53 protein-coding genes, 2 tRNA genes and 1 other RNA gene (1 of these 56 cut by a window edge) are annotated in these 56,335 nt (G+C 64.1%); 32 read left to right on the top strand and 24 right to left on the bottom strand.

What is annotated here, in order from left to right:
• On the top strand, window positions 1-196 hold the 3' portion of the coding sequence (locus ABGX75_RS15820) for a glycine betaine ABC transporter substrate-binding protein (RefSeq protein ID WP_128691497.1). 665 nt of this gene lie to the left of the window's left edge; 196 of the gene's 861 nt are visible here — the last part of the coding sequence; its start codon lies off the left edge, out of view; its stop codon occupies window positions 194-196.
• A 79-nt stretch (window positions 197-275) separates the two neighbouring features.
• On the opposite strand, the gene ssrA is transcribed toward ABGX75_RS15820, so the two are convergent.
• Window positions 276-655, bottom strand: a transfer-messenger RNA (tmRNA) gene (gene ssrA, locus ABGX75_RS15815).
• Window positions 656-726: 71 nt separating this feature from the next.
• Window positions 727-1,200, bottom strand: coding sequence for an SsrA-binding protein SmpB (gene smpB / locus ABGX75_RS15810; RefSeq protein ID WP_011508391.1), 474 nt, complete (start codon window positions 1,198-1,200; stop codon window positions 727-729).
• Between the two features lie 130 nt (window positions 1,201-1,330).
• Between smpB and ABGX75_RS15805 the strand changes: the two genes are divergently transcribed.
• Together ABGX75_RS15805 and ABGX75_RS15800 are read left to right on the top strand one after the other, a co-directional pair.
• Entirely contained in the window at window positions 1,331-1,771 is a 441-nt protein-coding gene (locus ABGX75_RS15805) for a type II toxin-antitoxin system RatA family toxin (protein WP_011508390.1), read from the top strand.
• Window positions 1,758-2,075, top strand: a complete 318-nt coding sequence (locus ABGX75_RS15800) for an RnfH family protein (protein WP_347411007.1) — start codon at window positions 1,758-1,760, stop codon at window positions 2,073-2,075. Before ABGX75_RS15805 ends, ABGX75_RS15800 begins: the two co-directional genes overlap by 14 nt.
• 15 nt (window positions 2,076-2,090) lie before the next feature.
• Here ABGX75_RS15800 and ABGX75_RS15795 read toward each other — a convergent pair whose 3' ends face one another.
• The gene (locus tag ABGX75_RS15795; RefSeq protein WP_035414427.1) at window positions 2,091-2,522 is read right to left on the bottom strand and encodes an outer membrane protein assembly factor BamE; all 432 of its coding nucleotides are present in this window, start codon (window positions 2,520-2,522) and stop codon (window positions 2,091-2,093) included.
• Between the two features lie 78 nt (window positions 2,523-2,600).
• On the opposite strand from ABGX75_RS15795, the gene fur reads away from it, so the two are divergent.
• The gene (gene fur, locus ABGX75_RS15790; protein WP_011508387.1) at window positions 2,601-3,053 is read left to right on the top strand and encodes a ferric iron uptake transcriptional regulator; all 453 of its coding nucleotides are present in this window, start codon (window positions 2,601-2,603) and stop codon (window positions 3,051-3,053) included.
• 130 nt (window positions 3,054-3,183) lie between these two features.
• Here fur and recN read toward each other — a convergent pair whose 3' ends face one another.
• Window positions 3,184-4,857, bottom strand: coding sequence for a DNA repair protein RecN (gene recN, locus ABGX75_RS15785; RefSeq protein WP_347411006.1), 1,674 nt, complete (start codon window positions 4,855-4,857; stop codon window positions 3,184-3,186).
• Window positions 4,858-5,044: 187 nt separating this feature from the next.
• Here recN and grpE point away from each other — a divergent pair, with 187 nt between their 5' ends.
• From grpE to ABGX75_RS15765, 4 genes are all read left to right on the top strand, one after another.
• Window positions 5,045-5,677 (top strand): nucleotide exchange factor GrpE, encoded by a 633-nt coding sequence (gene grpE / locus ABGX75_RS15780; protein WP_011508385.1) that lies wholly within the window; start codon window positions 5,045-5,047, stop codon window positions 5,675-5,677.
• Window positions 5,678-5,810: 133 nt separating this feature from the next.
• Window positions 5,811-7,745 (top strand): molecular chaperone DnaK, encoded by a 1,935-nt coding sequence (gene dnaK / locus ABGX75_RS15775; protein ID WP_011508384.1) that lies wholly within the window; start codon window positions 5,811-5,813, stop codon window positions 7,743-7,745.
• 90 nt (window positions 7,746-7,835) lie between these two features.
• Complete coding sequence (gene dnaJ, locus ABGX75_RS15770) at window positions 7,836-8,981, top strand: molecular chaperone DnaJ (RefSeq protein ID WP_128691493.1); 1,146 nt, start codon at window positions 7,836-7,838, stop codon at window positions 8,979-8,981.
• A 185-nt stretch (window positions 8,982-9,166) separates the two neighbouring features.
• Window positions 9,167-10,060, top strand: a complete 894-nt coding sequence (locus ABGX75_RS15765) for a DMT family transporter (RefSeq protein WP_110061571.1) — start codon at window positions 9,167-9,169, stop codon at window positions 10,058-10,060.
• Here ABGX75_RS15765 and ABGX75_RS15760 read toward each other — a convergent pair.
• From ABGX75_RS15760 to ABGX75_RS15750, 3 genes are read right to left on the bottom strand one after another with little or no spacing between them, the layout of a single operon-like run.
• Window positions 10,038-10,787: an ABC transporter ATP-binding protein gene (locus tag ABGX75_RS15760; RefSeq protein ID WP_035414438.1), complete on the bottom strand. Its 750-nt coding sequence runs from the start codon at window positions 10,785-10,787 to the stop codon at window positions 10,038-10,040. The genes ABGX75_RS15765 and ABGX75_RS15760 overlap by 23 nt on opposite strands.
• The gene (locus ABGX75_RS15755) at window positions 10,781-11,863 is read right to left on the bottom strand and encodes an iron ABC transporter permease (RefSeq protein WP_011508380.1); all 1,083 of its coding nucleotides are present in this window, start codon (window positions 11,861-11,863) and stop codon (window positions 10,781-10,783) included. Before ABGX75_RS15755 ends, ABGX75_RS15760 begins: the two co-directional genes overlap by 7 nt.
• 1 nt (window position 11,864) lies before the next feature.
• Window positions 11,865-12,992: an ABC transporter substrate-binding protein gene (locus ABGX75_RS15750; protein WP_347411005.1), complete on the bottom strand. Its 1,128-nt coding sequence runs from the start codon at window positions 12,990-12,992 to the stop codon at window positions 11,865-11,867.
• A gap of 249 nt (window positions 12,993-13,241) precedes the next feature.
• Here ABGX75_RS15750 and ABGX75_RS15745 point away from each other — a divergent pair, with 249 nt between their 5' ends.
• The 5 genes from ABGX75_RS15745 to greA all read left to right on the top strand — a co-directional run bounded on the left by ABGX75_RS15745 (window position 13,242) and on the right by greA (window position 19,635).
• Window positions 13,242-13,532: a DUF2218 domain-containing protein gene (locus tag ABGX75_RS15745; RefSeq protein WP_035414441.1), complete on the top strand. Its 291-nt coding sequence runs from the start codon at window positions 13,242-13,244 to the stop codon at window positions 13,530-13,532.
• A 100-nt stretch (window positions 13,533-13,632) separates the two neighbouring features.
• Entirely contained in the window at window positions 13,633-14,442 is an 810-nt protein-coding gene (gene dapB / locus ABGX75_RS15740; protein ID WP_110061570.1) for a 4-hydroxy-tetrahydrodipicolinate reductase, read from the top strand.
• A 271-nt stretch (window positions 14,443-14,713) separates the two neighbouring features.
• On the top strand, window positions 14,714-15,859 hold the full coding sequence (gene carA, locus ABGX75_RS15735) for a glutamine-hydrolyzing carbamoyl-phosphate synthase small subunit (RefSeq protein WP_035414443.1): 1,146 nt from the start codon (window positions 14,714-14,716) through the stop codon (window positions 15,857-15,859).
• Between the two features lie 72 nt (window positions 15,860-15,931).
• Window positions 15,932-19,162, top strand: a complete 3,231-nt coding sequence (gene carB / locus ABGX75_RS15730; protein WP_035414444.1) for a carbamoyl-phosphate synthase large subunit — start codon at window positions 15,932-15,934, stop codon at window positions 19,160-19,162.
• Window positions 19,159-19,635, top strand: coding sequence for a transcription elongation factor GreA (greA, locus tag ABGX75_RS15725; protein WP_011508374.1), 477 nt, complete (start codon window positions 19,159-19,161; stop codon window positions 19,633-19,635). The genes carB and greA overlap by 4 nt, the downstream gene beginning before the upstream one ends.
• A gap of 95 nt (window positions 19,636-19,730) precedes the next feature.
• Here the strand turns inward: greA and yhbY are convergent, their stop codons facing one another.
• Entirely contained in the window at window positions 19,731-20,057 is a 327-nt protein-coding gene (gene yhbY / locus ABGX75_RS15720) for a ribosome assembly RNA-binding protein YhbY (protein ID WP_011508373.1), read from the bottom strand.
• 256 nt (window positions 20,058-20,313) lie between these two features.
• Between yhbY and rlmE the strand changes: the two genes are divergently transcribed.
• The 15 genes from rlmE (at window position 20,314) to pnp (ending at window position 35,850) form a co-directional block, all read left to right on the top strand.
• Entirely contained in the window at window positions 20,314-20,946 is a 633-nt protein-coding gene (rlmE, locus tag ABGX75_RS15715) for a 23S rRNA (uridine(2552)-2'-O)-methyltransferase RlmE (RefSeq protein ID WP_035414446.1), read from the top strand.
• A 139-nt stretch (window positions 20,947-21,085) separates the two neighbouring features.
• Window positions 21,086-23,053, top strand: a complete 1,968-nt coding sequence (gene ftsH / locus ABGX75_RS15710; protein ID WP_011508371.1) for an ATP-dependent zinc metalloprotease FtsH — start codon at window positions 21,086-21,088, stop codon at window positions 23,051-23,053.
• Window positions 23,054-23,251: 198 nt separating this feature from the next.
• A complete protein-coding gene (folP, locus tag ABGX75_RS15705) occupies window positions 23,252-24,043 on the top strand; it encodes a dihydropteroate synthase (protein WP_128691676.1) in 792 nt (263 codons plus the stop codon).
• Entirely contained in the window at window positions 24,040-25,401 is a 1,362-nt protein-coding gene (gene glmM, locus ABGX75_RS15700) for a phosphoglucosamine mutase (protein WP_347411004.1), read from the top strand. The genes folP and glmM overlap by 4 nt, the downstream gene beginning before the upstream one ends.
• A 65-nt stretch (window positions 25,402-25,466) precedes the next feature.
• Window positions 25,467-26,216: a triose-phosphate isomerase gene (tpiA, locus tag ABGX75_RS15695; RefSeq protein ID WP_011508368.1), complete on the top strand. Its 750-nt coding sequence runs from the start codon at window positions 25,467-25,469 to the stop codon at window positions 26,214-26,216.
• 4 nt (window positions 26,217-26,220) lie between these two features.
• Window positions 26,221-26,580: a preprotein translocase subunit SecG gene (gene secG / locus ABGX75_RS15690; protein ID WP_011508367.1), complete on the top strand. Its 360-nt coding sequence runs from the start codon at window positions 26,221-26,223 to the stop codon at window positions 26,578-26,580.
• A gap of 146 nt (window positions 26,581-26,726) precedes the next feature.
• Window positions 26,727-26,813, top strand: a tRNA-Leu gene (locus tag ABGX75_RS15685).
• A 107-nt stretch (window positions 26,814-26,920) separates the two neighbouring features.
• Window positions 26,921-26,997: transfer RNA gene (locus ABGX75_RS15680), tRNA-Met, on the top strand.
• A 137-nt stretch (window positions 26,998-27,134) separates the two neighbouring features.
• Entirely contained in the window at window positions 27,135-27,596 is a 462-nt protein-coding gene (rimP, locus tag ABGX75_RS15675) for a ribosome maturation factor RimP (protein WP_011508366.1), read from the top strand.
• Between the two features lie 26 nt (window positions 27,597-27,622).
• The gene (nusA, locus tag ABGX75_RS15670) at window positions 27,623-29,116 is read left to right on the top strand and encodes a transcription termination factor NusA (RefSeq protein WP_011508365.1); all 1,494 of its coding nucleotides are present in this window, start codon (window positions 27,623-27,625) and stop codon (window positions 29,114-29,116) included.
• A 27-nt stretch (window positions 29,117-29,143) separates the two neighbouring features.
• Window positions 29,144-31,675 carry a translation initiation factor IF-2 gene (gene infB / locus ABGX75_RS15665; protein ID WP_011508364.1) on the top strand — a complete coding sequence of 844 codons (2,532 nt, stop codon included), beginning with the start codon at window positions 29,144-29,146 and terminating at the stop codon, window positions 31,673-31,675.
• Between the two features lie 56 nt (window positions 31,676-31,731).
• Window positions 31,732-32,127 (top strand): 30S ribosome-binding factor RbfA, encoded by a 396-nt coding sequence (gene rbfA / locus ABGX75_RS15660; protein WP_011508363.1) that lies wholly within the window; start codon window positions 31,732-31,734, stop codon window positions 32,125-32,127.
• Window positions 32,127-33,050, top strand: a complete 924-nt coding sequence (gene truB, locus ABGX75_RS15655) for a tRNA pseudouridine(55) synthase TruB (RefSeq protein ID WP_347411003.1) — start codon at window positions 32,127-32,129, stop codon at window positions 33,048-33,050. Before rbfA ends, truB begins: the two co-directional genes overlap by 1 nt.
• Before the next feature lie 173 nt (window positions 33,051-33,223).
• On the top strand, window positions 33,224-33,493 hold the full coding sequence (rpsO, locus tag ABGX75_RS15650; protein ID WP_011508361.1) for a 30S ribosomal protein S15: 270 nt from the start codon (window positions 33,224-33,226) through the stop codon (window positions 33,491-33,493).
• Window positions 33,494-33,726: 233 nt separating this feature from the next.
• Entirely contained in the window at window positions 33,727-35,850 is a 2,124-nt protein-coding gene (pnp, locus tag ABGX75_RS15645; protein WP_035414452.1) for a polyribonucleotide nucleotidyltransferase, read from the top strand.
• Window positions 35,851-35,940: 90 nt separating this feature from the next.
• On the opposite strand, the gene ABGX75_RS15640 is transcribed toward pnp, so the two are convergent.
• From ABGX75_RS15640 to dksA, 10 genes are all read right to left on the bottom strand, one after another.
• Window positions 35,941-36,963 carry an acyltransferase gene (locus ABGX75_RS15640; RefSeq protein ID WP_347411002.1) on the bottom strand — a complete coding sequence of 341 codons (1,023 nt, stop codon included), beginning with the start codon at window positions 36,961-36,963 and terminating at the stop codon, window positions 35,941-35,943.
• A gap of 139 nt (window positions 36,964-37,102) precedes the next feature.
• A complete protein-coding gene (locus tag ABGX75_RS15635) occupies window positions 37,103-38,284 on the bottom strand; it encodes an acetyl-CoA C-acetyltransferase (protein WP_347411001.1) in 1,182 nt (393 codons plus the stop codon).
• Between the two features lie 167 nt (window positions 38,285-38,451).
• Entirely contained in the window at window positions 38,452-38,832 is a 381-nt protein-coding gene (panD, locus tag ABGX75_RS15630) for an aspartate 1-decarboxylase (protein WP_347411000.1), read from the bottom strand.
• Window positions 38,833-38,863: 31 nt separating this feature from the next.
• Window positions 38,864-39,715, bottom strand: coding sequence for a pantoate--beta-alanine ligase (gene panC, locus ABGX75_RS15625; RefSeq protein WP_011508356.1), 852 nt, complete (start codon window positions 39,713-39,715; stop codon window positions 38,864-38,866).
• The gene (gene panB, locus ABGX75_RS15620) at window positions 39,715-40,506 is read right to left on the bottom strand and encodes a 3-methyl-2-oxobutanoate hydroxymethyltransferase (protein ID WP_035414456.1); all 792 of its coding nucleotides are present in this window, start codon (window positions 40,504-40,506) and stop codon (window positions 39,715-39,717) included. The genes panC and panB overlap by 1 nt, the downstream gene beginning before the upstream one ends.
• Window positions 40,507-40,620: 114 nt before the next feature.
• A complete protein-coding gene (gene folK, locus ABGX75_RS15615; RefSeq protein WP_011508354.1) occupies window positions 40,621-41,112 on the bottom strand; it encodes a 2-amino-4-hydroxy-6-hydroxymethyldihydropteridine diphosphokinase in 492 nt (163 codons plus the stop codon).
• Complete coding sequence (pcnB, locus tag ABGX75_RS15610) at window positions 41,105-42,526, bottom strand: polynucleotide adenylyltransferase PcnB (RefSeq protein ID WP_011508353.1); 1,422 nt, start codon at window positions 42,524-42,526, stop codon at window positions 41,105-41,107. The genes folK and pcnB overlap by 8 nt, the downstream gene beginning before the upstream one ends.
• Window positions 42,527-43,479: 953 nt before the next feature.
• A complete protein-coding gene (locus tag ABGX75_RS15605) occupies window positions 43,480-44,844 on the bottom strand; it encodes a sigma-54 dependent transcriptional regulator (protein WP_043558671.1) in 1,365 nt (454 codons plus the stop codon).
• A gap of 217 nt (window positions 44,845-45,061) precedes the next feature.
• Window positions 45,062-45,937 carry a tRNA glutamyl-Q(34) synthetase GluQRS gene (gluQRS, locus tag ABGX75_RS15600; protein WP_347410999.1) on the bottom strand — a complete coding sequence of 292 codons (876 nt, stop codon included), beginning with the start codon at window positions 45,935-45,937 and terminating at the stop codon, window positions 45,062-45,064.
• Window positions 45,938-46,009: 72 nt separating this feature from the next.
• Window positions 46,010-46,447, bottom strand: coding sequence for an RNA polymerase-binding protein DksA (gene dksA / locus ABGX75_RS15595; RefSeq protein ID WP_011508350.1), 438 nt, complete (start codon window positions 46,445-46,447; stop codon window positions 46,010-46,012).
• A 281-nt stretch (window positions 46,448-46,728) separates the two neighbouring features.
• On the opposite strand from dksA, the gene sfsA reads away from it, so the two are divergent.
• A complete protein-coding gene (sfsA, locus tag ABGX75_RS15590; protein WP_011508349.1) occupies window positions 46,729-47,490 on the top strand; it encodes a DNA/RNA nuclease SfsA in 762 nt (253 codons plus the stop codon).
• Here sfsA and metW read toward each other — a convergent pair.
• From metW to ABGX75_RS15565, 5 genes are read right to left on the bottom strand one after another with little or no spacing between them, the layout of a single operon-like run.
• Entirely contained in the window at window positions 47,480-48,091 is a 612-nt protein-coding gene (gene metW, locus ABGX75_RS15585; protein ID WP_011508348.1) for a methionine biosynthesis protein MetW, read from the bottom strand. The two genes, sfsA and metW, sit on opposite strands and share 11 nt — an antisense overlap.
• Window positions 48,091-49,251, bottom strand: a complete 1,161-nt coding sequence (locus ABGX75_RS15580; protein ID WP_035414463.1) for a homoserine O-acetyltransferase — start codon at window positions 49,249-49,251, stop codon at window positions 48,091-48,093. Before ABGX75_RS15580 ends, metW begins: the two co-directional genes overlap by 1 nt.
• 58 nt (window positions 49,252-49,309) lie before the next feature.
• Window positions 49,310-49,900 carry a YggT family protein gene (locus ABGX75_RS15575; protein WP_011508346.1) on the bottom strand — a complete coding sequence of 197 codons (591 nt, stop codon included), beginning with the start codon at window positions 49,898-49,900 and terminating at the stop codon, window positions 49,310-49,312.
• Window positions 49,901-49,937: 37 nt separating this feature from the next.
• A complete protein-coding gene (gene proC, locus ABGX75_RS15570; protein WP_011508345.1) occupies window positions 49,938-50,762 on the bottom strand; it encodes a pyrroline-5-carboxylate reductase in 825 nt (274 codons plus the stop codon).
• A 49-nt stretch (window positions 50,763-50,811) separates the two neighbouring features.
• Window positions 50,812-51,519, bottom strand: coding sequence for a YggS family pyridoxal phosphate-dependent enzyme (locus ABGX75_RS15565; protein ID WP_347410998.1), 708 nt, complete (start codon window positions 51,517-51,519; stop codon window positions 50,812-50,814).
• Window positions 51,520-51,554: 35 nt separating this feature from the next.
• On the opposite strand from ABGX75_RS15565, the gene ABGX75_RS15560 reads away from it, so the two are divergent.
• Both ABGX75_RS15560 and ABGX75_RS15555 read left to right on the top strand, forming a co-directional pair.
• Window positions 51,555-52,595: a type IV pilus twitching motility protein PilT gene (locus tag ABGX75_RS15560; protein WP_011508343.1), complete on the top strand. Its 1,041-nt coding sequence runs from the start codon at window positions 51,555-51,557 to the stop codon at window positions 52,593-52,595.
• Window positions 52,596-52,636: 41 nt separating this feature from the next.
• Window positions 52,637-53,794, top strand: a complete 1,158-nt coding sequence (locus ABGX75_RS15555; protein ID WP_011508342.1) for a PilT/PilU family type 4a pilus ATPase — start codon at window positions 52,637-52,639, stop codon at window positions 53,792-53,794.
• Between the two features lie 5 nt (window positions 53,795-53,799).
• On the opposite strand, the gene ABGX75_RS15550 is transcribed toward ABGX75_RS15555, so the two are convergent.
• On the bottom strand, window positions 53,800-54,915 hold the full coding sequence (locus ABGX75_RS15550) for an anhydro-N-acetylmuramic acid kinase (RefSeq protein WP_179153572.1): 1,116 nt from the start codon (window positions 54,913-54,915) through the stop codon (window positions 53,800-53,802).
• 100 nt (window positions 54,916-55,015) lie between these two features.
• On the opposite strand from ABGX75_RS15550, the gene tyrS reads away from it, so the two are divergent.
• Window positions 55,016-56,212 (top strand): tyrosine--tRNA ligase, encoded by a 1,197-nt coding sequence (gene tyrS / locus ABGX75_RS15545; protein WP_011508340.1) that lies wholly within the window; start codon window positions 55,016-55,018, stop codon window positions 56,210-56,212.
• Window positions 56,213-56,335: the final 123 nt, after the last annotated feature.

Raw genomic sequence — 56,335 nt, 5'->3', positions numbered from 1 at the left:
TACGATCGTACGCCAGGGGCTCGAGGAGGACATGCCGGAGGCCTATGCCATTCTGGATGCCTTCGAGTGGACTGCCGAGGACATGGGCGAAGTCATGCTGATGAACCAGGAGGAGGACTCCGACCCCTACGAGAACGCCAAGCAGTGGGTGGAGGACAACCAGGACCTGGTCCAGGAGTGGCTGCCGGCGTCGTAAGCCCCCGATCGAGCTCACAGGGTCACGCGGCCCTGGCAACGAAAAAAGCCAACCCCTTGGGGTTGGCTTTTTCGGTGTTTGGTGGAGGCGGGGGGAATTGAACCCCCGTCCGCCGGCACTCACCCATCGGCTCTACATGCTTAGGTCCGTCTTCTGATTTAACGTCCCTGGCTCCGACGGGCAGGATCCAGCGACGCGATTCCTCTAAGTTTTAGCGGCTGACACGAGGACAGGGCCAACCGCGATCCCATCAGTCTGAGCTCGTATCCCATCGGTGATGAATGGGCACATCACCTCCGGGCCGGACTAGAAGCTAGCAGTTGTTACGCTGCCAGCGCGCCCTGAGCGTAGTTGTCGTCGTTTGCGACTATTTAATCGTAACGTTGGATTTACGAGATACGTTACGCTCTCGGCATGCACCTCAGGGATTGTCACCGGCGTCGAAGCCATGTCGCCCCCGTAAAGCGTCCTACAGTCTAACAGGTGGGGACCGTTCTAGGCCAGTTCAACCTCGCTGGCGAAATAAAGCGTCAGTGCGCGCGCATGATGCGGGCCTTTTCGCGATTCCAGTCGCGGGCCTTTTCCGTGGCGCGCTTGTCGTGCAGCTTCTTGCCGCGGACCAGGGCAAGCTCGCACTTGACCAGGTTCTTCTTCCAGTACAGCTTCAGCGGCACGCAGGTGTGCCCCTTGTCCTGGGTGCGCGAGAAGATCTTGGCGATCTCCTTGCGATGCAGCAGCAGCTTGCGCGTGCGCGACGGATCCGCGACGACATGCGTGCTGACGGTGTTGAGCGGGGTGATATGGCTGCCCAGCAACCATGCCTCGCCGTTCTTGATCAGAATGTACGTGTCGGTAAGCTGCGCCTTGCCGGCGCGCAGGCTCTTGACTTCCCATCCGGCCAGCGACAAGCCAGCCTCGAAGGTCTCGTCGATGTGGTACTCGAAGCGAGCCTTCTTGTTTTGCGCGATGGTACTGGAGCCGAGATTGCCTTTTTTCTTGGCCATGGAACCCCTATGTCGCTATGCGCCCTATCCGCTAGTCCCATGAAATGGGGGAAGGCGTGATATCATTCAAGGCCTTGACGTTAACCTTCCATCATACGCGCAAGGCGCAATAAAGTCAGCGGAGTGGTGAATGCCTACGGTCAATCGGTCTGCCTTGGTCAGACATTCCTGCGAGGCGATGTTCGATCTGGTCAACGATTTCGAGAGTTATCCTGAGTTCTTGCCGGGGTGTCGTCGCGCCCGGGTGGTCGAGCACGAAGAAGGGCGCTATCTGGTGGGAGAGATGACGCTGGCCAAGGGGAGCGTGGAGCAGACCCTGGCCACGCGTAACGATCTCTATCCCCACGAACGGATCGAGCTGTCGCTCGACCGTGGGCCTTTCAAGCGTCTAAACGGGCGCTGGTTGTTCACGCCGATGGGCGAGTCGGCCTGTCGAGTGAGCCTTGAAATGGAGTTCGAGTTCTCCAACCGCTTGCTGGGCGTGGCATTCGGCAAGCTGTTCCAGCAGGTCGCCGGCCAGTTGGTGGATGCCTTCACGCGTCGGGCGGATGCACTGTATGGCGCGCAATGACGTGACCGCCTCGCGTATCGAGGTCGAGGTCGCTTATGCCGAGCCACATCGTCAGCGGGTGGTGGCACTGGCCGTGGTACCGGGGACGTCGGCGCGCGACGCCGTGATGCAGGCGGCGTTGCCGTCTTTGTTTCCCGAGCGGGATGCCGCTTTCTTCGAGAAGGCCCCGCTGGGCATTTTCGGTCAAGTGCTCAAGGCACCGGAGCATCATGTGCTGGAGGCGGGGGATCGTGTCGAGGTCTACCGCGCGCTCGCCCTGGACCCCAAGCAGGCGCGGCTGGCGCGAGCCCGGGGGCGTGGCTGAGCGTATGGCGAGGCGTTATTCTTCCGGACCGTAGCTGGGGCCCATTGCAGCGGCGCCCTCGCCGGGGCCGCTGCCTTCGACGGCGGGGCCGGGTCCACTTTGCGGTGTCAGGTCGACATCGTCTTCGATGTTGCCATGACGATCGATATCGGCCAGCCGGCCGTTCTGGAAGGTCAGCGTGACACGCTTTTCCTCCACATCGTCATAGGCCTCGTCGAGGTAGAAGACGTAGTCCCAGCGGTCCTCGTTGAACGGGCCTTTTAGCAGGGGGCTGCCCATGACATAGCGTACCTGCTCCTTGGTCATGCCGGTCTCCAGTTGCGAGACCATGTCCTGGGTGATGAGATTGCCCTGTGCCAGGTCGCGTTTGTAAACGCCGACGTAGCTGCACCCGCTGACGAGCGCCAGGACGACGGAAAAGGTGACTGTTTTAATCAGGTTTTGCATTTGCGCCTATCATTCACTATCGTTGCCTGGGTCGATCATACCTGACCTACCACGATACTGCGAAGAGCAACCGCAACCATGGCCGACCAGAACCATGAACTGCGCAAGGCAGGCTTAAAAGTCACCTTGCCGCGTGTCAAGATCCTGCAAATTCTCGAAAGTACGCAGGACCAACACCATCTCAGCGCCGAAGATGTCTACAAGGCGCTCCTGGACGCGGGCGACGATGTCGGTCTGGCGACCGTGTATCGTGTGTTGACCCAATTCGAAACCGCCGGCTTGGTGATTCGCCACAACTTCGATGGCGGACATGCCGTGTTCGAATTGTCGCAAGAGGAACATCACGATCACATGGTGTGCCTCGAAAGCGGCGAGATCATCGAGTTTTTCGACGACACCATCGAACGCCGCCAGCGCGAGATCGCCGAGGAGCACGGCTTCGAGCTCGTCGATCATGCCCTGGTGCTGTACGTGCGACCCAAGGGCTCCAAGGTGACGCGTCAGGAAGGTGCGGGGCCCGGCAAGAAATAGCCCATGCCCTGTAAAATAGTCTGCCCCGGCAAGATGACAAGAGGCAGACGGGTGACATGACGAAACCGGCCCCCGAGGCCGGTTTCGTCGTTCCAGGGCCAGTGTGCGTCTGTGACGACGCGGCACGGGCTCAGTGCTGAGCGTGCTGGCTGGCGTCCAGCATTTCGCGGGCGTGGGCCAGGGTGCGGTCGGAAAGCTTGACGCCACCGAGCATGCGCGCGAGCTCCCGCACGCGGCCGGCGTCGTCGAGCAATGCCATGTGCGTCAGCGTGGTATCGCGCTCGGCACGCTTCTCGATATGCAGATGGTGGTGGGCCTGAGCCGCGACCTGCGGCAGGTGCGTCACGGTGAGGATCTGCCCCTGCGTGCCGAGACGGCGCAGCAGCTGGCCGACGATCTCGGCGGTGGCACCGGACACGCCCACGTCGACCTCGTCGAAGACCATGCTGGGCACGGTGCTGTGCTGCGCGGCGACGACCTGGATCGCCAGACTGATGCGGGACAGCTCGCCGCCCGAGGCGACCTTGTTCAAGGGACGTGCCGGTTGCCCGGGGTTGGCGCTGATCACGAAGCGTACCTGGTCGAGTCCCTCGGCCTGGGGCGTGTCGCGGGGCTCGACTTCCACGTCGAACGTGGCCTTGCCCAGGCCGAGAAACGCCAGTTGGGCCTGCACGGCCTCGCCGAAGGCGCGTGCCGCCTCGAGACGGGCTTCGCTGATCGCGCGTGCCTGCTGGCGATAGGTGTCGCGTGCCTGCTCGACGTCGCGAGCGAGCGCTTCCAGGTCGTTCTCGCCGCCTTCGAGGCCGGCCAGCTCGTCACTCAGGCGCTGATGCAGGTCGCGCAGTTCCTCGGGCATGACATGATGCTTGCGCGCGATGCGATGGACCTCGCCGAGCCGGGCATCGACTTCCGCCAGGCGCTGCGGATCGAGTTCGGTGGTATCGACGAAGCGATGAAGCTCGCGTGCCGCTTCCTCGATCTGGATGCGGGCGTCTCCCAGCATGCCGAGAGCCTCCGCGAGACTGTCCTGGGCATTGCCGGGGACGTGGCTCAGTCGGGCGGTGGCCTGGTGCAGCAGCGATAGCGCACCGCCCTCCTCCTGGTCGCAGCAGTCGGCGGCGAACTGGGCGTCGCCCAGAACCTGCTCGAGATTGGCAAGCTGGGTCTGTTCGCTTTCCAGCGTCTCGAGTTCGCCCTCGCCGAGCCCCAGCTGATCCAGTTCCTCGACCTGATAGCGCAGCAACTGGCGACGCGCCTGGATTTCGTCGCCGCTCTCCTGCAGCTCACGCAGTCGCCGTCGCAGAGACCGCCATTCGCGAAAATGCTCGCCGAGGGCGGTGACCGCGTCGCTCTGACCGGCATAGGCGTCCAGCAGGCGCAGATGCGTTTCCTCGCGCAGCAGTGCCTGATGCGCGTGCTGGCTGTGGACTTCGATGAGATGTTCGCCGAGTGCCTTCAGGTCGCTCACCGTGGCGGGCTGACCGTTGATCCAGGCCTTGGAGCGCCCCGAGGCGTTGACCGTGCGGCGCAGCAGGCACTCGTCCTGGGGCAGGTCGCGTGCGTCAAGCCAGGCGCGCGCCTCCGCCAGGTGGGTGATGTCGAAACGTGCACTGACGTCCGCGCGTTCGCGGCCATGGCGCACGCTGCCCGCGTCGGCGCGCTCGCCCAGGCACAGGCCCAGGGCGCCGAGCATGATCGACTTGCCGGCACCGGTTTCCCCGGTAATGGCCGTCATGCCGTCATGCAGATCCAGATCGAGACGATCGACGATGGCGTAATCACGAATGGCGAGCTGTATCAGCATGAAAACCTCCGGGCGTCGGAAACGAGGCTGATCTCTGTGTGTTTATACAGTAGTTGGCAGGGGGCTTCAATTATCCGTCGGCGAGGGGCGATCGGCATGGCTTGAGATCGTCGTCTGCATCCCCATATAGGGGGACAATTCCTTGTTAGATGCGGCTTCGGGCCGCGCCAGCTGTCAGGAGATACTCATGGCCAAAGACCCGCAGACCCCCACCGACGAAGAGTTGGCACGCGCCGAACGCGATGCCGAACCGCAACCGGGCGACGCGACCGATGACGAGGTCGAACTCGAAGGTGTCGTCGAGGATGTCGAGGCCAGCGAGGCCGATGCCGAAGCGCTCGAAAACCCGGAAGCGGACGCGCTGGCCGCGCGTGTCGAAGAATTGGAGCAAGCGCTGGCGGACGCCAAGGATCAGACGGCACGTGCCGCCGCAGAGGCTCAGAATGTACGCCGCCGTGCCGAGCAGGATGTCGAGAAGGCACGCAAGTTCGCGCTCGAGAAGTTCGTCAAGGAGCTGCTGCCGGTCGTCGACAGCCTGGAAAAGGCACTGGAATCGATGCAGGAAGGTGCCAGCGAGGTGCATCGCGAAGGGGTGTCGATGACGCTCAAGCTGCAGCTCGATGTGCTGGCCAAGTTCGGCGTGGAAGCCGTCGATCCGCAAGGCGAGCCGTTCGACCCGCAAGTGCATGAAGCCATGACCATGGTGCCCAACCCCGAGGTGGAGCCCAACACCGTGATCGAGGTCATGCAGAAGGGTTATCTGCTGAATGGACGCCTCGTGCGTCCGGCGATGGTGGTCGTCAGCCAAGCCGCCAATTGATGGGGCGGGGGAAGGGAATCCATCACTCAGGCCCTTGAAAGGCGTGGCCCTATCCCCCAAATAGACGAACAACGAGGCGGCAGCGCCGCCGACGAAGACGCAACAGTCAAGCAACGTATTTTGAGGTATTCCTATGGGACGCATCATCGGTATTGATTTGGGGACCACCAACTCCTGTGTTGCCATCCTTGACGGCGGCAATGCGAAGGTGATCGAAAACGCGGAAGGCGCTCGCACGACGCCCTCCATCATCGCTTACACCGACGACGGCGAAACGCTGGTCGGTCAGGCTGCCAAGCGTCAGGCGGTCACCAACCCGAGCAACACGCTGTACGCTATCAAGCGCCTGATCGGTCGCAAGTTCAAGGACGATGTCGTCCAGAAAGACATCAAGATGGTGCCGTACACCATCGCCGAGGCCGACAACGGTGATGCCTGGGTCGAAGTGAAGGGCAACAAGCTCGCGCCGCCCCAGGTCAGCGCCGAAGTGCTGAAGAAGATGAAGAAGACCGCCGAAGACTATCTCGGCGAGGAAGTCACCGAGGCGGTGATCACCGTGCCGGCGTACTTCAACGACAGCCAGCGTCAGGCCACCAAGGATGCCGGCCGCATCGCGGGGCTCGAGGTCAAGCGCATCATCAACGAGCCGACGGCCGCGGCGCTGGCCTACGGCATGGACAAGGCGCGTGGCGACAAGACCATCGCGGTCTATGACCTGGGCGGCGGTACCTTCGATATCTCGATCATCGAAGTGGCCGATGTCGACGGCGAGACGCAGTTCGAGGTACTGGCCACCAACGGTGACACCTTCCTGGGTGGCGAGGACTTCGACCTCAAGCTGATCGATTACCTCGTCCAGCAGTTCAAGAGCGATTCGGGCATCGACCTGTCCGGCGACTCGCTGGCCATGCAGCGCCTGAAAGAGGCGGCCGAGAAAGCCAAGATCGAGCTTTCCGCCGCACAGCAGACCGAAGTCAACCTGCCGTACATCACGGCGGACAATACCGGTCCCAAGCACCTCAACGTCAAGGTGACGCGCGCCAAGCTCGAATCGCTGGTCGAAGAGCTGGTCCAGAACTCGCTGGCGCCCTGCAAGACCGCGCTGAGCGACGCCGGCCTGTCCGCTTCCGAGATTGACGAAGTGATTCTGGTGGGCGGCCAGACGCGCATGCCGCTGGTGCAGAAGAAAGTCGCCGACTTCTTCGGCAAGGATGCGCGCAAGGACGTCAACCCGGATGAAGCCGTGGCCGTGGGTGCCGCGATCCAGGGTGGCGTGCTGGGCGGCGACGTCAAGGACGTGCTGCTGCTCGACGTCACGCCGCTGACCCTGGGTATCGAAACCCTGGGTGGCGTGATGACGCCGCTGATCGAGAAGAACACCACGATCCCGACCAAGAAGACGCAGGTCTTCTCCACGGCGGACGACAACCAGACGGCCGTGACCATTCACGTGCTGCAGGGTGAGCGCAAGCAGTCGAGCGGCAACAAGTCGCTGGGTCGCTTCGATCTGGCCGACATTCCGCCGGCGCCGCGTGGCGTGCCGCAGATCGAGGTGGCGTTCGACCTCGACGCCAACGGCATCCTCAACGTCTCCGCCAAGGACAAGGCCACCGGCAAGGAACAGTCCATCGTCATCAAGGCCTCCGGCGGTCTCTCCGACGAAGAGATCGATCAGATGGTCAAGGATGCCGAGGCGCACGAAGCCGAGGACAAGAAGTTCGAGGAGCTCGTGCAGCTGCGCAACCAGGCCGACGGCATGGTTCACGCCGCACGCAAGACCCTCGAGGAAGCCGGCGACAAGGTCGACGCCAGCGAGAAAGAGCAGATCGAGACCGCGATCAGCGAGCTCGAGGAAGCCACCAAGGGCGACGACCAAGAGCATATCCAGGCCAAGCTCGACGCGCTGACCGAAGCCTCCGGCAACCTGGCGCAGAAGATGTATGCCGAGCAGGGTGATGCCGGCGCCGAAGGCGGCGAGCAGCCGGCCGGCGATGGTGCCCAGAAGAAAGAAGACGACGTGGTTGACGCCGAGTACGAGGAAGTCAACGACGACCAGAAAAAGCAGTAACCACGACGTCTGATGCTCGCATCGCGGCAGCGCGGGGGATGATCTCCCGCGTTGCTGTTTGCGCAGCGCCGACACGGAGGCGGACCATCCATGTCCAAGCGTGACTACTACGAAGTATTGGGCATCGAACGGGGGGCCGATCAGAAAGAGATCAAGAAGGCCTACCGTCGACTCGCCCAGAAGTACCATCCGGACCGCAACCCGGATGACGACACCGCGGCCGAAAAATTCCGCGAGGTCTCCGAGGCTTACGAAGTCCTCACCGACGAAGAAAAGCGTAGTGCCTACGACCAGTTCGGTCACGCCGGTGTCGACGGCCAGGCCGGTGGCGGCTTTGGCGGCGGCGGTTTCGGCGGCGGCGCAGGCGGTTTCAGCGATATCTTCGGCGATGTGTTCGGCGATATCTTCGGTGGCGGTGGCCGGCGCAATCCCAACGCCCCGCAGCGTGGCAGCGATCTGCGCTACAACCTGGAGCTCGACCTCGAGGATGCCGTTGCCGGCACCACGGTCGATATCCGCGTGCCGCGCCACATCGAATGCGAACACTGCGACGGCGACGGTGCCGAGCCGGGCTCCACCAAGGAGACCTGCCCGACCTGTCACGGCCAGGGCCAGGTACGCATGCAGCAGGGCTTCTTCGCCGTGCAGCAGACCTGCCCGACCTGTCATGGCGCCGGCCAGACCATCAAGGTGCCGTGCCGCAAGTGCCATGGCGAAGGGCGTGTCCGCGAGACGCGTACCTTGTCGGTGAAGATTCCTGCCGGCGTGGATACCGGCGACCGGATTCGTCTCAACAACGAAGGCGAGGCCGGGCTCAATGGCGGCCCGCCCGGGGACCTCTACGTCCAGGCGGCCATCAAGCCGCACCCGATCTTCGAGCGCGATGGGCGTCACCTGCAGTGCGAGGTGCCGATCAACTTCATCGACGCGACCCTGGGGGGCGAGCTGGAAGTGCCGACCCTGGATGGCCGGGTCAAGTTGAAGATTCCGCCGGAAACGCAAACCGGCAAGATGTTCCGGCTCAAGGGCAAGGGCGTCAAACCGGTTCGCGGCGGCCCGCCGGGCGATCTGCTGTGCAAGGTCGTGCTGGAGACGCCGGTCAACTTGAGCGACGAACAGAAGGACTTGCTGCGCAAGTTCCAGGACAGCCTGGACGGCAGCAACAGCCATCACTCGCCGAAGAAGACCAGCTTCTTCGATGGCGTGAAGAAGTTCTTCGAGGACATGAAGCCGTAAGGCAGTGTCCTCGATGGCACGTTCGAGGCCCCGCGCTCCGCAAGGAGGCGGGGCCTTGTCGTGTCGCTTCCCGCAGAATTTCGATCGGATACGAGAATTGTTCCCATCCGCAGTGATATCATGGCCGTATCCTCAGGGCCGTGCATCGTCGCGCCCGCTCGCTTGAAAGACGCTCAAGGACGCTCATGAATAACGTCGCGGATCGGCCGCTGGCCGGCATCGTGCTTCGGCTGCTGTCGGGCCTTCTCTTCACCGGGATGATGGTGTGCGTCAAGGCGGTGAGCACGCAGGTGCCGCTGGGCCAGACCGTGTTCTTCCGTTCGGCCTTCGCGCTGCTGCCGATCGTGATCTTCATGACCTGGCGGCGTGAATTTCCCCGCGCGCTGGTGACGCGCAAGCCGTTGGGGCACCTGGTGCGCTCGGGCCTGGGGGCGGCGGCGATGTTCGCCTCCTTCGCGGCGGTGGCGCGGCTGCCGGTGGCCGAGGCGACACTGCTGGCGCAGCTGTCGCCGGTGGCCATGGCGGTGGGCGGTGTGCTGCTGCTTGGCGAGCGCTTCACTCTCCACCGGGCGGCAGCCTTCGCGCTGGTGCTGGCGGGTGTGGCGGCGCTGGTGGTGCCCGACCTGGGCGAGTCCCGGGGACAGGTGCTGGGTTACGGCCTGGGCGTGCTGGCCGCGCTGCTGACGGCGGGCGCACTGGTGACGGTGCGGCGTATCTCGCGTACCGAGACGGCCGCTTCGATTGCCTTCTACTTCGTGCTGGTCACGGCGCTGGCGGGGCTCGCCACGTTGCCGCTTGGCTGGGTGGCGGTCTCGGGGCCGACGCTGGCCCTGCTGGTGCTGGCGGGGTTGTTCGGCGGCGCCGCGCATATCTGCATGACCCTGGCGCTACGCTACGCCGAGGTCTCGCGCCTGGCGCCCTTCGAGTACGTGGCGCTGATCTGGCCGGTGCTGGCCGATCTGCTGATCTTCGGGCTGCCGCTCTCCGGCGGCTTCCTGGTGGCCCTGCCGCTGGTGCTGGGCGGGGCGGCCCTTGCGGCGCTGGAAGGGCGGCGTCTCAGACGGCCTCTTCGACAATGAGCTGCGGCCGTCCCTTCGAGCAGCGCTCGATGCGTGCGGTGACATGATAGACGCGATACAGCAGCTCGGGGGTGACCACTTCCTCGGTCGGACCGCAGTTCACCAGCGTCCCGTTCTGCAGTACCAGTGCCTGGTCGGTGAAGCGCAGCGCGTGGCCCAGGTCATGCAGTGCGGCAATCACCAGCATGCCCCTTTCCTTGGCCAGTCGGCGCAGGATCGACAGCAGCTGGATCTGCCGATGCAGGTCCAGCGCCGAGGTCGGCTCGTCGAGCAGCAGCACCTCAGGGTTCTGCACCAGTGCCTGGGCCGCGCCCACCATCTGCCGCTGGCCGCCGCTCAGGTCGCCGATGTCGCGCTCGCCGAGCGCGACAATGCCCAGCTCGTCCAGGGCGCGATCCACCTCGGCCAGATCCTCGGGCTTCACGTTCAGGCGCCGGCCCTGCATGCGTGCCAGCAACACCGACTCGTAGACCGTCAATACTGCGTTGACGCCGGTTTCCTGGGGCATGTAGGCCACGGGACGCTCGCTGGTGGCGCCCTCGAGACATACCGTGCCGCCGCCGTCGAGCAGCCCGAAGATGCGCCGGAAGAGGGTCGACTTGCCCGCGGCATTGGGGCCGAGCACGGCCACCACCTGGCCGCCCTCGAGAGGCGGCGTGGTGATCTCCGAGAGGATGCGGCGGCGGCCGTAACTGGCCGAGAGTCCGTCGAGCGTGAGCGTTACCATGAGGCCTTCTTGTTGCTGAGGACGAGGAACAGGAAGAAAGGAATGCCGACCAGCGAGGTGATGATGCCGATGGGGATGACGGTGCCCGGGATCAGCACCTTCGACAGCACCGAGCCGATGGACAGGATCAACGCGCCGCACAGTGCCGAGCCGGGCAGGAAGAAGCGCTGATCCTCGCCCAGCAGCAGGCGGGCGATATGCGGCCCGACCAGGCCGATGAAGCCGATGGTGCCGACGAAGGCCACGGCGATGGCGGCCAGCAGCGAGACGAGTACCAGCACTTCCAGGCGCAGCGCGCGGGGCTTGACGCCCAGGCTCTCGGCCTTGGCATCGCCGAGGCGCATGGCGGTCAGCGCCCAGCCGTGGCGAGCCAGTAGCGGCATGACCGTGGCCAGCACGCCCAGCGCGATCCACAGCTTGGGCCAGGTGGCCTTGGTCAGGCTGCCCATGGTCCAGAACACCACTGCGGAGACGGCCTGCTGGCTGGCGAAGAACTGGATCAGCGCCATCAGCGAGTTGAAGATGAAGACCATGGCGATACCCAGCAGCACGATGGTCTCGATGGTCACCCCGCGCCGCATGCTCAGCGCATGGATCGCGAAGGCGGTCAGCATGGCCATGACGAAGGCGTTGATCGGGATCACGTAGTCGACCGCGGCAGGTACGATGACCACGCCGAAGGCCAGCGCCAGGGCAGCGCCGAAACTGGCGCCGGCGGAGATCCCCAGGGTGAAGGGGCTGGCCAGGGGGTTGCTGAGGATGGTCTGCATCTGGGCGCCGGCCACCGACAGGCTGGCACCGACCACCAGCGCCATCAGTGCCACCGGCATGCGAATTTCCCAAAGGATGACGCGGGCCTGCAGGCTCACGTCGTCCGGGGAGAAGAGCGCGGCGAGCACTTCGCCCAGGCTGAAACGGGCCGGACCCAGGGCCAGATCGACGCACAGGCTGAGGAACAGGGCCAGCGCCAGGGCGGCGAGGATCAGCTGGCGGCGCAGCACCAGGGCGCGATAGAAGGTGCGGCCTTCCTCGGGGGCAGACTGTTCGGACGGCAGGATATCGGCGCCGGTGTGCATGTCAGTCACCCTTCAGCGAGACCCAGTAGCCCGGCACGTAGTCCACCGGCAGGAAGCGTTCGTGCAACTCCCGCAGCGTCGCCTCGGGGTCGAGGTCGGCGAACAGCTCGGGGTGGAACCACTTGGCCAGCCGCTGCACGGCGACGAAGTAGTAGGGGCTGTTGTAGAACTGGTGCCAGATGGCGTGAAAATTGTCGGTCTGCACGGCGTCGATGCCGGCCATGGCGGTGCGCTCGGTGAGCCCTTCGAGCTTGGTCCGCGCGGCCGCCAGGTCGGCGCCGGGGCCCACGCCCACCCAGTCGCCGCCGGGCACGTAGGCGTCCCAGTGGCCGCCGGTCACGACCACCTGCTGCGGGTCGGCGGCGATGATCTGCTCCGGGTTCAGCCGGCCGAAGGTGTTGGGAATGATGCCGTCGGCGATGTTGCTCCCCCCGGCGAGCTCGACGTATTTACCGAAGTTGCCCGGGCCGAAGCTCATGCAGCAGTCGTCGGAATAGCCGCCGGCACGGTCGATGAAGACCCGGGGACGCTGGGGGTCGGCAGCTTCGATGGTCTCGGTGACGCGCGCCATCTGGGCCTGTGAATAGTCGATGAAGGCCTCGGCCCTTTCTTCCTCGCCGAGTAGCCGGCCGATCAATCGCATGGAAGGCGTCGTGTGTTCGAGCGGCGCCTCGCGGAAGTCCACGTAGACGATCGGGATGCCCAGTTCGGCCAGCTTGTCGTCGTAGGCGGCGTCCTCGGTGGCGGCCTTCGCCTCCAGGTTCATCAGCACGACGTCGGGCTGTAGCGCAGCAGCCTGCTCCACATCGAAGGTGCCGTCCTTGAAGCCGCCGAAGGTGGGAATCTGCGTCATCTCGGGAAACTTGGCGGCATAGGCGGCGTAGTTGTCCGGATCGGCCTGCGAGAAGTCTTCACGCCATCCCACCACGTGCTCGAAGGGGGTCTCCGGCTGCAGCGCGCCGAGCAGATAGATCTGGCGCCCCTCACCGAGAATCAGGCGATCCACGGGAGCGTCGACGGTGACCTGGCGGCCGGCGACGTCAGTGACGGTGATCTCTTCGGCCAGCGCGGTCGTGGCAGCGAGGGTGAGGACTGCGCCGGCGGCGGCTTTGAATAGTGAGGTGAGCATGGGCGGTGTCGGGCTGGTTATCTGATTTGGAGACGATGAGAGATACTAATCGATAGCACCTCTTTTTGCGACTCATTGTTGTTCGCATTTGGCTGTCAGTATGTCTGCAGCGCCGGGGCGCGTCGAGCCGTGACCGATCCTTTGAGGGCTTGGAGTCCCGTGCTGACGAACGGGGCGTTGCCGGTGGGCGGCGGGGGCGCATGCCATAATGGCATGTCCATTGGGCGGCTATCCCGCTAGGAGGTGTTCATGCCTGTTTCCCACGCCGTCGTGCCGACGGCATCCGGTTCGCGGTATATCAATCGTCTGTGCAAGCACTGGCAACACAAGTTGAATGTCGCTCATGACGAGCACCAGGGGCGTGTCGAGTTCGACACCGGTGTATGCCGGCTGCGTGCCGAGCCCGATGCGCTGCACCTGTCCCTGGAGGCGGTCGATGCCGAGGCCCGGGAGCACCTCGAGCACGTGGTGGCCGTGCATCTGGTGCGCATGGCCAGCCGCGAGGACGTGGACGTGGCCTGGCGGCGCGACGACGCCTGAGCGGCACAGCGCGGTGCGGGGCATCGGTGATGTGACGAGAGCGAGAGGCGATTTGGTATACTCTCCGGCATTCATCGACACGTAACCGCAAGGAGTCCACATGACGCGTATCGCCATTGTCGGCGTCGCCGGACGCATGGGCCGTACCCTGGTCAATGCCGTACAGCAGGATCCCGAGGCCAGCCTGGGCGGTGGCATCGTAGAGCCCGGCAGCTCGCTGGTCGGTGCCGACCTGGGCGAGCTCGCCGGTGTGGGACGCCTGGGCGTGAACGCCACGGATGATCCGGCCGCCATCGCCGATGCCTTCGACGTCCTGATCGACTTCACCGCACCTCGGGTCACGCTGGCCAATCTGGCGTTTTGCGCCGAGCATGGCAAGGCGATCGTGATCGGGACCACCGGCTTGTCCGACGACGAACTGGCCGAGCTCGACGGTTACCGCGAGCGGGTGCCCATGGTGTTTGCGCCCAACATGAGCGTCGGCGTCAATCTCACCCTCAAGTTGCTGGAAACCGCCGCCCGAGCGCTGGGTGACGAGGGCTACGACATCGAGGTGAGCGAGGCGCATCATCGTCACAAGGTCGATGCCCCTTCCGGCACCGCTCTCAAGATGGGCGAAGTGGTGGCCAAGGCCTTGAACCGCGACCTCAAGGAGGACGGTGTCTTCGAGCGTGTCGGGCAGTGCGGTCCGCGCGGCGACAAGGAGATCGGGTTTGCCACCGTGCGCGCGGGCGATATCGTCGGGGAGCATACCGTGATGTTCGCCACCGAAGGCGAGCGGATCGAGATCACCCACAAGGCATCCAGCCGCATGACGTTTGCCAAGGGCGCGGTGCGTGCCGCACGCTGGGTGGCGTCGCGTGGCAACGGGCGTTACGACATGCAGGATGTGCTTGGCCTCAAGGGGTAGCCTATCGCGCGCAATTCGCGTATCATCGAGTCAATTTGGCCTAGTGAATGCATGGACGGCCACAGGGATTCCGAGCGAACGACAACAAGCGGGATGAAACCGGACTTCTTTCAGGTTTCGTCCCGCTTTTTTACGACCCGCGTGTCGCTTGCGAGATGCGAGGGCATCCGCAAGGGCCGCATGTCGAGACTCTCAGTGCTCCTTGAATTCGAGGGGTCGGTTGCGGCCGGCCCCGGCCCAGACTCGCGCATGACAAGGGGAGGACGTTGCGTTGATCAGACCCGCGATATTGGCCTTGGAAGACGGCAGCGTATTTCATGGCAGTGCCATCGGAGCCGATGGGCAGACCAGTGGTGAGGTGGTCTTCAATACGGCCATGACTGGCTATCAAGAAATTCTCACCGACCCCTCCTACACGCGACAGATCGTCACCCTCACGTATCCGCATATCGGCAATACCGGCATCAATGCCGAGGACATCGAGTCCGCCGCCATCGCCGCGGCCGGCCTGGTGATTCGCGACTTGCCGCTCGTCGCCAGCAACTTCCGCAGCGAAGAAAGCCTGGATGCGTACCTCAAGCGCAACGGCGTGCTGGGCATCGCCGATATCGATACGCGGCGACTGACCCGGGTGCTGCGCGACAAGGGGGCGCAGAACGGAGCGATTCTGGCGGGGGCCGATGCCGAAGGCGACGACGCCGTGGAGCGCGCGCTGGCGGCGGCACGCGCCTTCCCGGGCCTCAAGGGCATGGATCTCGCCCAGGAGGTGAGCTGCCGCGAAACCTATGAATGGAGCGAGGGCGAGTGGTCGCTGGGCAGCGGTTACGCCGATGCCTCGCAGGGCGAGCGTCCTTACCACGTGGTGGCGTACGATTACGGCGCGAAGTTCAACATCCTGCGCATGCTGGCCTCGCGCGGCTGCCGCTTGACGGTGGTGCCGGCACGCACCCCGGCCGCCGAGGTACTGGCGATGCAGCCGGATGGCGTCTTCCTGGCCAATGGGCCGGGCGATCCCGAACCCTGCGATTACGCCATCGAGGCGATCCGCGAGGTCATCGCCGCCGATGTGCCGCTATTCGGCATTTGCCTGGGCCATCAACTGCTGGGACTGGCCTCCGGTGCACGCACGGTGAAGATGAACAATGGCCATCACGGCGCCAATCACCCGGTCGAGGACCTCGACAGCGGTCGCGTGATGATCACCAGTCAGAACCATGGCTTCGCAGTCGACGAGGCGAGCCTGCCGGCCAACGTGCGGGCCACGCACCGCTCGCTGTTCGATGGCACCTTGCAAGGCATCGAGCGCACCGACTGCCCGGCGTTCAGCTTTCAGGGGCATCCCGAGGCCAGCCCTGGTCCGCGTGATGTCGCGCCGCTGTTCGACCGCTTCATCGCGCTGATGCAAGCCCGTCGTTGAGCCACCGCCGCCTCCGCGAGAGGCGGCGCACCGTCGCACCGTCGTTTGTCACCTAGTCTAGCGGGAATCGTCATGCCGAAACGTACCGACATCCAGAGCATCCTGATCATCGGCGCCGGGCCCATCGTCATCGGGCAGGCGTGCGAATTCGATTATTCCGGCGCCCAGGCCTGCAAGGCGCTGCGCGAGGAAGGCTATCGCGTCATCCTGGTCAACTCCAACCCGGCGACCATCATGACCGACCCGGTGATGGCGGACGCGACCTATATCGAGCCGATCACCTGGCAGGCGGTGGCCAAGATCATCGAGAAGGAGCGTCCCGATGCCATCCTGCCGACGATGGGCGGGCAGACCGCGCTCAACTGCGCGCTGGATCTCGACAAGCACGGCGTGCTCGAGACGTACGGCGTGGAGATGATCGGGGCCAATGCCGACGCCATCAACAAGGCCGAGGATCGCGACCTGTTCGACAAGGCGATGAAGAACATCGGCCTGGAGTGCCCCAAGGCCAAGGTCGCCCATCGCATGAGCGAAGCATGGGAAATCCAGGGCGAACTGGGCTTTCCGGTGATCATTCGTCCGTCCTACACCATGGGCGGCTCCGGCGGCGGGGTGGCTTACAACAAGGAAGAGTTCGAGGAGATCTGCACGCGCGGCTTCGAGCTCTCCAACAACCACGAGCTGCTCATCGACGAGTCGCTGCTGGGGTGGAAGGAATACGAGATGGAGGTCGTTCGTGACAAGAACGACAACTGCATCATCGTCTGCGCCATCGAGAACTTCGACCCCATGGGCGTCCACACCGGCGACTCCATCACCGTCGCGCCGGCGCAGACGCTGACCGACAAGGAATACCAGATCATGCGTGACGCCTCGCTGGCGGTGTTGCGCGAGATCGGCGTGGAGACCGGCGGCTCCAACGTGCAGTTCGGCGTCGACCCGCAGACCGGCCGCGTGGTGGTCATCGAGATGAATCCGCGCGTCAGCCGCTCCTCGGCGCTGGCCTCCAAGGCGACCGGCTTCCCGATCGCCAAGATCGCTGCCAAGCTGGCGGTCGGCTATACCCTGAACGAGCTGCAGAACGACATCACCGGCGGCAAGACGCCGGCGTCCTTCGAGCCCTCCATCGATTACGTGGTCACCAAGATTCCGCGTTTCACCTTCGAGAAGTTCCCGCAGGCCAACGACCGCCTGACCACACAGATGAAGTCGGTGGGCGAGGTGATGGCGATCGGCCGGACCTTCCAGGAGTCGCTGCAGAAGGCCCTGCGCGGCCTGGAAATCGGCGCCGACGGTCTCGACCCCAAGGTGACCGAGTTCAACGAGGCCGGCATGGCCTTGATCAAGGGCGAGCTGCAGGCGGCCGGGGCCGATCGCATCTTCTTCGTCGCCGATGCCATGCGCGCGGGAATGAGCGTGGAAGAGGTCTTCGCGCTGACCAATATCGATCGCTGGTTCCTGGTGCAGCTCGAGGAGCTGGTGCGTCTCGAGCAGCAGCTGGCCAGCTGCTCGCTGAGCGAGCTGTCGGCGGCGACGCTGTTCCGGCTCAAGCGCAAGGGCTTTTCCGATGCGCGCCTGGCCACGCTGCTGGGCGTGTCCGAGAAGGAGTTCCGCAAGACGCGTCAGAAGCACGGCATTCGTCCCGTCTACAAGCGGGTCGATACCTGCGCGGCGGAGTTCGCCTCCAACACGGCCTACATGTACTCCACCTACGAGGAGGAGTGCGAAGCCGAGGTCAGCGACCGCCAGAAGATCATGGTGCTGGGCGGCGGGCCCAACCGCATCGGCCAGGGCATTGAGTTCGACTACTGCTGCGTGCACGCGGCGCTGGCCATGCGGGAAGACGGCTTTGAAACCATCATGGTCAACTGCAATCCGGAAACCGTGTCCACCGATTACGACACCAGTGACCGCCTCTACTTCGAGCCGGTGACCCTCGAGGACGTGCTCGAGATTGCCGACAAGGAGAAGCCGGCCGGGGTGATCGTGCAGTTCGGCGGCCAGACGCCGCTCAAGCTGGCGCGCGAGCTGGAGGCGGCGGGCGTGCCGATCATCGGCACCACGCCGGATGCCATCGACCGGGCCGAGGACCGCGAGCGCTTCCAGCAGATGATCGACAAGCTGGGGCTCAAGCAGCCGCCCAATGCCACCGCGCGCAGCTTCGAGGATGCCTTCGCCAAGGCCGAGAAGATCGGCTATCCCCTGGTCGTGCGTCCGAGTTACGTGCTCGGCGGGCGGGCCATGGAGATCGTCTACGACGCCGCCGAGCTGGAAGGCTACATGACCCATGCGGTCAAGGTGTCCAACGATTCGCCGGTATTGCTGGATCATTTCCTCAATGCGGCCATCGAGGTCGATATCGACGCGGTCAGCGACGGCGAGCAGGTGGTGATCGGCGGGATCATGCAGCACATCGAGCAGGCCGGCGTGCACTCCGGCGACTCGGCATGCTCGCTGCCGCCCTACTCGCTGCCGGCCCACGTGCAGGACGAGATGCGCGACCAGGTCAAGCGCATGGCGCTGGAACTCAACGTCGTGGGGCTGATGAACGTGCAGCTGGCCTGGCAGGACGACGAGATCTACGTCATCGAGGTCAATCCGCGCGCTTCGCGGACCGTGCCGTTCGTGTCCAAGTGCATCGGCACGTCGCTGGCCCAGGTCGCGGCGCGCTGCATGGCGGGCAAGACGCTCGGCGAGCAGGATTTCACGCTGGAGCGTATTCCCGGCTACTACAGCGTCAAGGAAGCCGTCTTCCCGTTCAACAAGTTCCCGGGCGTCGATCCCATCCTGTCGCCGGAGATGAAATCCACCGGCGAGGTGATGGGCAGCGGCGTGACCTTCGCCGAGGCCTTCTACAAGGCGCAGCTCAGCGCCGGCGAGGCGATTCCGAGGCTGGATGGCGAACGCAAGGCGTTTCTCTCGGTGCGCGACCCGGACAAGCGCGAGATTATCGAGGTGGCGCAATCTCTGCTAGCATTGGGGTTCAGCCTGATCGCGACCCGTGGTACCGCCATCGCCCTCGAAGCGGTTGGCCTCCCGGTCAAGGTCGTCAACAAGGTCTATGAAGGCCGCCCGCATATCGTCGACATGCTCAAGAACGACGAAGTGGCCTATATCGTCAATACGACCGAAGGCCGCCAGGCGATCAGTGATTCTTCCGTGATCCGCCGTACCGCACTTGCCCGCAAGGTCCCCTATGCCACGACGTTGGCGGGGGCGCGAGCCGTGTGTATGGCGCTTGAGTATGGAAACGAGATTACCGTACGGCGGCTGCAGGAATTGCATGCAGGAGCAAGCACATGAACAAGGTCCCGATGACCGTCGCAGGTGAGCAGAAACTGCGTGAAGAGCTCGAGCAGCTCAAAGGCGAGGAGCGTCCTCGGGTAATCAATGCGATTGCCGAAGCGCGTGAGCACGGCGATCTCAAGGAAAATGCCGAGTATCACGCGGCGCGCGAGCAGCAGGGGTTCATCGAGGGACGTATCCAGGAGATCGAGAGCAAGCTGTCCGCGTCGCAGGTGATCGACGTGACCAAGCTGCCCAAGACCGGCAAGGTGATCTTCGGCGTGACGGTGGATTTGATCAATCTCCACAACGACGAGGAGGTTCGCTACCGGATCGTCGGCGAGGACGAGGCCGACATCAAGGCGGGCAGGATTTCCGTGACCTCGCCGATCGCGCGCGCCCTGATCGGCAAGGAAGAGGGCGATACCGTCCTGGTGCGTACGCCGGGAGGCGATGTCGAATACGAAATCGCCGGCGTCGAGCACCTCTGAGCAGGTGCCATGTGCTGCGAGCCAAGAAAAAGTCCGCGACGATGTCGCGGACTTTTTTGTGCGTCGGGCGAACGCCCAGGCTTGCGCTAAGCGTCTCAGCGCCGCCCGTGGTGGTTCTCGAAGCGCTGGATGTTGGAAAGCTTGGGGTTGACCCTGGGGTTGTGGCGGTAGAGCAGCACGACCTTGCCGATGGTCTGGACGAGCTCGCTGCGGCTGGCCTCGGCGAGCTCGGCGGTCACGGCGTTGCGCGCTTCGCGGTCGCCGATGGCGAGTTTGACCTTGACCAGTTCATGGTCTTCCAGGGCGCGAGCGAGCTCGGCCATGACGCCCTCGGTCAGCCCGTTCTCCGAGACCGTCACCACGGGGTTCAAATGGTGGCCGATGCTGCGAAATGCTTTCTTTTGTGCCTGTGACAAGCTCATGGTATCGTGACTATTCCGGGTTGGCGGACACTCGGCGCAGATGGCCGAGGGCGTTATCTGAATGCGACGAGGCCGCATGCCGGCGCAACGCTGGATGTCGTCCTGGCCTCGCGGACAGTACGTGAGGTGGCGCCGAGAAAAGATAGAACGCGCCATGTTACGGGGAAAGCGGCGCCTTGGAAAGGCCGTGCCGCCCGCCCAGCTAGCCCTCCCTGCCTTCCGGAAGATTCTCAACCGTTATCGACTTAGGTGATTCGTGGCACGTTCCTCGCACACCAGCAAGAGTTCGGCCTCCTGGCTCAAGGAGCATTTCGACGACCGTTACGTGCAGCGCTCGTGGCAGGACGGCTATCGCTCGCGGGCCAGTTACAAGCTGCTGGAACTCGATGCCAAGGACGCATTGCTCAAGCCGGGCATGACCGTGATCGATCTGGGCGCGGCACCGGGTGGCTGGAGTCAGATCGCAGCCGACAAGGTCGGCGACAAGGGCTGCGTCATCGCCTCCGACATCCTGGAAATGGATGCGCTGGCCGGCGTGACGTTCGTCCAGGGCGACTTCACCGAGATGGAGGTGCTGGAACAGATCCTCGCCGCTCTGGAAGGCCGTCGCGTCGACCTTGTCATGTCCGATATGGCCCCCAATATGAGTGGTATGGCGGCCATCGATCAGCCCCAGGCGATGTACCTCGTCGAGCTGGCGCTGGATCTGGCGCGTCAGACTCTGTCGCCTGGCGGGCGCTTTCTGGCCAAGGTCTTCCAGGGAGAAGGGTTCGATGCGTATTTGAAGGAGCTGCGCGGCAGCTTCCGCAAGGTAGTGACTCGCAAGCCGGAGGCATCGCGTGCCCGTTCGCGTGAAGTCTACTTGCTTGCGGAAGGATTCCACGGCTGAGCATGCGCCCAAGGCGCACTCACCACGCGGTTATCGGCTCGATAGTCGTAATGACTTGGTAGTCGGCACGCCTCATGTGGTGTAGTGTCCAACCTATGGTCCTGCTTGGCAGACAGTTGCATGCAATGAGGGTATTCCCTTGAACGACATGGCGAAGAACCTGATTCTCTGGTTGGTCATCGCGGCGGTATTGCTGACGGTGTTCAACAACTTCAGCGTCGACAGCTCACCTCAGGCGATGAGCTACTCGCAGTTCGTCCAGCAGGTGCAGAACGACCAGATAGAAAGCGTGACCATCGAAGGCTACACCATCAACGGTGAGCGTGAAGACGGTACGCAGTTCCAGACGATCCGTCCGGCGGCCGAAGACCCCAAGCTGATGGACGACCTGCTGGCGCATGACGTCAGCGTGATCGGCAAGAAGCCCGAGGAGCAAAGTCTGTGGACGCGCCTGCTCGTGGCCAGCTTCCCGATCCTGATCATCCTCGCGATCTTCATCTTCTTCATGCGTCAGATGCAAGGTGGCGGCGGCGGCAAGGGCGGCCCGATGAGCTTCGGCAAGTCCAAGGCCAAACTGCTGACGCAGGATCAGATCAAGACGACCTTCGCCGATGTTGCCGGCTGCGACGAGGCCAAGGAAGAAGTCGAGGAACTCGTCGACTTCCTCAAGGACCCCAGCAAGTTTCAGCGGCTGGGCGGGCAGATACCGCGCGGCGTGTTGATGGTGGGGCCTCCGGGGACGGGCAAGACCCTGCTGGCCAAGGCCATCTCCGGTGAGGCCAAGGTCCCGTTCTTCACCATTTCCGGCTCGGACTTCGTGGAAATGTTCGTCGGCGTGGGGGCCTCGCGTGTTCGCGACATGTTCGAACAGGCCAAGAAGCAGGCCCCGTGCATCATCTTCATCGATGAGATCGATGCCGTGGGCCGTCATCGTGGTTCCGGCATGGGGGGTGGTCACGACGAGCGCGAGCAGACGCTCAACCAGTTGCTGGTGGAGATGGACGGCTTCGAAGCCAACGACGGCATCATCGTGATCGCGGCCACCAACCGCCCCGACGTGCTCGACCCGGCACTGCTGCGTCCCGGTCGCTTCGACCGTCAGGTGACCGTGGGGCTGCCCGACATTCGCGGACGTGAGCACATTCTTGGCGTGCACCTGCGCAAGGTACCGCTGGCCGACGATGTGCAGCCGAGCTTCATCGCTCGCGGCACGCCTGGCTTCTCGGGCGCCGATCTGGCCAACCTGGTCAACGAGGCCGCCTTGTTCGCCGCGCGTCGCAACAAGCGCCTGGTGGGCATGGACGAGCTCGAGATGGCCAAGGACAAGATCCTGATGGGCTCCGAGAAGCGCTCGATGGTCATGTCCGAGAAGGAGAAGAGCAACACCGCGTACCACGAGTCGGGCCATGCCATCATCGGGCTGCTGATGCCCGAGCACGACCCCGTCTACAAGGTGACGATCATCCCGCGCGGGCGTGCCCTGGGTGTCACCATGTTCCTGCCCGAGGAGGATCGTTACAGTCTCTCTCGGCAGCAGATCATCAGTCAGATCTGCTCGTTGTTCGGCGGCCGCCTCGCGGAGGAAATGACCCTGGGGCCGAATGGCGTCACCACCGGGGCATCCAACGACATCAAGCGCGCCACCGAGCTGGCCCACAACATGGTCGCCAAGTGGGGGCTCTCGGAAGAGATGGGCCCGCTGATGTACGACGAGGACGAGTCGCATCAATTCCTGGGCGGCGGCGGCCAGGGCGGCGGCAAGCTGAAGTCGGGCGAGACCACGACGCGCCTCGACAAGGAAGTGCGCAGGATCATCGACGAATGCTATAACAAGGCGCGCCAGATCCTGGAAGACAATCGCGACAAGCTGGACCTGATGGCCGAATCGTTGATGCAGTACGAAACCATCGATGCCAACCAGATCCGCGACATCATGGAAGGTCGCAAGCCGCGTCCGCCGGAGGACTGGGACGACAAGGGGCCGACGACCGGCTCGGGGTCGACCGCAAACCCCTCTGCCGACGATGAAGCCGAAGGACAGGGCGACGAAGAAGGCGACACCAGTCGTCGTCCTTCGGATCCCCTGGGTGGGCCGGCGGGGCACTGATCGCGCCTGGCCCCTTCCCTGCGCGACGGGCGCCGCATTGCGGCGCCCGTCGTCGTTGGGGCGTGCTTACACCGGTAATCCCGCATGCTAGAGTAAACGTTTGACGCCGCGATGGTCATGACAATGCAAGACGCCAATGTCGCGCCCCACCCGTTGCGGTGCGGGCGCCACCAGCTCGATCTTTCCTATCCCCGCGTCATGGGGATACTCAACGTCACCCCGGACTCGTTTTCGGATGGCGGGCGCCATAATGCGCTCGACGATGCCCTGCGGCATGCCGAGCGAATGCTGGCGGAGGGCGCGGCGGTCATCGATATAGGCGGCGAGTCGACACGTCCCGGCGCGACACCGGTGTCGCCACAGGAAGAGCTGGACCGCGTGCTGCCGGTGGTGGAGCGCCTGGTCCGCGAGCTTGACGCCCTCGTGTCTCTGGATACCAGCCAGCCCCAGGTGATGCGCGAGGCGGCCTCGCTGGGGGCGGGCATGATCAACGACGTACGCGGGCTGCGCTGGCCGGGAGCGCTGGAAGCAGCGGCAGTGAGCGGCCTGCCGGTATGCCTGATGCACATGGTGGGCGAGCCCACCGACATGCAGCTGTCACCGCATTACGACATGCCCATCGAGGACGCGGTGGCGGCGTTTTTCGAGACACGCATCGCCGAATGCGAAGCGGCAGGATTGCGCCGCGATCGACTGGTGCTCGACCCAGGCTTCGGCTTCGGAAAGCGTGTCGAACATAACCTGCGCCTGCTGAATCGCATGCAACAATTGACTGATTTTGGGCTTCCCCTGCTGGTCGGTATGTCACGCAAGAGTATGATTGGCAAGGTGCTGGCGCGTCCCGTGGAGGAGCGCTTGCCGGGCGGCCTGGCGCTGGCCACCATGGCGGTGGAGCGCGGGGCGCGTATCGTGCGCGTCCACGACGTTGGACCGACGGTGGATGCGGTCAACATGACTTGGGCTGTGCTACAGGAAGGCACCGACGCATGACACGACGCTATTTTGGAACCGATGGAATTCGCGGCACGGTGGGCGAGGCGCCCATCACGGCCGATTTCGTACTCAAGCTGGGCTGGGCGATGGGGCGAGTGCTGTCACGCCGTACGGGGCGCAAGTCGCGCGCCAAGGTGCTGATCGGCAAGGATACGCGCATCTCGGGCTACATGTTCGAATCCGCCCTGGAAGCCGGTCTCTCGGCGGCGGGCGTGGATGTTTCCCTGCTGGGGCCGATGCCCACGCCGGGCATCGCGTATTTGACGCGTACCTTCCGCGCCGATGCGGGCATCGTGATTTCGGCCTCGCACAACCCCTTCCAGGACAACGGCATCAAGTTCTTCTCCGCCGAAGGGGTGAAGCTGGCCGATGCCGTCGAGGAAGAGATAGAGGCGGAGCTCGACTTGCCCCTGTCGACGGTGGCACCGGATGCACTGGGCAAGGCGCTACGCATTCAAGATGCGGCGGGGCGCTATATCGAGTTCTGCAAATCCACGGTACCCGACCGCCTGACGCTGGAAGGGCTGAAAGTGGTCCTCGACTGCGCCCACGGGGCGACCTATCACATCGCACCCAGCGTCCTGCGCGAGCTGGGGGCCGAGGTGAGCCTGATCGGCGCCGATCCCGATGGTCTCAACATCAACCATGGCGTGGGCTCCACCCATCCGGCGGCGCTGCGTGCGGCGGTGATCGAGCGTGGCGCCGATCTGGGGGTCGCGCTGGATGGCGATGGCGACCGTGTGGTGCTGGTCGATGCCGAAGGCCGCGAGGTGGACGGCGACGACATTCTTTATCTGATTGCACGGGACCGGCGCGCGCGGGACCTGCTGGGCGGCGGTGTGGTGGGCACCCTGATGTCCAACTTCGGCCTGGCGGCGGCGCTGGAAGCCTTGGACATTCCCTTCGAGCGCGCCAAGGTCGGCGATCGCTACGTCATGGAGCGACTGGCGGCCAATGGCTGGCAGCTGGGCGGCGAGTCCTCGGGGCACATCGTCTGTGGCCATGTGCAGACCACGGGCGACGGTATCGTCTCGGCCCTGCAGGTCCTGGCCATCATGGTGCGCGAAGGGGCATCGCTGGCGGCCTTGCTGAAAGGGTTCGAGAAGGCGCCGCAGGCGCTGGTCAATGTACGGCTGACCCCCGAGACGGACAAGGAGGCACTGCTTGGCAACGAGCAGGTCCAGCATACCGTGGCATCGGTCGAGGCCGAACTCGGCGAGGAAGGCCGGGTGCTGCTGCGACCCTCGGGCACCGAGCCGTTGATTCGGGTCATGGTCGAGGGGCGTCCGCACTTTGACGTGGACGCGCTGGCGCGCCGTATCGCCGACAACATCGAGGGGCATATGGTGCGCTGAGGCCCGCATATTGTGTTGTCAATACGCCTCCTATACCATGGCGCTCCATTCGGAGGACTGTTTCTATGCGCACGCCGCTGATCGCGGGCAATTGGAAGATGAACGGTTCGAGCGCCCTGGTCGACGCGTTCGGCCAGGCCTTTGCCGATGCCGACCTTCCCGAGTCGGTGGAAGTCGTGGTGCATCCACCGTTCCCCTATCTCGATGCGGCGCGCCGCGCTCTGGCCGGCGGGCCCGTCAAGCTCGGGGCGCAGACGCTCAACCCCCTGCATGCAGGAGCGCGCACGGGTGAGGTCAGTGGGCGCATGCTCAAGGAATTCGACGTCGAGTACGTCCTGGTCGGGCACTCCGAGCGCCGCGAGCTTTATCGCGAAAGCGACGACGACGTCTATGACCGGCTGTTGGCGGCCCTGAATGCAGACCTGCGGCCGATCCTGTGTGTCGGCGAGACGCTCGAGGCGCGCGATGCCGGGCGTACGCGCGATGTCGTGCTGCGCCAGGTCGGACATGCGCTGGCGCCCCTGGAACCCGCGCAACGGGCCCGCGTGACGATCGCCTACGAGCCCGTCTGGGCCATCGGCACCGGGCGTACCGCGACGCCCGAGCAGGCACAAGAGGTCATGGCCGCGATCCGCGAGTACCAGGCCGGCTTCGATCCTGCCCTGGCCCAGTCGATGCGACTGATCTACGGGGGCAGCATGAACGCGGCCAACGCGGCCGAACTTCTGGCCCAGCCGGATATCGACGGCGGCCTGGTGGGCGGTGCTTCGCTCAAGGTCGACGATTTTCTAGCCATCTGTCATTCAGCAAGGTAGCGCGATGTATATTGGGGTGTTGTTGGTTCACGTAGCGATCGCCATTGCCCTGGTGGTGTTGGTGTTGCTGCAGCAAGGCAAGGGCGCCGAGGCGGGGGCCGCCTTCGGTGGCGGTGCTTCGCAGACGGTCTTCGGGTCGCAGGGCAGCGGCAACTTCCTGGCAAAGCTGACCGGTGTGCTGGCCGCGGTTTTCTTCGCCACGTCGCTCGGACTCGCCTATTTCGTGTCCCAGGCCGGCGATGCGCCGCAGGAAGGCATCCCCGACGCACAGGCGGTCGAGCAGCAAAAATCTGCGGCGACGCTTGACGAGGAAGAAGAGAACGTGGAGAATACTGCGCCAGTGCTCGAGGACGGCGGCGAATAATTGCAGTGTCGTCATCGGGTTAGCTCGCCAAGTGCGGTGCATGATGAATGCTCCCGGTTCGAGGCGAGCGCTTGAAGCAAGGCGTCGGTACAGCTGGAAGGCGGATGATGCGCCGATCTTGTGCCGACAAGAACTTGCCCCCTGTTGCCGAAGTGGTGGAATTGGTAGACACGCTATCTTGAGGGGGTAGTGACCTTACGGTCGTGCGGGTTCAAGTCCCGCCTTCGGCACCATCTTGAGTCGATGTAAGCAGTTGACTCAAATAGAGATTGGCAAGATTTGACGATGATTTGGCTCCTTGACCTTTAAGGAGTTGAGCAGTATAATCGTCAGCCACTGATGCGGGGTGGAGCAGTCTGGTAGCTCGTCGGGCTCATAACCCGAAGGTCGTCGGTTCAAATCCGGCCCCCGCTACCAAGTTTTTTTACGAAAGGCCCCTTCCTACGAAGGGGCTTTTTGTTATCACTTGCGACGATAACGCCAATCAGCCACCTAGCTTTCCTCTTTACTCCTGGTCAGGTGCCTGATGCAACTGCTAGTGGGAGCCTCCGTCTGTGGCAAACAAGGACGCTGCACTGAAAGCGCTCATCGAGCCGGTCGTGACGGCCATGGGCTTCGAACTCTGGGGAGTCGACTACCTCTCCCAGGGTAAACACTCCCGACTGGTCATCTATATCGAAAGCGCCGATGGCGTGACGGTAGATGACTGTGCGGCCGTCAGCCGCCAGGTCAGTGGGGTGCTGGACGTTGAAGACCCCATTTCGGGTGAATACCGACTGGAAGTGTCTTCACCGGGGATGGATCGTCCCTTGTTCACGCTCGAGCAGTTTGCGAGCTTCAAGGGCAGTCATGTCAAGGTGAAGCTGAGCACGCCCTTCGAAGGGCGTCGCAAGTTTCAGGGCCAACTGGCCGGCGTCGAGGGCGACGAGATTCTGCTGCATCTCGACGGACAAGAATATTGCTTTCCGATCGAAAGCATCGAGCAGGCGCGCGTGGTGCCTCAGTTCGATAATTAAGGACAGCTTTTCTGCGAGGCATAGGCATGAGTAAAGAGATTCTGCTGGTCGTAGATGCGATCTCGAACGAAAAGGGGGTGCCGCGTGAGGTGATCTTCGAGGCCGTGGAGTCGGCGCTGGCGAGTGCATCGCGTAAGCGCTTCGATGGCCAGGAAGTGAGCACTCGCGTCAAGATCGATCGCGCGACCGGTGATTACGACACCTTCCGTCGCTGGACTGTCGTCGAGGACGAGGCGTTCGAGAATCCGGATAGCGAAATCCCGCTGTCCGAGGCGGAGCGTCGCGATCCGCCCCTGGCGCTGGGTGACGTGGTCGAGGAGCAGGTCGAGTCGGTCGCCTTCGGTCGCATCGCCGCCCAGACCGCCAAGCAGGTCATCGTGCAGAAGGTGCGCGAGGCCGAGCGGGCCGAGGTCGTCCGCCAATACGCCGAGCGTGAAGGCGAACTGGTGGCCGGTATCGTCAAGAAGACCACGCGCGAAGGGTTGATCGTCGACCTGGGCGAGAATGCCGAAGCGTTCCTGCCGCGCAGCGAGATGATCCCCGGCGAGCGCTATCGCATGAACGAACGCGTGCGTGCCCTGTTGTGGAAGGTCGACGCCGAAGCGCGCGGATCGCAGTTGATCCTGACGCGGACGCGCCCCGACATGATCGTCGAGCTCTTCAAGATCGAGGTGCCCGAAATTGCCGAGCAGCTCATCGAGATCAAGGGCGCGGCGCGTGATCCCGGCGCTCGCGCCAAGATTGCAGTCAAGACCAATGACAAGCGCATCGACCCGGTCGGTGCGTGTGTCGGCATGCGCGGGTCGCGCGTGCAAGCGGTGTCCAACGAGCTGCGCAACGAGCGCGTGGACATCATCATGTGGGACGACAACCCGGCGCAACTGGTGATCAATGCCATGGCGCCCGCGGAAGTCGGCTCCATTCTCGTCGACGAAGACGCCCATTCCATGGATGTCGCCGTCGCCGAGGACAACCTGGCGCAGGCCATCGGCCGCAGCGGCCAGAACGTTCGCCTGGCTTCCGAGCTGACGGGCTGGACGCTCAACGTGATGACCGAAGAAGAGGCCGAAGGCAAGCGCGAGCAAGAAATCGACAGCCTGATCGAGTACTTCATCAATCACCTCGAAGTCGACGAGGAACTCGCCCGTCTGCTGGTCGAGGAAGGCTTTACCTCGCTCGAGGAGCTGGCGTATGTGCCGCTCGAAGAGTTGCTCGAGATCGAGGAATTGGATGAAGCACTGATCGAAACGCTGCGCGCTCGAGCCAAGGACGAATTGCTGACGCTGGCCATCGCTTCCGAAGAGGCGCTGGACGGTGCGCAGCCCGATGACGACCTCCTTGAAATGGAGGGCATGGATCGTCACTTGGCATTTACGCTCGCCAGTCGAGGCATCGTCACGCGTGAGGACTTGGCCGAGCAGTCCATCGATGATCTCAAGGACATCGACGATGTGGACGAAGAGCGCGCCGCGGCGCTGATAATGACCGCTCGTGCGCCTTGGTTCGAGAGCGAACAGTAATCTGGTCACGGGCTCAGGAGGGTCGTAATGTCAGACATGACCGTTAAGGATTTTGCCAGCAAGGTGGGACGCGATGTGTCCCGTCTGCTGGAGCAGATGCAAGAAGCGGGTCTCCCCCACAAGACCGAAGGCGATGCGGTATCCGAGGAGGACAAGCAGCGCCTTCTCGAGCACCTGACGCGTAGCCACGGTGGGGACAGCGGCGCGACGAAGAACCGCGTAACGTTGACGCGTAACACCAAGAGCCGGATCCGTAGTGGCGATGGTCGCGGCAAGGCGATCGACGTGCAGGTTCGCAAGAAGCGTACCTACGTCAAGCGCGAGCCGGAGCCGGCCGAGGAAAAGGCGGCCGAGGAAACCGGTCCGCGTCAGCTGGTCGGTGACATGGCCAGCGCCAATCAGGCCAAGGCCGACGAGGCCGCCAAGGCGGAGCAAGCCGCTGCCGAGCAGGCTGCCAAGGCCAAGGCCGAAGAAGAAGCCGCTGCCGCCGCAGCATCGAAAGCGGCGGAAAGCGAGCCGGTTGCCGAGGCTCCCGGTGCGCCGCAGCCCGAGGAACCGGAAACCGCCAGCGAGCCTTTCGTCGAGGCGCCGCCCAAGGAGCCGCGCACGCCGAATCGTCGTGGCCAGAACCATCAGAAGAAGGATACCGGGCGCGGCCGCAAGCGTGACGATGACGAAGAGCGTCGCGAACGCGGCGAACGGCGTCGTGGCAACGCCAAGAAGACCAAGCGCTCCGAGCGTCGCGGCAGCCGTCGTGGCGGCGGTCGCGACAATCAGCATGGCTTCCAGAAGCCGACGCAGCCCATCGTGCGTGAAGTCGCCATCCCCGAGTCGATCAGTGTCGCCGATCTGGCCGACAAGATGTCGATCAAGGCCAACGAGGTCATCAAGGCGATGTTCACCATGGGAGCGGCGGTGACCATCAACCAGACCATCGATCAGGACACGGCGGCCATCGTCGTCGAAGAAATGGGCCACAAGCCCAAGCTGGTCAAGGACGATGCGCTGGAGACCGAGGTGCTCGAGGGCATCTCCTACGAAGGCGAAGAGATCACCCGAGCGCCGGTCGTCACCGTCATGGGCCACGTCGACCACGGCAAGACCTCGCTGCTCGACTACATCCGTCGCACCAAGGTGGCGACCGGGGAAGCCGGCGGCATCACGCAGCACATCGGTGCCTATCACGTCGAGCACGAAAGCGGCGACATCACCTTCCTCGATACCCCGGGTCACGCCGCATTCACGGCGATGCGTGCTCGCGGTGCGCAGGCGACCGACGTGGTCATCCTGGTGGTCGCGGCCGATGACGGCGTCATGCCGCAGACGGTCGAGGCGGTCGAACACGCCAAGGCGGCCGGTGTGCCGCTGGTCGTGGCCGTCAACAAGATCGACAAGGAAGGCGCCGATCCCGATCGCGTCAAGAACGAATTGTCGCAATACGGCGTGATTTCCGAAGCCTGGGGCGGCGACACGCAGTTCGTGCATGTGTCGGCGAAGAGCGGTGAAGGCATCGACGCGCTGCTGGAAGCCATCCTGCTGGTGTCCGAAGTGCTCGAGCTCAAGGCCGTCCCGGAAGCGCCGGCCAAGGGCGTGGTCGTCGAGTCGCAGCTGGACAAGGGCCGAGGCCCGGTCGCGACCGTGCTGGTGCAGAACGGCACGCTCAAGCGGGGCGATATCGTCCTGGCGGGATTGCACTATGGCCGCGTACGCGCCCTGGTCAACGAACTCGGCAAGCGCGTGGAAGAGGTCGGCCCGGCCATGCCGGTGGAAATCCAGGGGCTCGATGGCACGCCCGAGGCCGGTGACGAGTTCATCGTCGTCGCCGACGAGAAGAAGGCACGTGAAGTGGCCAACTTCCGTCAGGGCAAGTACCGCGAGGTGCGCCTGGCACGCCAGCAGAAGGCCAAGCTGGAGAACATGTTCAGCCAGATGGGCCAGGACGAAGTCGCCAAGGTCAACATCGTGCTCAAGGCCGATGTGCAGGGCTCCCTGGAAGCCATTCGTGGCGCGCTGGAAGAGCTCTCCACCGATGAAGTCAAGGTGGCGGTCGTCTCGTCCGGTGTGGGCGGCATTACCGGCACCGACGCCAACCTGGCCGTGGCCAGTGAGGCGATCCTGGTCGGCTTCAACGTGCGTGCCGACGTGTCCGCGCGGGAGATCGTCGAACGTGAAGGCCTGGACCTGCGCTATTACAGCGTGATCTACCAGCTCATCGACGAGGTCAAGCAGGCCATGAGCGGCATGCTGGCGCCGGAGTGGAAGGAAGAGATCGTCGGTGTGGCCGAAGTGCGCGACGTGTTCAAGGCGCCCAAGATCGGTGCCGTGGCAGGCTGCATGGTCGTCGAGGGTACCGTCTATCGTCACAAGCGCATTCGTGTGCTGCGCGAGAACGTGGTCATCTACGAAGGCGAGCTCGAGTCCCTGCGTCGTTACAAGGACGACATTGGCGAGGTCCGCAGCGGTATGGAGTGCGGTATCGGCGTCAAGAACTACAACGACGTTCAGGTCGGCGACAAGATCGAGGTCTTCGATCAGGTCAAGGTCGAGCGTAGCCTGTAAGGCGTGGCGGGCGATGCGTCGCTCGCCGCCCGAGCGGTGATCCGCGGGAGAAAACGATGCGCGAATTCAAACGTACCGATCGCGTTGCCGATCAGCTGCAGCAGGAGTTGGCCGTCCTGATCCAGCGCGAGATCAAGGATCCGCGTCTGGGCATGGTGACCGTCAGCTCGGTCAAGGTCAGTCGCGACCTTGGCTATGCCGACATCTACATTACCCTGCTGGGCGAGAACGACGCCGCGCGTATCGACGAGAACCTCAAGGTGTTGCGTCATGCCCGGGGATTCTTGCGCAGCCAGATCGCCAATCGCATCAAGCTGCGGCATGTGCCGGAGCTGCGCTTTCACTACGATGAAAGCGTGGTGCGCGGGCAGCGTCTGTCGTCCTTGATCGACGAGGCGGTCGCCGATGACCGTCGCCGCCACGAAGATGACGACGAAGACGAGGTACGCTGATGGCGCGACGCCGTCGAGGCACGCCGATCGATGGCGTGCTGTTGCTGGACAAGGCCCCGGGCGTGTCCTCGAATCGTGCCTTGCAGCAGGTGCGTCGCTTGTACGACGCACAAAAGGCCGGACATACCGGAACGCTGGATCCCATGGCGACGGGGTTGCTTCCGGTCTGCTTCGGTGAGGCGACCAAGTTTTCCGCCTATCTGCTGGATGCCGACAAGACGTATCGCACCTGGGTCCGGCTGGGCGAGGTGACCGATACCGGTGATGCCGAAGGCACGGTGATCGAGCATCACTCGGTGCCGGCGCTCGACGAGCGTGATATCGAGGCCGTGCTGGCTGGCTTTCGTGGCGAGATCGAGCAGGTACCGCCGATGTACTCGGCGCTCAAGCACCAGGGCCGTCCCTTGTATGAGCTGGCGCGCGAGGGCAAGCATGTCGAACGTGCGGCCCGGCGCGTGACGGTTTATGATATGCGCCTTCTCTCTTGCGAGGCGGAGGGCTTCGAGCTCGAGGTTCGCTGCAGCAAGGGGACCTACATCCGCACGCTGGCCGAGGACATCGGGCACGCGCTGGGATGCGGGGCACATATCACGAGCCTGCGTCGACTTCGCAGCGGGCCTTTCGAGGCCGACGCGATGCACGCCTTCTCGGCACTCGAGGATCTGGATGCGGCATCGCGCGAGGCACGCTTGCTGCCGGTGGATACCATGTTGACGCACCTGCCATCGCTCGAGGTGGCGGCAAGCGCATCGCGGCGTCTTCTGCATGGCCAGCGTGCGCAGATAGACACGGCGGGACTGGCAGCACAGAGCACCGCGAGGCTGTACCGTGACACCGCGTTCCTGGGTCTGGTGACGGTCACCGAGTGCGGCGAAGTCGCGCCGCGTCGCTTATTGAATACCGCCTCGCTCGCCAGCGAGTGAGGGGGCAGTACCTGCTGCGGGCCATGCGCGGTGGGGCGTGATCGATGCCATCGACACGCGTGAAGGCAATGCCTTCGACATGGCGCCCGCCGCGTGCGGGACACTCTGGAGACTGCAAATATGCGTGGTCTCCGACATTCATTGCTCAGGCATATTGTTTACTGGAGAGACAAATGGCACTGACCGCTGAACAGAAAGCCACCATCGTCAACGAGTACGGTCGTGGTGAAAACGACACCGGTTCTCCCGAAGTCCAGGTGGCCTTGCTAAGCGCCAACATCGATGGCTTGCAGGACCACTTCAAAAGCAACAAGCAGGATCACCACTCTCGTCGTGGTCTGATCCGCATGGTCAACCAGCGCCGCAAGCTGCTGGATTACCTGAAGCGCAAGGATTTCGAACGTTATCAGTCGCTGATCCAGCGTCTCGGCCTGCGCCGCTAAGCACAGGCTGCGTGCACGATCCTGGCGCGAGGCATGGCCTCGAGCCGGGCGTGACGTGCCTGCCGCTGGCAACGACGCATGCCGCGTTGAACGGGCAGCCCCCAGGGGCTGCCCGTTTTTATGTTTGTAGTGGTCCGGGCGTCGTAATGAGTGGCCCCGTAGCGCGTGACCTCCTAAAATGGTCGCCGAGTCGAAACGACCAATACATGAGATGAAAAGTTAAGGACATTGCCGTGAACCCGGTCAAGAAAACGTTTCAATACGGTCACAGCACCGTCACCCTGGAAACGGGTCGCATCGCCCGCCAGGCCACTGGTGCCGTGATGGTCACCATGGACGACACCGTGGTGCTCTGTACCGTGGTGGCCAAGAAGGACGTCAATCCCGCGCAACCCTTCTTCCCGCTCTCGGTGCACTATCAGGAAAAGACCTATGCGGTGGGCAAGATCCCCGGTGGTTTCTTCAAGCGCGAAGGCCGGCCCACCGAAAAGGAAACCCTGACCTCGCGGCTGATCGATCGCCCGATTCGCCCGCTGTTTCCCAACGGCTTCATGAATGAAGTGCAGGTCGTCTGCACGGTGCTGTCCACCGACCGCAATCACGACCCGGATATCGCGGCGATGCTGGGCACCTCCGCTGCACTGGCGATTTCCGGGGTCCCGTTCAACGGGCCGATCGGCGCGGCGCGCGTGGGCTTCAATGAAGACAAGGGGTATTTCCTCAACCCGACCGTGGAAGAGCTGGAAAGCTCCGAGCTGAACATGGTCGTGGCCGGTACCGAAAAAGCCGTCTTGATGGTCGAGTCCGAGGCCAAGGAACTGCTCGAGGATGAAATGCTCGGTGCGGTGCTCTTCGGCCACCAGGAAATGCAGGCCGCGATCACGGCGATCCAGGCGCTGGCCGACGAAGCCGGCAAGCCGCGTTGGGACTGGCAGCCGCCGGCCGACGACACCACGCTCAAGAGTGCACTGGCGGCGGAATTCGAAGCCAAGGTGGGCGAAGCGTACCGCATCACCGACAAGATGGCGCGCCAGGATGCCCTGTCCGCGCTCAAGGACGAGGCCCTCGAGCGTCTGGCGGGAGAAGAGTCCGGCCAGTATGCCGCCGACGATGTCAAAGGGGCGTTCGCAAGCCTCGAGAAGCGTGTCGTGCGTTCGCGCATCATCCAGGGCGAACCGCGTATCGATGGGCGCGATCACCGTACCGTGCGTCCGCTGTCGATCGAAGTCGGCACCCTTCCCAAGACGCATGGTTCGGCCGTGTTCACGCGTGGCGAGACCCAGGCGGTCGTCGTCGCGACCCTGGGCACCCTGCGTGACGCCCAGTTGATCGAATCGCTGGAAGGCGAACGCAAGGACCGCTTCCTGCTGCACTACAACTTCCCCCCCTACAGCGTGGGCGAGGCTGGTTTCATGGGCGGGCCCAAGCGCCGCGAGATCGGCCACGGTCGTCTGGCGCGGCGCGGCGTTCAGGCCATGTTGCCCAGCGAGGAAGACTTCCCGTATACCATCCGCGTGGTGTCGGAAATCACCGAATCCAACGGTTCCAGCTCCATGGCGTCGGTGTGCGGCTCCTCGCTGGCACTGATGGATGCCGGTGTGCCGCTCAAGGCACCGGTGGCAGGCATCGCCATGGGCCTGGTCAAGGACGAGGACGGCTTCGCGGTACTGACCGACATCCTCGGCGACGAAGATCACCTCGGCGACATGGACTTCAAGGTCGCCGGTTCCACCGCCGGCGTGACGGCCCTGCAGATGGACATCAAGATCGAGGGCATCAACGAAGAGATCATGGAAACCGCGCTGCAGCAGGCCCACGAGGCGCGGCTGCACATTCTCGAGCAGATGAACACGGTGATCGCCCAGAGCCGCAGCGAAGTCTCCGACAACGCGCCCTCGATGGCCACCATCAAGATCGATCCCGACAAGATTCGTGATGTCATCGGCAAGGGCGGCGCCACGATCCGCAAGATCTGCGACGATACCGGCGCGTCGATCGATCTCGACGACGACGGTACCGTACGCATTTACGCCGAGGACAAGACGGCAGCCAAGGCGGCGATCGATACCGTGCTGGCGATTACCGCCGAACCGGAAATCGGCAAGCTCTATCGGGGCACCGTGGCGCGCATCACCGACTTCGGCGCCTTCGTCACCTTCATGCCGGGTACCGATGGTCTGGTGCACATCTCGCAGATCGTGCCCGAGCGTGTCAACGACGTGCGTGACTATCTGAGCGAAGGCCAGGAGGTCATCGTCAAGGTGCTCGATATCGACAACCGCAACCGCGTGAAGCTTTCCATCAAGGAAGTCACCGCGGAAGAAAAAGCGGCGTTCGAAGCGACACCCGCCGAGTAACGCCCGCCACACGCGCGGTCTGACGAAGCCCCGTACACAGCGTGTACGGGGCTTTTTTGCTTTCAGCGGCGCTGCTTGGGGAGGTGCGTCTCAGGTCGTGGAAGTGACACGCCGGGAGGGCATGAGATTGCGCAGGCGGCGTGATAGACGCTTTTCGAGATACTCGAAGCTGACCCAGGAGAGCACGGCGATGAGTGGCAAGCAAAGCGCCAGGGTCGCGTAAGGCGGCCAACCGATGTGTTCGGTCAGGACATACTGTGCCGTCCACAGCACGATGACATGCAACAGGTAGGTCGAGTAGGACCAGTCGCCCAATGCCTTGATGGCTCGGTTGCCGGCAAACAGTGTTTCCATGGCGATGAAGGCGCATAGCAGCACGGCACCCGGCAATCCCCACAGCATGAAGCGTGTCATGCCCTGCGGATCTTCGAACTGCATCATGAAGGTGAAGGCCAGCAAGGCGACGCCGGCGGGTAGCCAGCGTCCGCCTGGCAGCCAGCCGCGACGGTGGAGAAAGCCTACCCCCAGGCCGAGCAGGAAATTGTAGAGAATGGGATCGTGATAGAAGTCACTGAGCAGCGGGCGCTCCGACAGCCAGGCGCCGATCGCGATCAGGCCGAGCACGACCACCCACAGGCGTAGATGACGATTGATCAACAGCGACGCCGCGAAGACGAGATAAAACAGCATTTCGAAGTTGAGCGTCCAGCCGACCGGCAAGGTGGGGTAGTAGCCGTAGCCGGCCGGGTTTTCCACTGGCAGGAAGAATAGCGACATCGCCAGGCTCTTGAGACTCAACCCGTAATCCGGCATCACATCCTGGGACAGGTACAGGATGCCGGCGGTAATGGCGGTATATAGCCAGTAGGCCGGCACGATGCGAGCAGCTCGCTGAAGGAGGAACTCGCCTCCGGAGGGCGCGCGGCGCGCGGTGGAGGCATAAATCACGAAGCCACTGATGATGAAGAAAATATCCACACCCATCTGGCCGCGCGTGGCGAGCAGATGCTCGAATGTATTGTTGGCATCGAAATCGAAAAAAACCTGCACGAAATGATGGAAGACGACCACCCACGCCGCGAAGGCACGTAACGCCTGAACAGAAATCAGCATACCGATGACACTTCCTCGCTGGCACCATGAACGCACGGCGCCACCGGGCGCCGTGATATGAGGCAAGCGAGAAAGGAAGAAAGTTCAGTGCTGTTGCATGACGTTACAAAACAGCGTTCTGATTAATGCCTCGGGCATCTCAGGGCCGTTCGATGGCCAGCGCCACTCCCTGGCCACCGCCGATGCAAAGCGTGGCCAGTCCCTTCTTGGCATCACGGGCGATCATCTCGTGCAGCAGGGTGACCAGTATCCGGCATCCGGAGGCGCCGATGGGGTGTCCCAGGGCAATGGCACCCCCGTTGACGTTGATCTTGGCGGGGTCCCAGCCGAGCTCCTTGTTGACGGCGAGTGCCTGGGCGGCGAAGGCTTCGTTGGCCTCGATCAAGTCCAGCTCATCGAGAGACCAGCCGGCGCGTTCCAGACAGCGCCGTGTCGCCGGCGCGGGGCCAATGCCCATGATGCTGGGATCGACCCCGGCATTGGCATAGGCCTTGATCACCGCGAGCGGCTCCAGCCCCAGTGACTTGGCCTTGTCCGCCGAACACAGCATGGCCACGGCCGCGCCGTCATTGAGCGACGAGGCGTTGCCGGCGGTGACCGTGCCATCACGCTTGAAGGCTGGGCGCAGTGCGGCGAGTTGCTCGGCGGTGACGCCCGCCCGTGGCCCTTCGTCGGTGGTGACATGCACGGGATCGCCCTTGCGCTGGGGAATCGCCACCGGCACGATCTGGCCGGCGAAACGCCCCGCCTCGATGGCGGCACTGGCCTTTTGCTGGGACGCGGCGGCGAAGGCGTCCATGTCTTCCCGGGTGATGGTGTACTTCTCGGCGAGGTTTTCGGCGGTGATCCCCATGTGGATATCGTTGAAGGCATCCCAGAGGCCATCGCGAATCATCGTGTCCACTGCCGTCCAGTCGCCCATGCGTTGGCCGGTACGCGAGTGCGGCAGGACATGCGGAGCGGCGGACATGTTTTCCTGGCCCCCGGCGATGATCAGTTCGGCATCGCCGCAGCGAATCGCCTGAGTGGCAAGATGCAGGGCCTTGAGTCCCGAGCCGCAGACCTTGTTGATGGTCATGGCGGGGACGGCCGCGGGCAGGCCGCTGAGAATCGCCGCCTGGCGGGCGGGGTTCTGTCCGCAGCCGGCGGCGAGTACCTGGCCGAGCAGTACCTCGTCGACCTGGTCAGGGGCCACGCCGGTATGCGCAAGAAGATCCGCGATGACCGTAGCGCCGAGCTGGGTCGCGGGGATACTGGCGAGTGCACCGCCGAAACTGCCGATGGCGGTGCGCCGTGCCGCTACGATCACCACGTCTTGCATGGGAGACTCCTTTCGCCGCAGAAGAAATATCAATATGCGCGCCGTGCGGTATCAGAAGCGTCGCGCAGAGAATCACGTCTTATAGCGTAGGCGAGTCGAGGGAGAAGCGGCAATCGGGTAATAGGTGTAGACCGCCGGTATGAGGTGATGCATACCGGCGGACTGGCCTAAGCGAACTGAACGGGAATCGCGTGGCTCGTGTGGCTGACCTGATTGCCTTCTTGCAGATAGACCAGCGCCGGTTGATGAGTCGCCAGCTCATGTTCCGCATAATGCGCGTAGCTGCAGATGATGACGCGATCGCCGACCTGAGCCTGGTGTGCCGCGGCTCCATTGATCGAGATCAGCCGCGATCCTGCCTCGCCGCGGATCGCATAGGTCGTGAAGCGATTGCCGTTTTCGACATCGTAGATCTGGATCTGCTCGTTCTCGCGGATACCGGCGAGATCCAGCAGTTCGCCGTCGATGGCGCAGGACCCCTCGTAGTCGAGCACTGCGTGAGTGACGCGCGCCATGTGCAGTTTGGCCTTGAGCATGATGGTGTACATGAAAAACCTCGTCGTGACGCCGCGTCGACGGTCAACGCGGCAAGCTGACCGCAAGGTTGTCGATCAAGCGGGTGGTGCCGAGATGCGCGGCGACCAGCAGGATCGCTTCCTGGGTATCGGGGGCGATGGGGCCGAGATCCTGGGCGCGACGCAGCTCCAGGTAATCGGGTTTGAAGCCCTGCTCGGCGAGGGCCGCCAGACCGTCACGCAGGGCGGTCGGCGGCGCCTCGCCGGCGCGCAGTGCGTCATGCACTTGGCATAGCGTGCGGTAGAGCGCCGGCGCACGCTGGCGCTCCGCGGCACTCAGGTAGCCATTGCGTGACGACAGTGCCAGGCCGTCCTCGGCACGTTGCGTGGGGACACCGACGATCTCGATCGGGAAGTGCAGATCCGCCACCAGTTTACGGATGACCATGAACTGCTGGTAATCCTTGCGGCCGAAATAGGCCGCGTCCGGCTGCACCAGGTTGAAAAGCAGGCTGACGACCGTGGCCACGCCGGTGAAGTGCCCTGGACGATTGGCGCCGCACAGTCCTTCCGAGACGTCGGGCACGCTGACCTGGGTATGTGCCTCGAGGCCGTGCGGGTAGAGGGCGTCGGTGCGCGGCGTGAACACGAGATCGCAACCGTGCGACGCGAGTGCCTGGGCATCCGCCTCGAGGGTGCGCGGATAGCTCGCGAAGTCTTCATTGGCGCCGAACTGGAGCGGATTGACGAAGATGGTCGCGACGACCACGTCCGCGTCGCGCCGCGCCGCGTCGACCAAGGCCAGATGGCCCGCGTGCAGGTTGCCCATGGTGGGAACGAGCGCAATACGCTTGGCATCACGCCGCGCCGCATGCAGATGATTGCGCAGCTCGCCGATGTCGGACAGCGTCAACATCAGAAACAATGCTCCTCGGCGGGAAATTGACGCGTCTTGACGGCATCGCGGTAGGCTTCGAACGCCGCCTGGATGCTGTCACGACCCGCCAGAAAATTCTTGGCGAAGCGTGGAGGACGTCCATGCGTCACGCCGATCACGTCGTGCATGACCAGGATCTGCCCATCCACCTCGGGGCCGGCGCCGATACCGATCACGGGAACGTCCACGGCGTCGCGCACGGCGCGGCCGAGCGCGGCGGGCACGCATTCCAGCAGGATCACCGAGGCACCGGCCTCGACCAGCAGGCGGGCATCGTCGATGATGCGCTGGGCATCGTCCTGCTCGCGGCCTTGTACCTTGTAGCCGCCGAACTGATGCACGCTCTGTGGCGTCAGGCCGAGATGCGCGCACACCGGCACGCCGCGCCGCGTGAGCTCGCGGACTCCCTCGTGCATCCACCCCGCGCCTTCGATCTTGACCAGCTCGGCGCCGGCCCGCATCAAGGCACCGGCGTCACGCAGCAATTGGCTGGTGTCGGCGTTGCTCATGAAGGGCAAGTCGACCATCAACAGGCTGCGTTGCTTGCCGCGCGCCACGCAGCGCGTGTGATAGAGGATGTCGTCGAGCGTCACGGGAAGCGTGCTGGCATGGCCCTGAAGTACCATGCCCAACGAGTCGCCGACCAGCAGGACATCGATGCCGGCTGCATCGGCATGCTGGGCGAACGAGGCATCGTAGGCCGTCAGGCAGCTGAACGGCTCTTGGGCATGCTTGAAGGCATTGAGACGGCTCAAGGTGACGGTTTTCATGGAAAGTCTCGTGGTTTGTCGGTCCTGGCGGACCCGGACGGCAAGTGTTACCGCAGGCGTTACCCGAGGGTGGTGGGAGTGTGGATCGGTAACAAATCGGGTGCAACTCTACTTTTAGGGGACGAGTCGACGCAAGTCCCGTCCTTGATGGGGCACGGCCAGCGAGGCGGCCGTGTCGCCATCGAGCAGCAGCTCGGGTGCGATTTCCGCCAGGGGCACCAGCACGAAACCGCGCTCCCGCATGGCAGGGTGCGGCAGGATCAAGCGCGGCGTCTGCCAGCGCAGTGTCGCATAGCACAGCAGGTCGAGATCCAGCGTGCGGGGCCCCCAGCGGCGTTTTCGAATCCGTCGGTGGCGTTGTTCGAGGGCCTGTAACTGGTCGAGCAGCGCCAAGGGTGACAGTCGCGTTTCCAGCCGGGCAACGGCATTGACGAAGTCGGGCTGATCCTGGGGACCCACCGGGGATGACGCATAGAGGGAGGAATGACATGCCAGCCGCGTCAGCGGCAGGGAGTCGAGTTCGTCCAGGGCGCGGGTGACGTGTGCGCGGGGAGAATCCAGGTTGCTGCCCAGCCCGATATAGGCGGGCAGCGCGCGCTCACTCATCGCGGCCGTCGTTAGGCTGCCCGGCATTCGAGTTGCGACGCCGGCGGCGGCGCGGTCGGCGCTTGGGGCGGTCCGACGTTCCTGCGGGGTGGCCGCCCGTCTTGGCGATCAAGCGCGCCTGCTCGTGCTCGTCCCCATCCTGGAAGGCCGTCCACCAGTCGCCCAGGCCGGGCTCGATCTCGCCAGCGGTTTCGCGCAGCAGAAGGAAGTCGTACGCGGCACGAAAGCGCTTGTGCTCCAGGGTCTGGAAGGCCCGCTTGCCACGCCGCTTGGGCAGATGCTGTTGCAGGTCCCAGATCTCGCGCATCGGCAAGCTGAAGCGCTTGGGAATCGACGTATGCTGCAGCTGCCGCGATATGCTTTGCTGCGATGCGGTCTGCTGGGCGGGAATGGGGGGCATGCCCTCCGCCTCGAGACGTTCCGCGCGCAGGCGCATGCCGGGCCACAGCATGGCACCGTACAGGAAGGCCGGCGTGACCGGCCGGTCTTCCTGGATGCGCCGGTCGGTGTTGATCAGCGCCTGTTCGATCAATGGCTGTGCCCAGTCGTACTCCGCGAGGGTCTCGTCGGTCTCGGGGAAGAGCATGGCGAACAGCCCGTACTCGCGCAGCAGTTCGAACGTGCGCAGCGCATGCCCCGACAGGAAGAGCTTGAGGACTTCTTCGAACAGGCGCGCAGGGGGAATCTGCAACAGCAGCGGCGCGAGTTCGCCGATCGGGGCCTCGGTGCGCGGCTCGATGTCGAAGTCCAGCTTGGCGGCGAAGCGCACGGCCCGCAGCATGCGCACGGGGTCCTCGCGGTAACGCACCTCGGGGTCGCCGATCAGGCGCAGGGTTCGCTCGTCGATGTCGCTGACGCCGTTGGCCCAGTCGTGAATCGAGAAGTCGGCGATATTGTAATACAGCGCGTTGACCGTGAAGTCGCGACGCAGCGCGTCTTCTTCGATGGTGCCCCAGACATTGTCGCGCAGCAGCAGTCCATCGTCGGACTGCTGGGACAGTGTATCGTCGTGATCGTCGCCTGGTCGGCCGCGGAACGTCGTCACCTCGATGATTTCGCGACCGAAGCGCACATGCACGATGCGGAAACGGCGCCCGATGATGCGCGAGTTGCGAAACAGGGTGCGAATTTCCTCCGGCGTGGCGTCGGTGGCGATGTCGAAGTCCTTGGGCACCTTGCCGAGCAGCGAATCGCGCACGCAGCCGCCGACCAGATAGGCTTCGTGTCCGGCGTTGTGCAGGCGGTACAGAACCTTGAGAGCGTTCTCGCTGAACAGACGGCGAGACACGTTGTGCTGATCCCGTGGAATGACACGCAGGCTGGGCGTGACAGGGCCGGAGGCCTCTTGGGCGCCGAACAGGGTCTTCAAACGTTCACCGGGGCGTTGGAGAAAGCGGGTAAATCCTTTGAACATGCGTCGTTAACGACTCGCGGAAAGCGAAAGGGCCAGTGTAAGCCGACACTCCTCGGCATGCAAAGCATGTCGCAGGATGGAACGCCAGCAGGCGGGGTGGAAATGCCTTCAAGAGCATCCTGAAACGTCAGTACAGGGGGGCAAGGCATGCGTGAAACGACGTGCGTTACAAGTAGAAAGGGGAGACCTGATCGGCCTCCCCCCAAGGATGCTATGCAACGTCCTTGCTGCTGTTTCTTCTTCGTGATGGCGCATCGCCTTGAATACGCACCACAGTCACCAATGGAATCCGGCAGGTAAGCGGTCTTCTTGTTGTTAGGGATCTACCCGCGTGGTGACCACCTCGTATTCAAAACAATAATCCAACCACGACGGCATGGCTTTCCCCCGACGTCTTGTTGTTGTTGTCGGGTGGCGCCGGGCGAGTGCGTTGTTCTTGTTGAGCCTCGCTCGGCGCGTCGCGTCCTGGTTCGGTTCCGGATCCCGACCGTTGTTGTGCTTGTTGGCGGTCGGCTCGCGTTGCGTCTCGTTTGTTGTTGTTGGCGATTCGCTCGCGATGTTCCAGTCCGGCGATCTTGTTGTTGTTGTGCTCGAAGCCGGGCTGAGCACCCGTGGCGTACGTTGTTGTCGTTGTTCGTGCGCCCTGGGCGTCCGGTAGTTGTTTTTCTTGACCTGTTATATTGCAGTGGCTGTGCCACTATGAATTTTTTATTTTTAAATCAATGTGTTGCGGTTGTCGCTTAAAGTTCCTGACGTGTCGTGGCAGCGAGGTGTTACCGACTTTGCCGCATAACGGGGCATTTCTTGTGTGGGATGGTAACAAGTGGTGCACCGATCCCCCTCGCGATGGCGCCTAGGGTCTCTAAAAAGACGGCGAGATGCGCTTAGACCATAGTCGTGACTGGTGTAAAAAGTCGGCGAGGGAGAGCTTGTCGCGGGGGCGTGTGATGCCGTCACGCCATGCGGCGAGGTTGTTTCTTGCGCGGGATGCCCAGGCGCTGGCGGCGCTCCCATAGGCACTTGCGACTGATGCCCAGCTTCTGGGCCAGCTCGGTCTCGCTCATCTGTGCCTGGTGTTCGAGAACGAAATGCTGGAAGTAATCCTCCAGGGACAGGTCGTCGTCCAGTGACGCCTCGTCATCGGAAGAATGAGGGGGCTCGGCCGAGGGCGGCGTGGCGCGAGATGCGCGCTCGCTGGGCAGCCCCAGGTCGTCGGGGTGGATCAGATGCCCTTCGGCGAGGATGACGCCGCGCTCCAGGGCATTCTCGAGCTCACGCACGTTGCCGGGCCATGCATAGCCGAGGATGTCGCGGCGCGCGGCCCGCGACAAGCGCAGGCCAGGGCGGGCATGGCGTGCACAGGCACGCTCGAGCAGGATCTTGGCGATGGCCAGGATGTCGTCGTCGCGTTCGCGCAGCGGCGGGAGGTCGATCTGCATGACATTGAGACGGTAGTACAGGTCGAGCCGGAACTCGCCGCTGCGTGACAACGACTGCAGATCACGGTGGGTGGCGGCAATCAGGCGCACGTCGACATAACGCGTTTCCACCGAACCGATGCGCCGGATCTCGCCTTCCTGCAGTACCCGCAGCAGCCGTGCCTGGGCATCCAGCGGCAACTCGCCGATCTCGTCGAGGAACAGGGTGCCGCCGTCGGCGGCCTCGACCAGGCCGGTGCGCGCACTGTTGGCGCCCGTAAAGGCCCCCTTTTCGTGGCCGAACAGCTCGGACTCGATCAGGGTCTCGGGAATCGCGGCACAGTTGACGCAGATCAGGGGAGCCTTGGCGCGCCGGCTCTGGCGGTGCAGGGCTCGGGCGACGAGTTCCTTGCCGGTCCCCGACTCACCCTGCACCAGGACGGTGACATCGGCGGGCGCGGTCTTGCGAATGCGCTCATAGACGCATTGCATGGCCGCGCATTCCCCGATCATTCCCGATGGCACGCCCGGCGGCGAGGCATCGCGCGCTGGCCCGGGGCTGCCCGACACCCGTGCGACGGTCGTCACCACCTCGTCATCGTCGAGCGGCTTGGTGATGCAATCGACCGCGCCTTCCTTGAGCGCCACCACGGCCTTGCGCAAGCTGGCGTGATCGGTCATGACCAGCACCGGGGTGGGGGCGCTCAAGGCGAGCATCTGCGTCCCGTCCTCGCCCGCGAGACGCAGGTCGCAGATCACCAGGTCGAAGGTCTGGGGGGCCAGGGCCTGGGCGGCGTCGAGCGATGCCGCTTCCTCGACGCGGTAGGCGTGGCGTTCGAGCAGCGTCTTCAACGCGTGGCGAGTCGCGTCTTCGTTTTCAACGATCAGAATCCTGCTCATGGGCCTCGTCGTCATGTGGATGCTCATGCAGTCGGCGGCCGGCGGCGCGGCAGTCGCGAATATCCTGACGTGAGCCAGCTGGCCGGATCAAGCGGAGCCTCCTGCGACCATGGCATGACGCCGGCCCGTCGTCCGCCTTTCAAGCTACGGACTGTGCGGCGCTACGGCAATCCGACCTAAGTGTCGTGCGCGGCATCCGTCAGGCGCGGCGACGAGGTCAGTGCGTTCGGTGCGTGGCGGTGCCCAGAGCATCGGGTCGCCAGGCAACGGTGGCCGCTGCCAGTTGATCGGCCACCGGGGCGTCGGCCTGTGTCGCGTCCGGCGACTGCCCGAGGCAGTGCAGCGCACGATGCAAGAGACGGCGCACCGCAACATCGTCGGTGGGCAGCGCGGGCGCGAGATTCTGCTTGGAGAGCTTCTGGCCGTCGTCGCCGACGATCAAGGGCAGATGCAGGTAGCGCGGTAGAGGAAGCCCCAGCGCGACTTGCAGCTGGCGCTGCCATGGCGTGTTGTCGAGCAGGTCGGTGCCGCGTACCACATCCGTGACGCCCTGCTCGGCATCATCGACGACGACGGCAAGCTGATAGGCCCAGAGGCCGTCCTTGCGCTTGAGCACGACGTCGCCCAAGGCCGCGGGATCGAAACATTGCGCGCCCAGCCGTCGGTCCTGCCAGCGTACGGGGCGCTGGCCGAGATCGCTGCGCAGACGCCACGCCAGAGGACGGTCGGGCCGCAAGGGGCCTTGCCGACACCACCCGGGGTAGATGGCATGCGCGCGCCACTCCTTGCGCGAGCAACTGCAGGAATAGGCCAGCCCCTGGTCGACGAGACGCTCGAGCGCGGCCTGGTAGGCAGGGTGGCGGGCATGCTGATAGTGCACCTCGCCGTCCCAGTGCAGACCGAAGGCTTCCAGCTGGTGGAGAATGGTGTCGGCGGCACCCTCGGGGCAGCGCGGCGGGTCGATGTCTTCGATGCGTACCAGCCATTGCCCGCCCGCCCGACGGGCATCGAGAAAGCTGGCCAGCGCGGCGATCAGCGAGCCGAAATGCAAGGGACCGGAGGGGGTCGGGGCGAAGCGGCCGATGTAGGACATACTGCTGGGCACCCGCACAATGGCAAACGGGCACCCGAGGGTGCCCGTCGTGTGGCGTTCGGAGTCGGCGTGTCAGCCGCCGAGCTGCTTTTCCTTGAGCTCCGCCAGCGTCTTGCAGTCAACACACAAGGTGGCGGTGGGGCGAGCCTCGAGACGGCGGATGCCGATCTCGACGCCGCAGGCTTCGCAGAAGCCGTAGTCGTCCTCGTCGATCTTTTCGATGGTTTCGTTGATTTTCTTGAGGAGCTTGCGCTCGCGGTCACGGGTGCGCAACTCCAGGCTGAAGCCTTCTTCCTGCGTGGCACGGTCGGCGGGATCGGCGAAGTTGTTCGCCTCTTCCTGCAGATGGCGCACCGTGCGGTCCACCTCTTCCATGAGCTCCTGTTTCCAGATGAGCAGGATTTGGCGGAAGTGCTCGAGCTGCTGCTCGTTCATGTACTCTTCACCCGGCGCCGGCTCGTACGGGGTGAATTTTTTTGGCGCTTCCGTTTTGATTTCCGCTACTGGCATGGGACTGCCTCATTACGCAAGTGACTTGGGCCGATGCCTGGCCAGGGTAGGACTTGGGCGCCCGCCCGAAGCCTTGCTTATTTAGCGGAAAAATTCGGGCTTTGCAACCACCGAGGGAGGAAAATCGTTCCCTCGCGATATCGCCGGGAGCCGACGAGTGCGCGTATCACGCCGGGTCGAGGCTTCCTTGCTAGAATGTGACGTTTTGTCCCGCCGTGTATGCCGCTCGGCAGACACCGCGCCAACGCGAGGTGCGGGAATCAGGACGACGAGGAAGAAGCATGCAATACACGGAGCTGGTGCCCGGGACCTTGATCCGCCGTTACAAGCGTTTTCTGGCCGATGTGGCGTTGGCGTCGGGCGATGTGGTGGTGGCGCATTGCCCGAACACCGGCTCGATGCGAGCGGTCGACGTGCCCGGGTGCCGGGTCTGGCTGTCACCGAGCCGCAACCCGGCGCGCAAGCTGGCCTGGACCTGGGAGCTGATCGAGCTGCCCATGCCGGATGCCCCGCCCGCGCTGGTTTCCGTGCATACCGGGCGTGCCAATGCGCTGGTGGCCCAGGCATTGCAGGAGGCACGCATTCCCGAGCTGGCGGGTTACGACACGCACAAGCGCGAGGTTCGCGTCGCCGACGCCCGCCTGGACTTTCGGCTCTCGACCGCGCACGCAGCCGCCTATGTCGAGGTCAAGCAGGTCACCCTGCGCGAGCATGACGGCCATGGCTACTTTCCGGACTCGGTGAGCGAGCGCGGCCGCCGCCATCTGGAGGCCCTGGCGGCCCGCGTGGCGGAGGGCGATCGCGCGGTGCTGCTGTTTTGCGTGGCACACACCGGAATCGACGCCGTGGCCCCGGCCGCGCATCTCGACCCGGCCTATGCCGAGACGCTGCGGCGCGTCGCGGCGCAAGGGGTCGAGGTACTGGCCTATGGCATGAGCGCGACCTGGACCCATGACGGCGTGCCCGGCGACATTGCGCTGACGCGCGCGTTGCCGGTGTCGCTCGAGCGCCGACTGGCGAGCGCGACACCGCTCAGCGATTGACGCTCCGTGACGCGCGGCCGATCCGGAAGATCGCGGTTTCGCCGAACAGGTTGGGCCACAGCCGCGACGTCCAGTGCGATTCGTGATCGCCATTGCCGACGCGCTGATCGACCAGGGTCAGGCCCTTGTCCCGGCACAACTGGCCGAAGTCGCGAAACGTCGACAGGTGGATGTTGGGGGTGTCGTACCAGGCGTGCGGCAGCGACTTAGATACCGGCATGCGACCCTGAAAGCCCAGATAGAGGCGGTGCCGCCAGTAAGCGAAATTGGGGAAGGCGATGATGCACTCGCGTCCTACCCGCAGCATTTCGTCGAGGGTGAGGTCGGGGCGCTGCAAGGCCTGCAGTGCCTGGGTCATGATCACCAGGTCGTAGGCATCGTCGTCGACATTGCTCAGCCCGTCGTCGATATCCTGTTCGATGACGTTCACCCCTCGCTCGATGCAGCCGGTAATGCCCTCGGGGTCGATCTCCAGGCCGTAGCCGATGACCTGCTTGTCGCGCGCCAGCGCGGCGAGCAGTGTGCCGTCGCCGCAGCCCAGGTCGAGCACGCGCGCGCCTTGCGGTACCCAGTCGTGAATCAATTTGAGATCAGCGCGCATCAGGCAGTCTCCTCGAGCATCAAGTCACGTGCGACACGCCGCATGAAGCCCCCGAAGACCGCTTCGTAGCGTGGGTGCGGGAGCAGAAAGGCATCATGCCCATGGGGGGAGTCGATGCTGGCATAGCTGACCGCCTTGTCGGCGCGCATCAAGGCTTCCACCAGCTCGCGAGAGCGCGGCGGCGCGAAACGCCAATCGGTGGTGAAGCTGATCACCAGGAACGGGCACTGGGCGGGTGCCAGCGCCGCGGCGAGGTCGCCGCCGTGAGCGGCGGCCGGGTCGAAATAATCCAGCGCCTTGGTCATCAGCAGATAGGTGTTGGCATCGAAACTGGTGGAGAACGTATCGCCTTGATGGCGCAGGTACGATTCCACCTGGAACTCCACGTCGTAACCGAAGTTGAGCTGATCCGTGCGCAGGTCGCGACCGAACTTGGCGCCCATGGAATGCTCGGACAGGTAGGTGATATGGCCGATCATGCGCGCCAGCTTGAGGCCGCGCTTGGGCACCGTGCCATGCTCGGTGTACCAGCCGTCATGAAAGTCGGGATCGGAGCGGATCGCCTGGCGGGCCACCTCGTTGAAGGCGATGTTCTGTGCCGACAGACGCGGCGTGGCGGCGATGACCACGGCATTGGCGATACGCTCCGGGTAGGCCATCGTCCATTGCAGTACCTGCATGCCCCCCAGGCTGCCGCCCACCACGGCAGCGAAACGCTCGATGCCCAGGCGATCGGCCAGGCGTGCCTGGCTATGCACCCAGTCGCTGACCGTCATGACGGGGAACTCCGGCCCCCAGGCGCGCCGTGTCTCGGGATTGGTGGCGCAGGGACCGGTGCTGCCATGACAGCCGCCGAGGTTGTTGAGCGACACGACGAAGAAGCGGTTGGTGTCGATCGCCTTGCCGGGGCCGATGTAGGCATCCCACCAGCCGGGCTTGCGATCCTCCATGGAATGGAAGCCTGCCGCGTGGTGATGACCGGAAAGGGCATGGCAGATCAAGACCGCGTTGTTGCGTTCGGCATTGAGCTGGCCATACGTCTCGTAGACCAGGGTGTAGTCGTCCAGCGTCTTGCCGCCGGCCAGCGCCAGCGGCGTATCGAAGTGCGCCGTTTGTGGCGTGACCAGACCGACCGAGTCGGGAGGTAGCGTATCGGGCATCGTGTGTGTCAGTTTCCGTGTCCAGCTTGAGGCGCGCCAGGGCGCCATTGGCGAATGTTCAGAAGCCCACCAGCATGCCGGGCAGTCCCGCGGCACGGGCCAGTGCACCGACGATGAGACTGTCGAACAGACTGATGGCGATGAACACCACGATGGGCGACAAGTCGATCATGCCGAGTGGTGGAATGACCTTGCGCACCGGCGCCATGATCGGCTCGACCAGCTGGTGGACGAGAATGGCACCGGGGTGGTTGGCCTGCGGCGCGACCCAGCTGAGAATGATCATGATGATCAAGGCGAAGAAGTAGATATCCAGGATCGCGCTCAATACGCCGGCCAGGGCTGCCACCAGAACGCCCTGCAGCGGCGGCATGGTGATTCCGGCGAACTTGAGCAGCAGAAAAATGGTGATGCCCTTGAGCAGCAGGCCGGCGACCAGCGTGGCGGGATCGAAACGTCCGCGTGGACGAAAGATGCGCTGCAGCGGTGCGACGACCGGACGAGTGGCCTTGATCACGGCCTGGCTGACGGGATTGTAGTAGTCGGCGCGGGAAAACTGCAGCAAGAAGCGCAGCATCAGCACGAACAGATACACATTGACTAGCGTGTTGACCAGCATCAAGCCGGCGCTTCCCATTTGGCTGCCCATGGGGCTCCTCCATGTCGAATGGGTGATAAGAGTAGTGTCAGTCGCGGCTCAGTTCGTCGGACAGCTCCCGGGCGCGGGTGGCGCAGGCTTGCGTCGCGTTCTCGAAGAGGCGGCGCAGGCCGTCGTCCTCGAAACTGGCGATGGCACGCTCGGTGGTGCCATTGGGCGAGGTGACGCGGCGGCGCAACTCGGCCGGCTCGAACTCGCTTTCGCGAGCCATGCTCGCCGCGCCGAAGGCGGTCTGCAAGGCCAGGCGGCGAGCGCTGTCGGCGGGGAGGCCGAGTTTCTTGCCGGCATCCTCGAGCGCTTCCATGATCAGGAAGAAGTAGGCCGGGCCGCTTCCCGACACGGCGGTGACGGCCTCGAGCAGCGTTTCATCGGCGACCCATTCCACCAGACCCACGGCTTCCAGCAGGGTGGTGGCCAGTTGCTTCTGCGATTCGCTGACCCGCGCGTTGGCGAACAAGCCTGCCGCACCCTGGCCGACGAGACTGGGGGTGTTGGGCATGCAGCGAATCACGGCGAGCTCGCCGCCGAGCCAGTTCTCCAGCGTCGCGGCGTTCAAGCCGGCGGCCACGGAGACGATCAGGGGCCGCTGCGCCTGCACCGTGTCGCGAAGCTCATGGCACACCTCGCGCATGATCTGCGGTTTGACGGCGAGCACCACGACATCGGCACCGTCCACGGCGGCGAGATTGTCGGTGGTGGTACGGATGCCATGGCGCTCGGCAAGTGCGGCGAGCGCCTGGGGGTCCCGCCCGGTGGCGGTGATGGCCTCGGCGGGATAACCGCCCTCGACCATGCCTCCGAAGATGGCGCTCGCCATGTTGCCGGCACCGATGAATGTGACTTGGCTGGTCATGGTATCTCCTGAATGTCGCGGCGACGCGATACGGTTGGGGACAAGGCAGTCAGGCGCGCGGCGCACGCTGGCCGAAAATGGCCGTGCCCAGGCGTACCCAGGTGGCCCCTTCGAGGACGGCGGCTTCCAGGTCGCCGCTCATGCCCATCGACAGGGTATCCAATGGCGCCTGGGGGTGTCGCTGGCGGAGTGACGCGAGCAACTTGCGCAGCTCGGCGAAAGGACGTCGTTGCGTTGCCAGCTCGTCGCTCGGCGCGGGCAGTGTCATCAGACCGCGCAGCCGCAGCTGGGGGAGCGTGGCCACCACGTCGGCCAGTGCCGGCAGATCCGCCGGCGCGACGCCCGATTTGCTGGCTTCGCCGCTGACGTTGACTTGCAGGCAGACATCCAGCGGGCCCAATGCTGGCGGGCGTTGCGCGGCGAGTCGTCGGGCGATGCGCTCGCGGTCGAGGGTATGGACCCATTGAAAGTGTTCGGCGACCGCGCGGGTCTTGTTGGATTGCAGCGGGCCGATGAAATGCCAGACGATAGCGTCCAGGTCGGTCAGCGCGGCCTGCTTGTCGAGGGCCTCCTGGACATAGTTCTCGCCGAACTCGCGCTGGCCCGCCTCGAACGCCTGGCGCACGCTCGCCGCGGGCTGCGTCTTGCTGACCGCGAGCAGGTGCGCCGAAGCCGGGTCGCGTCCCGCGTTCGTCAAGGCAGTGCGCAGACGGTTGCGTGCGTCCTCGAGGGATTCGACGATGTTGACATCTGGCATACTGGGGAACCCCTGTCCGCGAGCGAGAGAAATGCATGGATATTATCGAACTGCTGGCGTTCTCGGCAAAGCAGAAGGCCTCCGACCTGCACCTGTCCGCCGGGCTGCCGCCGATGATTCGCGTCGATGGCGACATCCGCCGGCTCAACGTGCCGCCGATCGAGGATCGTGAGGTCCGCAAGCTGATCTACGCGATCATGAACGATCAGCAGCGCCGCGACTACGAAGAGGCGCTCGAGCACGATTTCTCGTTCGATGTGCCGGGGGTGGCGCGCTTCCGCGTCAACGTCTTTCACCAGGGGCGCGGTGCCGGGGCCGTCTTCCGCACCATTCCCAGCGAGGTGCTCACTCTCGACGACCTGGAACTGGGCGAGGTATTTCGCCGTCTGTCCTCCTTGCCGCGAGGCCTGGTGCTGGTGACGGGGCCGACCGGCTCGGGCAAGAGCACGACCTTGGCGGCGATGATCGACTACGTCAACGAAAACTACTACCAGCATGTGTTGACCATCGAGGACCCGGTGGAATTCGTGCACCGCAGCAAGCGCAGCCTCGTCAATCAGCGCGAGCTTCACCGCGACACGCGCAGCTTCGCCACGGCGTTGCGTTCGGCACTGCGCGAGGATCCGGACGTGATCCTGGTCGGCGAACTGCGCGACCTGGAGACCATCCGCCTGGCGTTGACCGCCGCCGAAACCGGCCACCTGGTGTTCGGTACTCTGCACACCACGTCGGCCGCCAAGACGGTGGACCGCATCATCGATGTCTTTCCCGGCGACGAAAAAAGCATGGTGCGGTCGATGCTGTCCGAGTCGTTGCAAGGGGTGATCTCGCAGGTGCTGCTCAAGCGCGAGGGTGGCGGGCGCGTGGCGGCGCACGAGATACTCGTCGCCAGCGGCGCGGTGCGAAACCTGATACGCGAAAACAAGCTGGCGCAGATGTACTCCTCGATCCAGACCGGCGGCAGCCTGGGCATGCAGACTCTGGATGCGGCGCTTTCGCGGCTGGTGTCGCAGGGTATCGTTTCGCGTGCCGAGGCGCAGGCGAAGGCGAAGGACGGACGCGTGCTGGGTGTGTGAGCCTGGCACGAATCGAGACGCGGGGAAGGAGAACGGACGAGATGACGCCGCATGAATGGCTGACGCAACTGCTGGATATCATGCTCGACAAGCAGGCCTCCGATCTGCTCGTGTCCACGGGGGCGCCGCCGAGTCTCAAGATCGATGGCGCACTGGTCACGCTGGGAGACAAGGCGATGTCGGTGGGGCAAGTGCGTGAACTGGTCTCGGCGGCGCTGCCTCAGGGGGTACGCGAACGCTTCGAGGCCGAGCGCGAGGCCAACTTTGCGCTCAGCGTGCCGGGCAAGGGGCGCTTTCGTGTCAGCGCCTTCTACCAGCGTAGCCAGATGGCGATGGTCGTGCGGCGCATCGCCTACGATATCCCCGACCTGGAAAGCCTGGCCCTGCCCTCGGCGCTGGGGGAACTGGTCAATCGTCAGCGTGGCCTGGTATTCATCGTCGGCGGCACGGGAAGCGGCAAGTCGACGACGCTGGCGTCGATGATCCAGCATCGCAACCAGACCACCGGGGGGCACGTGATCAGCATCGAGGACCCCATCGAGTACATTCACCCTCACGGGCGGGCGATCATCAACCAGCGGGAAGTGGGCATCGATACCGAGTCCTTCGAGGTGGCGCTCAAGAATGCGCTGCGCCAGGCGCCGGACGTGATCCTGATCGGCGAGGTGCGTTCGCGCGAAGTCATGGAGCATGCCCTGACCTTTGCCGAAACCGGGCATCTGTGCCTGGCGACGCTGCATGCCAATAACGCCAACCAGGCCCTGGAGCGCATTCAGCACTTCTTTCCCAGCGAGCGCCACGAACAGGTGTGGATGGACCTTTCGCTCAACCTGCAGGCCATCGTCGCGCAGCGTCTGTTGCCTCGCGAGGATGGCGAGGGGCGGTGCGCGGCCGTCGAGGTGATGCTGCGCTCGCCGCTGATCAGCGACCTGATTCGCAAGGGAGCGATTCACGATATCAAGGAGGTCATGCAGCGCTCACGGGATCAGGGCATGCAGACCTTCGACCAGGCCCTGTACGCGCTCTACCGACAAGGGCGGATCAGCGAAAAGATGGCGCTGGTGCATGCCGATTCCGCCAACGACCTGCGTCTGCAAATCGCCTATGGCGATGCCGAGAGCCCGCAACTGGCGAGGGCTGCCGATGCCGCCGAGCGCTTCACCCTGAAAGGCGATGACGAGTGGCGCGAGGATGAGTGAGGGCTTCAGCCGGCGTAGAGACCGCCCAATACCCGTGGGCCGCGTGCACCCGTGACGTCGGGCAGGTTGCCGGGGAGTCCTGCCACGCGTTGATGCGCCAGCCAGGCGAAGGCGCCGGCTTCGAGCCAGTCCGGCGACCAGCCGAACCGTTCACAGGGCGTCAGCGGAATCTCGGGCAAGTGGCGCTGTATGCGTGTCAGCAGGTCGGCGTTGTGGGCGCCTCCGCCGCAGGGGATCAGGGCGTCATAGGCAGTGGAGACGCCAGCGCTGCATTGGGTGACGCCCATGGCGATGCTGGCGGCGGTCAGCTCGGCCAGGGTCGCCTGTACGTCACAAGGGGATTCGTGCCCGCTCAAGCGTGACGTCAGCCAGTCGAGGTGAAAATGCTCGCGGCCCGTGCTCTTGGGCGGCAGGCGTGAGAAGTAGTCGTCATCGAGCAGTCGGGCGAGCAGCGCATCATCGACGCGACCGCTGGCGGCCCAGGCACCGTCGGCATCGTAGGGGCGTCCGTGGTGGCGCTGGCTCCAGGCATCCATGAGCATGTTGGCGGGACCGGTATCGAAGCCCACCACGGGGGCAGCCTGGCCGGACGGCGGCAGTCGCGTCAGGTTGGCGATGCCGCCGAGATTGAGTACCAGGCGATAGGCCTCCGACGCGGTGAAGAGGGCAGCATGAAAGGCGGGCGCCAGAGGGGCGGCCTGGCCTCCGGCCGCCAGGTCCCGGCGCCGCAGATCGCCGACCACGGCGCACCCGGTCAGCTCGGCCAGCAGGCTGGGATTGTCGAGCTGGTAGGTATGCGCCGGCGTGGCGTTCGGGGCGTGTTCGATGGTCTGGCCGTGGCTGCCGATGGCCGTGATCGCTTCCCGGGGCGTGCCCGTTTCGAGCAGCAGGCGGTTGACCGCCTCGGCCTGGCGTTCGCAGAAGGCGGTCTCGAGGCGTGCCAGTTCGGCGAACGAAACCTCGCGTGCCAGGCAGAGTGCCAGCAGGTCATCGTGCAGCGCAGTGGAAAAGGGCAGGCCGGTGGCGCCGAGCCACTCGGGACGGCCCTCGCCGCACCGTACCAGGGCGGCGTCGATACCATCCAGGCTGGTGCCGGACATCAAGCCGATGTAAAGGGGCATGCTGGTCTCCGTATGCCAGGGTCGCGCTCAACCGTCGACGATGAGTCATGCTAACATCCCCGCTTATTGCCCAAACCACCCTTTTTCGGAGAAGGATACGATGACCGATGTCGCTGATGCGCTGGCGCTGCTCAAGCGCGGGACCCATGAAATCCTGCTGGAGGACGAGCTGGTAAAGAAGCTCGAGTCCGGCCGCAAGCTGCGTATCAAGGCAGGCTTCGATCCCACCGCGCCGGATTTGCATCTCGGGCATAGCGTCCTGTTGACCAAGATGCGCCAGTTTCAGGAGCTGGGCCATCAGGTAGTGTTCTTGATCGGCGATTTCACCGGGCGTATCGGTGACCCCACGGGGAAAAACGTCACACGCAAGCCGCTGACCGAGGCGGAGGTCAAGGCGAATGCCGAGACCTACAAGGAGCAGGTGTTCAAGATCCTCGACCCGGCGCTGACCGAGGTACGTTTCAATGCCGAATGGATGAGCAAGCTCTCCGCGGCCGACATGATCGAGCTGGCGGCGCAGTCCACCGTGGCGCGCATGCTGGAACGCGATGATTTCGAGAAGCGCTATACCGCCAATCAATCGATCTCCATCCATGAGTTCCTCTACCCATTGGTCCAGGGCTACGATTCGGTCGCACTCGAGGCCGACATCGAGCTGGGCGGCACCGACCAGAAGTTCAACCTGCTGATGGGCCGCGAGATCCAGAAGCACTTCGGCCAGGCGCCGCAGGTGGTCATGACCATGCCGTTGCTGGAAGGACTGGATGGCGTCCAGAAGATGTCCAAGTCATTGGGGAATTACGTGGGTGTCGATGACACTCCCGGCGTGATGTTCAACAAGCTGGTGTCGATGCCGGACAGCCTGATGTGGCGTTACTTCGAATTGCTGTCACTGAAGTCCAACGACGAGATAGAGAAGATCCGTCGTTCCATCGAGTCAGGCGCCAACCCGCGTGATATCAAGATGGAATTGGCACGGGAACTGATCGCCCGTTATCACGGCGAAGAAGCCGCCGCCAACGCGCACAAGTCCGCGGGCAACCAGCTGGCCGAGGGCGAGCTGCCGGATGACCTGCCGGACGTCGAAGTGGCGTTCGAGGGTGAGCAGGCCCCCATCGCGGCGGTGCTCAACCGCTCAGGGCTGACCAATAACAGCGCCCAGGCCAAGGACATGCTCAGTAACGGACGCGTCAAGGTCGATGGGGAAGTGGTCGCCAAGGATGCCATGCTCGCCACGGGGCAGCGTTATGTCATTCAGGCCGGCAAGAAGCGCTACGCGCGCGTGACGCTCGTCTGAAGGTCTCGCGAGCGGTCGAGTTATCCACACGCCGTTGGCGAGGCGGTACGACCGGCGGGTGTGGATAACATCATGAGCGCAGGAGACGAAAAACCCCTTGCGTTCACGGCGGCGGATCCGTAA

Source organism: Chromohalobacter sp. (assembly GCF_039830575.1).
Taxonomy (GTDB): domain Bacteria; phylum Pseudomonadota; class Gammaproteobacteria; order Pseudomonadales; family Halomonadaceae; genus Chromohalobacter; species Chromohalobacter israelensis.
This window is presented reverse-complemented; position numbering and strand designations above follow the sequence as displayed.

Bases quoted from the DNA above. Each gene is read 5' to 3' on its own strand.
- secG (WP_011508367.1), top strand. From the start codon at position 26,221: ATGTATATTGGGGTGTTGTTGGTTCACGTAGCGATCGCCATTGCCCTG.
- ABGX75_RS15555 (WP_011508342.1), top strand. From the start codon at position 52,637: ATGACGCCGCATGAATGGCTGACGCAACTGCTGGATATCATGCTCGAC.
- ABGX75_RS15575 (WP_011508346.1), bottom strand. From the start codon at position 49,900: ATGGGCAGCCAAATGGGAAGCGCCGGCTTGATGCTGGTCAACACGCTA.
- panB (WP_035414456.1), bottom strand. From the start codon at position 40,506: ATGAAAACCGTCACCTTGAGCCGTCTCAATGCCTTCAAGCATGCCCAA.
- greA (WP_011508374.1), top strand. From the start codon at position 19,159: ATGAACAAGGTCCCGATGACCGTCGCAGGTGAGCAGAAACTGCGTGAA.
- infB (WP_011508364.1), top strand. From the start codon at position 29,144: ATGTCAGACATGACCGTTAAGGATTTTGCCAGCAAGGTGGGACGCGAT.
- pcnB (WP_011508353.1), bottom strand. From the start codon at position 42,526: ATGTTCAAAGGATTTACCCGCTTTCTCCAACGCCCCGGTGAACGTTTG.
- ABGX75_RS15755 (WP_011508380.1), bottom strand. From the start codon at position 11,863: ATGCACACCGGCGCCGATATCCTGCCGTCCGAACAGTCTGCCCCCGAG.
- dapB (WP_110061570.1), top strand. From the start codon at position 13,633: ATGACGCGTATCGCCATTGTCGGCGTCGCCGGACGCATGGGCCGTACC.
- ABGX75_RS15560 (WP_011508343.1), top strand. From the start codon at position 51,555: ATGGATATTATCGAACTGCTGGCGTTCTCGGCAAAGCAGAAGGCCTCC.
- fur (WP_011508387.1), top strand. From the start codon at position 2,601: ATGGCCGACCAGAACCATGAACTGCGCAAGGCAGGCTTAAAAGTCACC.
- sfsA (WP_011508349.1), top strand. From the start codon at position 46,729: ATGCAATACACGGAGCTGGTGCCCGGGACCTTGATCCGCCGTTACAAG.
- folP (WP_128691676.1), top strand. From the start codon at position 23,252: ATGGGGATACTCAACGTCACCCCGGACTCGTTTTCGGATGGCGGGCGC.
- glmM (WP_347411004.1), top strand. From the start codon at position 24,040: ATGACACGACGCTATTTTGGAACCGATGGAATTCGCGGCACGGTGGGC.
- ABGX75_RS15550 (WP_179153572.1), bottom strand. From the start codon at position 54,915: ATGCCCCTTTACATCGGCTTGATGTCCGGCACCAGCCTGGATGGTATC.
- truB (WP_347411003.1), top strand. From the start codon at position 32,127: ATGGCGCGACGCCGTCGAGGCACGCCGATCGATGGCGTGCTGTTGCTG.
- ABGX75_RS15750 (WP_347411005.1), bottom strand. From the start codon at position 12,992: ATGCTCACCTCACTATTCAAAGCCGCCGCCGGCGCAGTCCTCACCCTC.
- folK (WP_011508354.1), bottom strand. From the start codon at position 41,112: ATGAGTGAGCGCGCGCTGCCCGCCTATATCGGGCTGGGCAGCAACCTG.
- proC (WP_011508345.1), bottom strand. From the start codon at position 50,762: ATGACCAGCCAAGTCACATTCATCGGTGCCGGCAACATGGCGAGCGCC.
- metW (WP_011508348.1), bottom strand. From the start codon at position 48,091: ATGCGCGCTGATCTCAAATTGATTCACGACTGGGTACCGCAAGGCGCG.
- smpB (WP_011508391.1), bottom strand. From the start codon at position 1,200: ATGGCCAAGAAAAAAGGCAATCTCGGCTCCAGTACCATCGCGCAAAAC.
- panD (WP_347411000.1), bottom strand. From the start codon at position 38,832: ATGTACACCATCATGCTCAAGGCCAAACTGCACATGGCGCGCGTCACT.
- rpsO (WP_011508361.1), top strand. From the start codon at position 33,224: ATGGCACTGACCGCTGAACAGAAAGCCACCATCGTCAACGAGTACGGT.
- ABGX75_RS15565 (WP_347410998.1), bottom strand. From the start codon at position 51,519: ATGCCAGATGTCAACATCGTCGAATCCCTCGAGGACGCACGCAACCGT.
- grpE (WP_011508385.1), top strand. From the start codon at position 5,045: ATGGCCAAAGACCCGCAGACCCCCACCGACGAAGAGTTGGCACGCGCC.
- ABGX75_RS15635 (WP_347411001.1), bottom strand. From the start codon at position 38,284: ATGCAAGACGTGGTGATCGTAGCGGCACGGCGCACCGCCATCGGCAGT.
- nusA (WP_011508365.1), top strand. From the start codon at position 27,623: ATGAGTAAAGAGATTCTGCTGGTCGTAGATGCGATCTCGAACGAAAAG.
- ABGX75_RS15580 (WP_035414463.1), bottom strand. From the start codon at position 49,251: ATGCCCGATACGCTACCTCCCGACTCGGTCGGTCTGGTCACGCCACAA.
- rbfA (WP_011508363.1), top strand. From the start codon at position 31,732: ATGCGCGAATTCAAACGTACCGATCGCGTTGCCGATCAGCTGCAGCAG.
- dnaJ (WP_128691493.1), top strand. From the start codon at position 7,836: ATGTCCAAGCGTGACTACTACGAAGTATTGGGCATCGAACGGGGGGCC.
- ABGX75_RS15765 (WP_110061571.1), top strand. From the start codon at position 9,167: ATGAATAACGTCGCGGATCGGCCGCTGGCCGGCATCGTGCTTCGGCTG.
- panC (WP_011508356.1), bottom strand. From the start codon at position 39,715: ATGTTGACGCTGTCCGACATCGGCGAGCTGCGCAATCATCTGCATGCG.
- tyrS (WP_011508340.1), top strand. From the start codon at position 55,016: ATGACCGATGTCGCTGATGCGCTGGCGCTGCTCAAGCGCGGGACCCAT.
- ABGX75_RS15745 (WP_035414441.1), top strand. From the start codon at position 13,242: ATGCCTGTTTCCCACGCCGTCGTGCCGACGGCATCCGGTTCGCGGTAT.
- ABGX75_RS15800 (WP_347411007.1), top strand. From the start codon at position 1,758: ATGGCGCGCAATGACGTGACCGCCTCGCGTATCGAGGTCGAGGTCGCT.
- ABGX75_RS15805 (WP_011508390.1), top strand. From the start codon at position 1,331: ATGCCTACGGTCAATCGGTCTGCCTTGGTCAGACATTCCTGCGAGGCG.
- tpiA (WP_011508368.1), top strand. From the start codon at position 25,467: ATGCGCACGCCGCTGATCGCGGGCAATTGGAAGATGAACGGTTCGAGC.
- yhbY (WP_011508373.1), bottom strand. From the start codon at position 20,057: ATGAGCTTGTCACAGGCACAAAAGAAAGCATTTCGCAGCATCGGCCAC.
- ABGX75_RS15795 (WP_035414427.1), bottom strand. From the start codon at position 2,522: ATGCAAAACCTGATTAAAACAGTCACCTTTTCCGTCGTCCTGGCGCTC.
- carB (WP_035414444.1), top strand. From the start codon at position 15,932: ATGCCGAAACGTACCGACATCCAGAGCATCCTGATCATCGGCGCCGGG.
- recN (WP_347411006.1), bottom strand. From the start codon at position 4,857: ATGCTGATACAGCTCGCCATTCGTGATTACGCCATCGTCGATCGTCTC.
- ABGX75_RS15605 (WP_043558671.1), bottom strand. From the start codon at position 44,844: ATGAGCAGGATTCTGATCGTTGAAAACGAAGACGCGACTCGCCACGCG.
- gluQRS (WP_347410999.1), bottom strand. From the start codon at position 45,937: ATGTCCTACATCGGCCGCTTCGCCCCGACCCCCTCCGGTCCCTTGCAT.
- dnaK (WP_011508384.1), top strand. From the start codon at position 5,811: ATGGGACGCATCATCGGTATTGATTTGGGGACCACCAACTCCTGTGTT.
- dksA (WP_011508350.1), bottom strand. From the start codon at position 46,447: ATGCCAGTAGCGGAAATCAAAACGGAAGCGCCAAAAAAATTCACCCCG.
- ABGX75_RS15640 (WP_347411002.1), bottom strand. From the start codon at position 36,963: ATGCTGATTTCTGTTCAGGCGTTACGTGCCTTCGCGGCGTGGGTGGTC.
- ABGX75_RS15760 (WP_035414438.1), bottom strand. From the start codon at position 10,787: ATGGTAACGCTCACGCTCGACGGACTCTCGGCCAGTTACGGCCGCCGC.